The sequence below is a fragment of the Promicromonospora sp. NPDC050880 genome (assembly GCF_044456525.1).
Lineage (GTDB): Bacteria > Actinomycetota > Actinomycetes > Actinomycetales > Cellulomonadaceae > Promicromonospora.
This window is the reverse complement of sequence record NZ_JBITFV010000004.1, coordinates 285012-340737: the sequence shown is the minus strand read 5'-3', so window position 1 is coordinate 340737 and position 55726 is coordinate 285012. Positions and strand designations below refer to the sequence as shown.

Genomic DNA, 55726 nt, shown 5'->3' with positions numbered 1-55726 from the left:
CCAGGCCCGCCACGGCTGCCCCTCGACCGGGATGAACGCGGCCTCGATGATCCCGTCCTTGCTCCAGAAGCCGGAGAACGGCGGGATGCCGAGGATCGCGAGCCAGCCCAGGCCCATCGTGATCCACGTGATGGGCAGGAACCGCGAGAGCCCGCCGAACCGGCGCATGTCGGTCTGGTCGCCCATCGCGTGCATCACCGAGCCGGCGCCGAGGAACAGCCCCGCCTTGAAGAAGCCGTGCGTGAGCAGGTGGAAGATGGCGAACGCGTACCCGGCCGGGCCGAGGCCCGCGGCGAGCATCATGTAGCCGATCTGCGACATGGTGGAGGCGGCCAGCGCCTTCTTGATGTCGTCCTTCGCGGTACCGACCACGGCACCGAACAGCAGGGTCACCGCACCCACGATGACGACGACGAGCTGCGCCGTCGGGGCCGCCTCCAGGATGGGGCCGGAGCGCACCATGAGGTAGACGCCCGCGGTGACCATGGTGGCGGCGTGGATGAGCGCGGACACCGGCGTCGGGCCGGCCATCGCGTCGCCGAGCCAGGCCTGGAGGGGGAACTGCGCCGACTTGCCGCACGCGGCGAGCAGCAGGCACAGGCCGACGGCGGTCGCGGTGGCCTCGGAGAGCCCGCCCGCGGCCGGGAGCACGTCGGCGAAGCTCACGCTGCCCACTGTCGCGAACAGGATGGCCATCGCGGCGATGAGCCCCATGTCCCCGATGCGGTTCATGACGAACGCCTTCTTGGCCGCCACCGCGTTCTCTCGGGCCGAGGGTCGCCCCGTGTCCCAGAACCCGATGAGCAGGTAGGACGCGACGCCCACCCCCTCCCAGCCCACGAAGAGCAGCAGGTAGGAGTCGGCCAGGACCAGCGTCAGCATGGCCGCGACGAAGAGGTTCAGGTAGGCGAAGAACCGGCGCCGGTCGACGTCGTGGTCCATGTACGCCACGGAGTACACGTGGATGAGCGTGCCCACGAAGGTCACGAGCACCACGAACGTCATGGACAGGGGGTCCAGCCGGAGGCCGAGGTCCACGTCCAGCCCGCCCGCGGACAGCCACGTCCCCAGGCTGTGGTCGATCGCGCGCTCCTCGGGCGGCACGCCGATCATGCGGAACATCAGGACGAAGCAGACCACCGCGGAGGCGGCCGAGGCCAGCACGCCGAGCCAGTGGCCCCAGCGGTCGGTGGCCCTGCCGCCCAGCAGCAGCACTGCCGCACCGATCAGCGGGAAGCCGACCAGCCAGGGGGCGAGCCCGATCACGTCGTTCACGTCTCAGCCCTTCAGGAGGTTGACGTCGTCGACCGAGGCCGAACGGCGGGTACGGAAGATCGTCACGATGATGGCCAGGCCCACGACGACCTCGGCGGCGGCGACGACCATGACGAAGAACGCGAGCACCTGACCGGTCAGGTCGCCGTGCAGCCGGGCGAAGGTGACGAAGGCGAGGTTGGTGGCGTTGAGCATGAGCTCGACGCCCATGAACACCACGATCGCGTTGCGGCGCAGCAGCACCGTCGTCGCCCCGATGGCGAACAGCACGGCGGCCAGGACCACGTAGTTGGTGATGTCCATCAGGCCTCCTCCTCGGCGTCCGACGCGTCGCGAGCCCCGGCGGCCTGCGCCTCGACCAGCGCGACCGCGGTGTGCGGAGCGGGCCGCTCCTGGCCGCGGATCCGCAGCACGCGCGACACCGACTGCGGCACCTGCTCGCCGTCGGGGCCCAGCGCGGGCGTGTCCATCGCGTTCGACCGGGCGTACACGCCGGGCGACGGCAGCGGAGTGAGCGTGACGCCGTCGGGCAGCGCCTTGACGCGCGCCTCCGCGACCGTCCGCTGGTTCTGCTTGGGGGTGAGCCGGCGGCGGTGCGTGAGCACGAGCGCGCCGACGGCCGCCGTCACCAGCAGCACGCCCACGGCCTCCATGGCCAGCACGTAGTCGCCGAACAGCACGCGGGCCAGGGCCTGCGGGTTGGCGACGCCGCCCGGGTCGCCGCCGGCCAGGCCGACGGCGGGCGGGAACGCGGCCCGACCCACCACGCCGGCCAGCACCAGCGCCAGCCCGAGGCCGATGAGCAGGCCGATCCAGCGCTGCCCGCGGATGGTCTCGGTGAGCGAGTCCGACGCGTCGACGCCCACGAGCATCAGCACGAACAGGAACAGCATCATCACGGCGCCGGTGTACACGACCACCTGCACGACGCCGAGGAACGGCGCCTCCTGCGCGATGTACAGGATGGCCATGCTGACCATGACGAACACGAGGCACATCGCGGCGTGCACGGCACGCCGCACGAACAGCAGGCCGAGTGCGGCGAGCACCATGAGCGGGGCGATCACCCAGAACAGGACGGTCTCGCCGCCCGAGATCTCCAGGCCGGCGGGGGTCATGCCGTCACCTCCGTGCGGCCGTCCGGCCGGGCGTCGCTCGCCAGCACCCGCACCGAGCCGACGGCGGCGGCACCCGCGGACCGCTCGGCGGCACCCGGACCCTCGTCCGGACGCAGCTCGTGCTGGCGCGGCGTCGGCGCGGGAGCCGTGCCCGAGACCACGGCCTCGGCGGCGTCCAGCGTCTCGTCGTCCGGCCGCTGCTCGCGGACCCAGGCGACCTGCGCCGCCGTCGGACCGAGCACGTCACCGCTGTAGTAGTCGGTGTCCGTGGTGCCCTCGACCATGGGGTGCGGCGCCGCGAGCATGCCCTCGGACAGCGGGGCCAGCAGGTCCTGCTTCTCGTAGATCATGCCCGCGCGGGTCTTGCCGGCCAGCTCGAAGTCGTTCGTCATGGTGAGCGCCCGCGTGGGGCACGCCTCGATGCACAGCCCGCAGAAGATGCAGCGCAGGTAGTTGATCTGGTAGACGCGCCCGTACCGCTCGCCGGGGCTCATGTGGGCCCCGCCGGAGTCGTCGGCCTTGACCTGCCGGCCCTCGTTCTCGGGCAGGTCCGCGTTGGAGGCACCTTCCACGTAGATCGCGTCCGCCGGGCACGCCCACGCGCACAGCTCGCAGCCGATGCACTTCTCCAGCCCGTCGGCGTACCGGTTGAGCTGGTGACGGCCGTGGAACCGGCGCTGGGTCGGCTCCTTCTTGCGCGGGTACTGCTCCGTGACCGTGGGCCTGAACATCGACGACAGCGTCACGCCGAAGCCCGCGACGGGAGCGAAGATCTCCGCGATGGGCCCCGGCTGGGGCCGCAGGGGCTGGTAGTCACTCACCGTGGACCTCCTTTCCGAACCGCTTGGACGGGGGCAGCTTCTCGCCGGGCAGCGGGGGCACCGGGAAGCCGCCGGCGAACGCGTCGACGGTCTCCTTCTCGGCGTCGGCCGCGGGGGGCGCCTGCTTCTTCTCGGGCCAGAACCACATGACGGCGACGAAGACGACGGCGGCCCCGACGATCACCGGGATGAACTGCTGGTAGGTGACGCCCTGCACGCGCTGCAGCCACTGCACGACGGCGAGCACGACCACCCAGGCCAGCGCGACCGGGATGAGCACCTTCCAGCCGAACACCATGAACTGGTCGTAGCGCAGGCGCAGCAGCGTGCCGCGCACCCACACGAAGACGAACATGACGGCCCAGAGCTTCACGAGGAACCAGATGATCGGCAGCCAGCCCTCGTTGAGGGCGCCGCCCAGGAACCCGTCGGGCACCGGTGCCCGCCAGCCGCCCAGGAAGAGCGTCACGCAGACGGCCGAGACGTTGAGCATGTTGATGTACTCCGCCAGGAAGAACCAGGCGAACTTCATCGACGAGTACTCGGTCATGTAGCCGGAGACCAGCTCGCCCTCGGCCTCGGGGAGGTCGAACGGCAGGCGGTTGGTCTCGCCGATCATCGAGATCACGTAGATCACGAAGGCCGGCGCCAGCGGGATGAACCACCAGATCTGCGTCTGGCTGGACACGATCTGCGACGTCGACATCGACCCCGCCATGATGAACACGCTGACCAGCGACAGGCCCATGGCGAGCTCGTAGCTGATCACCTGCGCCGTCGAGCGGACCGAGCCGAGCAGCGGGTAGGTGGAGCCCGAGGCCCAGCCGCCCAGCACGATGCCGTACACGCCGAGCGACGCGGCGGCCAGGATGTACAGGACCGCCACCGGGAAGTCCGTGAGCTGGGCCGGGGTGGTCCAGTCCGTCCAGGGGAACGGCAGGCTGGGCCCGAACGGGATGACGGCGAAGACGAGCAGCGAGCAGAACACCGAGATCATCGGCGCCAGCAGGTACACGAACCGGTCGGCCCGCGTGACCGTCATGTCCTCCTTGAGCAGGAGCTTCATGGCGTCCGCGAGCGACTGGAGCAGGCCGAAGGGACCGTGCCAGTTGGGGCCCGGCCGCACCTGCATGCGGGCCACGACCTTGCGCTCGAACCAGATCGCGAAGAGCACGCTGGTCAGCAGGAAGACCACGATGAGCACGGCCTTCACGACCGAGGCCCAGATGGTCTCCTGCGAGAAGTCGGCGGCGACGCCGGGCGCCGCGGCGGCGACGACAAGGGGGCTCATCGCCCACCCCTTTCCGAGTTGTCCGAGGCGGCCGACACGGTGACCAGGTCGCCCGCGGCAGCGCCGAGCGTGGCGTGCACGCGGCTGCCCACGCTGTTCAGCGGCAGCCAGACGACGCCGTCCACCATCGGCTCGGTCACCACGACCGGCAGCTCGACGGTGCCGCGCGACGTGCCGACGGCGACGCGGCCGCCGTCAGCCACCCCGAGGCTCTCCGCCGTGGCGGCCGAGAGGCGGGCCACGGGCTGCTTGGCCGTGCCCGCGAGGAACTGCTCGCCGTCCTGGCCGCGGCCCGCGTCGAGCTGGAGCCGCCAGGTGGCGAGCACCGCCTGGCCCGGCCCCACCTCGGGGGCCGCCGCCTGCGCCTGCTGCGGTGCGGCGACGCGGTCGCCCGACCACGCCTCGCGCTGCGTCATCGCGATCGACAGGTGGGCCTCGGCCGGCGTCGCCGCCTGCAGGTCCACGCCGAGCTGCTGGGCCAGCACGTGCAGCACGCGGTGGTCCGGCAGCGCGTTCGACTCGAGCGCCGCGCCGAAGGACCGCACCCGGCCCTCCCAGTTCCAGTACGAACCTGCCCGCTCGACGGGCGGCGCGACCGGCAGCACCACGTCGGCCCGCTCGGTGACCTCGGAGGCGCGCACCTCCAGGCTGAGCACGAACCCGCCGCGCGCCGCGACGGCGTCCAGGGCCGCCCGGGCAGCCTCCGGGTCGGGCAGGTCGGCGAGCTCGACGCCGCCGACGACCGCCCCGCCCAGGGTGCCGTCCGTCAGGGCGGCGAGGATGCCCGAGGTGTCACGGCCCGGCTCCGCCGGGACCTGCGCGCCCCACGCCTGCGCCACCTGGGCGCGGGCCGCGGCGTCGGTGACCGGGCGGCCGCCCGGCAGCAGGCCGGGCAGCAGCCCCGCCTCGACGCCGCCGCGCTCGCCCGCGCGACGCGGGATCCACGCGAGCCGCGCGCCCGTCACCGCGGCGAGCCGGAGGGCCGCCGCGTACGCACCCGGCGAGCCCGCCAGGCGCTCGCCCACGAGGATCACGGCCCCCGGCTGGGCCAGGGCGGCGCTCGTGGTGGCCACGGTGTCCGACGCCGACGCGCCGTCAGCCAGCGCGGCCAGCCAGTCGGTCTCGGTGCCCGGCGCCGCCGGCAGCAGCGTGCCGTCGAGGCGTGTCAGGCCGCGGGTGGCGTACGGGGCCACGGAGAAGATCTTCGCGCCCGACCGGGCCGCCTTGCGCAGCCGCAGGTAGGTGACGCCCGCCTCCTCCTCGGCCTCCAGACCGGCCAGCAGCACCGCGGGCGCCTTCTCCAGGTCGGAGAACGTGACGCCGATACCGGTGCCGGCCACGGCGTGCGCCAGGAACGCGGCCTCCTCGGCGGAGTGCACGCGGACCCGCTGGTCCACGTCGTTGGTGCCGAGCGCCGTCCGCGCGAACCGCGACCACGCGAAGGCGTCCTCGACGGTGAGCCGACCGCCCGGCAGCACGCCGACCCCGCCGGCCTGCCGCGCCCGGGTCAGCCCGGCCGCGGCGACCTCCAGCGCCTCGACCCAGGAGGCCGGCCGCAGCTCGCCCCGGGTGCCGTCGGCCGCGCGGTCGCGGACCAGCGGCGTGGTGAGCCGGTCGGGCGCGCTCTGCCAGGTGAAGGCGAAGCGGTCCTTGTCGGTGATCCACTCCTCGTTGACCACCGGGTCCTCGCCCGACAGCCGGCGCAGCACCTGGCCGCGGCGGTGGTCGATGCGGATCGCCGAGCCGTTCGAGTCGTGCTCCGCGATGCTCTCGGTGCTGACGAGGTCGAACGGCCGTGAGCGGAACCGGTAGCCCGCACCGGTCAGCGCGCCGACCGGGCAGATCTGCACGGTGTTGCCCGAGTAGTACGACGAGAAGGGCCGCCCCGAGCTGTCCGTCGCGGCCTCGCCGACCGGGCGGTCCACGGGGCCGTTGCTCGACTCCGCGCCGGCGAACCCGAGCACGTCCTCGTCGAACCGGCCGATCTGCTGGTGCGCGCCACGGTCCTGCAGGGCGATGAACGCGTCGCCCGCGATCTCCTCGCTGAACCGCGTGCAGCGCTGGCACAGCACGCAGCGCTCGCGGTCGAGCAGGATCTGCGTGGACAGCGCGATCGGCTTGGGGAAGGTGCGCTTGACGTCGACGAACCGCGAGTCGGTGCGGCCGTTGGACATGGCCTGGTTCTGCAGGGGGCACTCGCCGCCCTTGTCGCACACCGGGCAGTCGAGCGGGTGGTTCATGAGCAGCAGCTCCATGACCCCCTGCTGCGCCTTGTCGGCCACGGCGGAGGTGTGCTGCGTCTTGACCACCATGCCCGGCGCCACGGTCATGGTGCACGAGGCCTGGGGCTTCGGCATGGGCCGCACGTTGCCCTCGCGGTCCGGCATGGCGACCTCGACGAGGCACTGCCGGCAGGCGCCCGCGGGCGCCAGGAGCGGGTGGTCGCAGAACCGCGGGATCTGGATGCCGGCCTGCTCGGCGGCGCGGATGATCAGCGTGCCCTTGGGCACGCTGACCTCGGTGCCGTCGATGGTGAAGGTGACCAGCTCGACCGGTGCCGCCTCGGTGCTGGTGTCGTTCGTGGTGACGGTCATCAGTGACCTCCCGCGCCGGCGCCCGCGAGGGCCCCGGGAGTCCGAGTCTTGGGGGTGTACGGGAACAGGGCCGACGCGCTCGGGTCGAACGGGCAGCCGTGCCCGTCGATGTGCGCCTGGTACTCGTCCCGGAAGTGCTGGATGCTCGACGTGATCGGCGACACCGCGCCGTCACCGAGGGCGCAGAACGCCTTGCCGAGGATGTTGTCGCACAGGTCGAGCAGCAGCTCGAGGTCGCCGTCCTGCCCCTCGCCGGCCTCGATGCGGTGCAGCACCTGCTTGAGCCAGTAGGTGCCCTCGCGGCACGGCGTGCACTTGCCGCACGACTCGTGCGCGTAGAAGTCGGTCCACCGGGACACCGCACGGACCACGCACACGGTCTCGTCGAAGATCTGCAGCGCGCGCGTACCGAGCATCGAGCCCGCCGCGCCCACCGACTCGTAGTCGAGCGGGGTGTCCAGGTGGTCGGCGGTGAAGATCGGCGTGGAGGAGCCGCCGGGGGTCCAGAACTTGAGCTCGTGCCCGGCCCGGACGCCGCCCGAGAGGTCCAGCAGCTCGCGCAGCGTGATGCCCAGCGGCGCCTCGTACTGGCCGGGCGTGGTGACGTGCCCGGACAGGGAGAACAGGCCGTGCCCCTGCGACTTCTCGGTGCCCATGGAGGAGAACCAGTCGGCTCCCTTCGCGATGATCGCGGGGACCGACGCGATGGACTCCACGTTGTTCACCACGGTGGGCCGCGCGTACAGGCCGGCCACGGCGGGGAACGGCGGCTTGAGCCGCGGCTGGCCGCGCAGGCCCTCCAGCGAGTCGAGCAGCGCCGTCTCCTCGCCGCAGATGTAGGCGCCGGCCCCGGCGTGCACCGTGACGTCCAGGTCGAAGCCCGAGCCCTGGATGTTCTTGCCCAGGTAGCCCGCCTTGTACGCCTCGTCGACGGCGTTCAGCAGCCGCCGGTAGACGTGCAGCACCTCGCCGCGCACGTAGATGAACGCGTGGTCGCAGCCGATCGCGAAGCTCGTGATCGCCACGCCCTCGATGAGGTGCTGCGGGCTGGCGAGCATGAGCGGGATGTCCTTGCAGGTGCCCGGCTCGGACTCGTCCGCGTTGACGACCAGGTACCGCGGGCCGCCGTCGGGCGGGGGCAGGAAGCCCCACTTCATGCCCGTGGGGAAGCCCGCGCCGCCACGGCCGCGCAGCCCGGAGTCCTTGACGGCCTGGACCAGGGCGCCGGGCTCCATCGTCAGGGCCTTCTTGAGGCCGGCGTAGCCGCCGTTGCTCTCGTACGTGGCCAGCCGCCAGGAGCGGTCCTTGTCCCAGGTGTCGGTCAGTACCGGTGTCAGGCTCACTTCGCGTCCTCCCCGGGCTTCTTGTCCTTGCCGACCTCGGTGTCGGACGGCGTGGCGGGCTTGCGCTCCGCGCTCGACCCCGGGGTGCCGACCGGCGGGCTGGTCTGCCCCGCCGGGACGTCCGCCGCGCCGTCGGCCGCCGGGGCGTCCGGCGCCGTCCAGCCGCGCTCGCGGGCGACCTTGAGCCCCGCGAGCGTCGGGGCGCCCGCGCCCACGCCCTCGTCGGCGCGGCCGTCGGGGAACCCGGCCAGGACCCGGCTCATCTGCTTGAACGAGCACACGGACGCGGCACCGCGGGTGGGCACCACGTCCTCGCCCAGGATCAGCTTGTCCGCGAGCGCCGTCGCCGTCTCGGGCGTCTGGTTGTCGAAGAACTCCCAGTTGACCATCACGACGGGCGCGTAGTCGCAGGCGGCGTTGCACTCGACGCGCTCCAGCGTGATCGCGCCGTCGGGCGTGGTCTCGTCGTGGCCCACGCCGAGGTGCTCGCTGAGCTCGTCGAAGATGGCGTCGCCGCCCATGACCGCGCACAGGGTGTTGGTGCACACGCCCACGGTGTAGGTGCCGTTGGGGTGGCGCTTGTACTGGGTGTAGAAGGTCGCGACGGCGGAGACCTCGGCGGCGGTGATGCCGAGCATCTCGGCGCAGAACAGGATGCCGTCGCGGCTCACGTACCCGTCGACGGACTGCACCAGGTGCAGCATCGGCAGCAGGCCGGACCGGGGGTCCGGGTAGCGGGCCATGATCTGCGTCGCGTCGGCGGTCAGGCCCGCCAGGGTGTCGGCGTCGTAGCGCGTCTTCGTCGTGGGCGTCTCCACGGGCTCGGCCGTCATCGGTCCACACCTCCCAGCACGGGGTCCAGGGACGCGACGGCGACGACGACGTCGGCCACCTGGCCGCCCTCGCACATCACCGACGTGGCCTGGAGGTTGTTGAACGAGGGGTCGCGGAAGTGCGCGCGGTAGGGCCGGGTGCCGCCGTCGGACACGACGTGCACGCCGAGCTCGCCGCGCGGGTGCTCCACGGTCTGCCAGGCCTGGCCGACGGGGACGCGGAAGCCCTCGGTGACCAGCTTGAAGTGGTGGATCAGGGCCTCCATGGAGGTGCCCATGATCTTCTTGATGTGCTCCAGCGAGTTGCCCTGGCCGTCGCCGCCGACGGCGAGCTGGGCGGGCCAGGCGATCTTCTTGTCGGCCACCATGACGGGCTCGCCCTCGGTACGGTCGAGCCGCTCCAGGGCCTGCTCGATGATCTTCAGCGACTGGTAGCACTCCTCGATGCGGAGCACCACGCGGTCGTAGCAGTCGGCGCCCTTCGAGGTGGGCACGTCGAAGTCGTAGGTCTCGTAGCCGCAGTACGGGTTGTCCTTGCGGACGTCGTACGGCAGGCCCGTGGACCGCAGCACCGGGCCGGTCACGGCGAGCGCCATGCACCCGGACAGGTTGAGCACGCCGACGTCGGTCAGGCGCGCCTTGAAGATGGGGTTGGCGAGCATGAGGTCGGTGAGCTGCTTGAGGTAGCCGCGCACCTTCTTGAGGGCCTCGCGCGCCTGGGTGGTGAAGCCCTCCGGGGTGTCCACGGCCACGCCGCCGGGGCGGATGTACGCGTGGTTCATGCGCAGGCCGGTGACGGCCTCGAACAGGCGCAGGATCTCCTCGCGGGCGGTGAAGCCGATGGTCATCACGGTGGTGGCGCCCATCTCGTTGCCGCCGGTGCCGACGCAGACCAGGTGGGAGGAGATGCGGTTCAGCTCCATCATGAGCACCCGGATCACCGACGCGCGCTCGGGCACGTCGTCGGTGATGCCCAGCAGCTTCTCCACGGCGAGGCAGTAGGCGGCCTCCTGGAACAGGGGTGCCACGTAGTCCATGCGGGTGCAGAACGTGGTGCCCTGCGTCCACGTCCGGAACTCCATGTTCTTCTCGATGCCCGTGTGCAGGTAGCCGATACCGGCCCGGGCCTCGGTGACGGTCTCGCCGTCGATCTCCAGCATCAGGCGCAGCACGCCGTGCGTGGACGGGTGCTGGGGACCCATGTTGACGACGATCCGCTCCTCGCCGATCGCCTCGCGCGCGATGTCGTCCCAGTCGCCGTCGCCGTAGGCCTCGAAGGCGCGCACGGTGGAGGACATGTCCTCGTTCCCGGCGGGCCGGGTGGCGTGGGGGGTCGCAGTGGGAGCGCTCATGAATAGCTCCTCCTCGTGTCCGGCGGGGGCACCGTGGCGCCCTTGTACTCGACGGGGATGCCGCCGAGCGGGTAGTCCTTGCGCTGCGGGTGGCCGTCCCAGTCGTCCGGCATCTCGATGCGGGTCAGGGCGGGGTGGCCGTCGAAGACGATCCCGAAGAAGTCGTACGTCTCGCGCTCGTGCCAGTCGTTGGCCGGGTACACCGACGTGGTCGACGGGATGTGCGGGTCCTCGTCCGGGGCCGCGACCTCCAGGCGGAGCCGGCGCGAGTGGGTGATCGAGGCGAGGTGGTACACGGCGTGCAGCTCACGGCCGGCGTCGTGCGGGTAGTGCACGCCGCTCACGCCGAGGGACAGCTCGAACCGCAGGTCCTGGTCGTCGCGCAGCGCCTGGCACACGGCCACGAGGTGCTCGCGGGCGACGTCGATGGTCAGCTCCGCCTGCGGTGCGTCGGCGCTCGCGGCGCCGTGCAGGTCGACGACCACCTTCTCGACCGCCTGGTCGAAGGTGGGCCCGCCGGTCCGCGCGGCGTCGTCCAGCACCTCGGCCAGGACGTCGACCACCTGGTCGAACCAGCTCCCGTACGGCCGGGGCGACGCGGCGGGCATCGCGACGGGGGTGACCAGGCCGCCGTAGCCCGACGTGTCGCCCGAGCCGTGGGCGCCGAACATGCCCTTCCTGACCTCGACCACCTCGAAGGTGGCCGCGCCCTCCGGGGGCGTCAGGGCCGAGCCCTGGTCGCCGCCCGGCGTGACGTCGCTCATCGCAGCAGGCCCTTCATCTCGAAGGTCGGCGTGGCCTCCATCGCGGCCGCCTCGGCGGCGCGTGCGGCCTCGACCCGGTTCACGCCCAGCGGCGCGTTCTGGATGTGGTCGTGCAGCCCGAGGATCGCGTTGATCAGCATCTCCGGGCGCGGCGGGCAGCCGGGCAGGTAGATGTCGACCGGGACCACGTGGTCCACGCCCTGCACGATCGCGTAGTTGTTGAACATCCCGCCCGACGACGCGCACACGCCCATGGAGAGCACCCACTTGGGCTCGCTCATCTGGTCGTACACCTGACGCACCACCGGGGCCATCTTCTGGCTCACGCGGCCCGCCACGATCATCAGGTCCGCCTGGCGCGGCGAGGCGCGGAACACCTCCATGCCGAACCGCGACAGGTCGAACCGCGACGCACCGGCGGCCATCATCTCGATGGCGCAGCAGGCCAGTCCGAACGTCACCGGCCACACCGAGGCCTTGCGCAGGTAGCCCGCGAGGTCCTCGATCGTCGTCAGCAGGAACCCTGACGGCGCTTCCTCGACACCCATGTCCCCTCCTTAGCTGCCGGGCCCCGCCCGGCGTCGCCGCGTGGCGCCCCGGGGCGCCACGCGTGAAGTCGCTGTCTCAGACCCAGTCGAAGCCGCCGCGGCGCCACTCGTAGACGAACGGCACGGTGATCAGCGCCAGGAACGCCAGCATCGCCACCAGCCCGAACGTCGCGAGCGTCGTGAAGTCCACGGCCCACGGGTAGAGGAAGACGACCTCGATGTCGAAGACGATGAATGTCATCGCCACCAGGTAGTACTTGATCGGCAGGCGCCCGCCGCCCACCGCGTGCGGCGTCGGCTCGATGCCGCACTCGTACGAGTCGAGCTTGGCGCGGTTGTACCGCTTGGGGCCGATGATCGCGCTCGCGGCCACGCCGCCGAGCGCCAGGACGGCCCCGATCGCCATGAGGATCAGGACGGGTACGTAGGGGTTCATGCTGTGCCCTTCATGAACGGCTTGCCCTTCGTGGACGTGATGCTCATGCGCTCGGGACCACCCTGGTCAGCCCCGCGATGACGCGGTCGACCCAGTCGCCGCCGTGCGGCTCGTAGCAGTCGGACAGGAGCTTGAGCGTGAACTGCATGACGACCTTGCGCGGCAGGCCGTACCGGACGCAGGTCCGCATGATCTCGGGGTGCTCGATGAGCCGCACGAACCAGCGGCCCAGCGTGTAGTACCCGCCGAGGTCGTCGCGCATGCGCTCGCCGTACGTGGCGAGCGTGGCCTCGCGGGCCGCGTCGGTGCTCTTGTGCCGGGCCTGGCTGATCGCCTCGGCCGCGACGCGTCCCGCCTGCAGCCCGTACGCGATGCCCTCGCCGTTGAACGGGCTGACCATGCCGGCGGAGTCGCCGGCCAGCAGCACGCCGTCGGCGTACAGGGGGCCACGGTTGAAGCCCATGGGCAGGGCCGCGCCGCGGATCGGGCCGCGCTCGGGCTCGTGCACCAGGTCCCAGTCCTCCGGCGCGCTCTTGGCGAGCCAGGTCTCCATGAGACGCCGGTAGTCGATCCCGGCCGCGGACTGTCGGGCGGGCGTGGACGCCACGCTGCCCAGGCCCACGTTCACCGTGCCGTCGCCGAGCGGGAAGATCCACCCGTAGCCGGGCAGCAGGTCGCTCTTGCCGGGCTCTCCGTCCCAGAGCTCCAGGTGCGACTCCATGAAGGGGTCGTCGTGGCGCGGTGTGCGGTAGTAGGCGCGGACGGCGGTGCCCATGGGGCGGTCGTCGCGACGCTCCCGGCCGATGCCGAGCGCGAAGCGGGAGCTCACGCCGTCGGCCGCCACCACGACCGGGGCGCGGAACTCCTTGACGGGGCCCTCGGCACGCCCGCGGGCGTCGAGCGGCTGCGCCGTGACACCGACCACGCGGCCTGCGTCGTCCCGCACCGGGCCGGTGACCTTGGTGCGCTCCAGCAGCTTGGCGCCGCTCGCCTGCGCGTGCTGCGCGAGGGTGTGGTCCAGCGTCATCCGGGCACGGGCCATGCCGTAGCCCGGGTAGGTCGTGAGGGCGGGCCAGTCCAGCTCGTAGGACCGGCCCCCGCCGTGGACGCGCAGGCCGCGGTTGCGGATCCAGCCGTCCTCCTCGCGGGTCGGCACGCCCATCCGGACCAGCTCCGCCACGGCGCGCGGCGTCAGGCCGTCGCCGCAGATCTTGTCGCGGGGAAACTCACCCTTTTCCAGCAGCAGCACGTCGAGACCCGCGGCCGCGCACCAGTGCGCGGTGGACGAGCCGGCCGGGCCGGCGCCCACCACGATGACGTCCGCGTCGTCGCGTCTCTCTCTTCGCACGTTCACCCCCGTTGGGAACCCGCTGCTGGCCGTTGCTGACCTCGCTGTGCGGGGCTCTTCCGGACTTGACGACAAGTCCTTGTGAACCCTGTCACAACACCGACACCCTAGCCACACTTAGGGGGGATTGTGTAGGAAGGTTCCCCTTACTTGAGGAGGCCCCCCAAGGCCCCTCCGCGGGCGCAGGCCCGGCACAGCACAGCGAGGTGGGGGGGGGGGGGGGGGGGGGGGGGGGCCGGGCGCCGCGCCCCCCCCCCCCCCCCCGGGGGCGGCGCGCCGCCGCCCCCCCCCCGGCCGCCGCCCCCCCCCCCCCCCCGCGGGCGCGCCCCCCCCCCCCCCCCCCCCGGGCGGCGGGGCGGGGGGGGGGGGCCCCCCGCCGGGGCCCCCCCCCCCCCCCCCCCCCCCCCCCCCCCTCGCCGAGCCGCGCTGCCGCGCCGTCAGGCCACGCGGACCGCCCGGTGGAGGGCCACGATGCCGCCCGAGACGTTGCGGTAGGCGGCGTGCTCCCACCCGGCCTCCAGCATGAGCTTCGCCAGGCCGACCTGGTCGTGCCAGCCCCGGATGGACTCCGCCAGGTAGTCGTAGGACCCCTTGTCCCGGGTCACGGCGTTCGCCACCAGCGGCAGCGCGCGCATCAGGTACTCCTGGTAGACCTTGCGGAACGGCGCCCAGGTGGGGGTGGAGAACTCGCAGATCACGATGCGGCCGCCCGGCCGCACCACGCGCCGCATCTCCGTCAGCGCGGCGCTCGTGTCCACGACGTTGCGCAGGCCGAAGCTGATCGTCACGGCGTCGAACGACTCGTCGGCGAAGGGCAGCCGGGTGGCGTCCCCCGCGACGAACGGCAGGTCGGGGCGGCGCCGCTTGCCCACCTGCAGCATGCCGATCGAGAAGTCGGACGGGACCACGAAGGCGCCGTCGGCCGCGAACGGCTCGCTGCTGGTGCCCGTACCGGCGGCGAGGTCGAGCACGCGCTCGCCCGGCATCGCGGCGACGGCCTCGACCGTGAGACGGCGCCAGCGCCGGTCCTGGCCCAGTGAGATCAGGTCGTTGGTCAGGTCGTAGCGGGCGGCGATCCCGTCGAACATCGACGCGACCTCGGCCGGCTTCTTCTCCAGGCTTGCGCGGGACATGCCGTCATCGTCCCACGCCCGAGGGCCGGGCCGGGGCCGGCGGGCGCTCCGGGGACGCGCCGGGTCCGGCGGCGAGCGACCCCGCTGTGACCTCGGCGACCAAGCACCCTGGCGCCTCCCGGCCGCGCTTATCCTGAGCCTGATGATCGCTTCACCTTCCGGCGGCGCGCCCGGCGCGTCCACCGCCCCGTACGACGTCTGGGTGACCGAGGCGCCGCTCCCGTCCGACGACGCGCCCCGGGGTGCGCCCGACGGACCGCAGCTCGTGGTCCGCACGGTCGCGATCGACGACCTCGCCGACGGCGCCACCGCGCTGATCGACCGGCTCCCGGACACCAACGCGCTGGCCTGGGTGCGGCACGGCGACGGCCTGGTGGGGTGGGGCGAGGCGCTGCGGTTCGAGACGTTCGGCCCGGGCCGGTTCGCCGACGCCGACGACAAGTGGCGCACGGTGCTCGACCGCGCCCTGGTGCACGACGACGTGGCCCTGCCCGGCAGCGGCCTGGTCGCGTTCGGTAGCTTCGCGTTCGACGACGTCTCGCCCGGTGACGAGGAGGACGCAGCGCGGGCGAGCGGGGTGCTGATCGTGCCGCGCGTCGTCGTCGGACGACGGGGCGAGCGGTCGTGGCTCACCACGATCTCGCTGGTGGGCGACCGGTCGGCCCCCGTGGGCGAGGACCTGCTGTCCGCCTATCCGCGGCAGCCCGTGACCGAGCCCGGACGGGTCGCCCTGGCCGACGGCGCGGTGGGTGCCGAGGACTGGCCGGCCGTGGTAGCCGAGGGCATCGCCCGGATCCAGGCGGGCGAGCTGGAGAAGGTGGTGCTCGCCCGCGACGTCGTCGCCACCGCCGAGCAGCCGATCGACACCCGGCACCTGCTGGGCCGTCTCGCGACGGCGTACGAGGCGTGCTGGACGTTCAGCGTGGACGGCATGGTGGGCGCGACGCCGGAGCTCCTGGTCCGCAGCGAGAAGGGCCTGGTCACCTCGCGCGTGCTGGCGGGCACCATCCGCCGCGAGCACGCCGAGGCGTCGTCGGCCGCGGACACCGGCGCCGACGACGGGACGGCGGACGACGCCGACCTGCTGCGCGCCGCCCAGCTCGCCCGGTCCTCGAAGGACCTGGAGGAGCACGAGTTCGCCGTCCGGTCGGTGGCGGCCGCCCTGGAGCCCTTCTGCTCGTCCATGAACGTGCCCGAGGCGCCGTTCGTGCTGCACCTGCCGAACGTGATGCACCTGGCGACCGATGTGACGGGCGTGCTCACCGACCAGGGGGCGACCTCGGCCCGGCGTCCGCCGTCGTCCCTGTCGCTCGCCGCGGCGCTGCACCCGAGCGCCGCCGTCTGCGGCACGCCGACCACGGCGGCGCGCGACCTGATCCGGGAGATCGAGGGCCTGGACCGCGCACGCTACGCCGGCCCGGTGGGCTGGGTGGGCGCCGACGGCGACGGCGAGTGGGGCATCGCCCTGCGCTCGGCCGAGATCTCGGCCAAGGACCGCCACCACATCCGCCTCTTCGCGGGCTGCGGCATCGTGGCGGCCTCGGACCCCGCCGCGGAGCTGGCGGAGTCGGAGGCCAAGCTGGACCCGATGCGCTACGCCCTCGGCACCCGTTGAGTGCGGGACATTCGCCCTTCTGGCACACGAGGAAGGGCGAATGTCCCGCACTCAACGGGTGATCAGGGGGTGCCGGCCGTGGGGCCCTTGCCGATCGGGTCCGTGGGGTCGCCCCAGACCTGCTCGCGGAAGTGGTCCCAGACCTGGATGTCGGAGGTGGCACCCAGGAAGCCCATGCGCGCGTCGGTGGCCGTGAGCAGCAGCTCGATGAGCGACGCGCCCTCCAGCACCTTGGTCGCGACCTCCAGGAGGTCCTGACCGTCGGGCAGGTTCGCGTGGATCGACGACACGTACATGTGGGCGTCGCCCTCCAGCGAGACGAAGTTCGCCCGGGTGTCCGTGCCCGCCACGGTGCCGTGGTCGTAGGCGTACGACTTGAGCCAGAACCCGTCGACGACCACCTTGTCCGCCGAGATCTTGATCGCGTCCCTGCGGCCGCCGCCGTCACCCTTGACCGGCACGTTCGCCAGGCCGATGCCGTTGATGCCCGTGAGCGGGATCGTCAGGTCCCGGCTCTCCAGGTCGGCGGGCAGCGAGAAGACGTTGCCGTCCTCGCGCGCCCCGCACTGCCCCGGCAGGGCCACGTTGAGGTCGTACTTTCCGCCGAAGCTGACCTTGACGCACGTGCCGAGCTCGGTCTGCAGCGCCTCCTCGATCGTCTCCTGCGGGTCGATCTCACCGCACGGGTCGGACGGTGCGACGTCCGCCTCCTCGGGCGGCACCTCACCGTCCTGCGTGGGTTCCTGGCACTCGGACGTGTCCTCGCCCGTGGCGGCGTCACCCCGGCCCGTGCCCGCGCCGGTCGTGTCCCCGGTGTCGCCGGCCGAGCCCGCGCCGGTGTCGCCGGTGTCGCCGGTGCTGCCAGTGTCGCCGGTCCCGTCCGGGTCTCCCGCCGAGCCCGGCTCCTCGGTCCCGCCGGTCTCCTCCCCCGGGTCGGCGGTCTCGCCCGTCCCCGGGTCGGTCGCGCCGGTCGACGGCGACGGCGAGGCCGACGGGTCCGCCGTCCCCTCGTCGTCACAGGCGCCGAAGACGACGCACCAGAACGAGTCGTCCGACCGGGTCGAGACGTCGGCGTCGGAGGCGGACGCGGGCACGCTCGTACCGGCGAGGGCCAGCGCTCCGGCCACCACGACCGCCGCCGACTTCTGGGACAGCGCCCGCAGGGCACCGCTCAGCGACTCCACCTTGGGGATCGCCTCGGTCTCGGCGGCCGCCGTGGTGTCGCGCGACGCGCCGTCCCGCGACCCGTCGGCCGCCGAGCCTCCGCCCGGCGGCGCCTCCTGCGGCGCCGGGTCGACGTCGCCGTCGGCGGCGCCGTCCGACGTCCCCGCTCCGGGCTCACCGGCGCTGCCGGGTCGCGGCTCGTCGGCGCTGCCGGGTCGCGGCTCGTCGGCGCTCCCGGACCGCGGCTCGTCAGCGGGCGTCGCGCCGCTCGCGTCCGCGCCGGGCGCCGGATCGTCGTCCCGCGCCGCGCCGCTCGCCGTCTCGTCGGCCTCCCGGTCACCCTCCGCCGTCTGCGGCGTCGGCGCCCACGAGACCACGATGACGCCGCCGACCACGCCGAGCAGGAACCCGACGACCCAGCCGCCGAGGTTCACGCCCGCGATCGAGTAGACGGAGATCGCGAGCGCGATCACGCCGTAGAAGATCCGGTGCACCGGCTGCGCGATCGAGAGGATCCCGAGCAGCGTCAGCGCCAGCGGCAGGATCGTCGCCTGCGCGCCCTCCACGCCGAACCTCAGCACGATGTTCATGCCGAACTGGTCCAGCTTGATCGGGCCGGACAGGAGCATCTCCAGGCCCGCGAGCGCTACCAGCACACCCCCGACGAACGGCCGCTGCCGGCGCCAGGGACGGAAGTCCCTGCGCCAGCCCGCGAGCCTCGCGCGAAGTCCGGGGCGGCCGGCGGGCGCCTGGCCGTCCGGACTCAGAAGCACTCGGTGCCGTCCGTGATCTTGAGGCTGAGGTCCGTGAGCTGGAAGACGGCGGCCTGCGTGCTCCAGGAGACCTGCTCCAGGTTGGAGATGTCGACCGAGTCGGAGTCCATGGCGAAGTCGCCGGCGTCGCCCTTCTTGGCCGTGTTCACGGTCGAGGCGTCCACGCCGATGCGGATGTTCTTGAAGATCGCGGTGCCCGACAGGTCGTTCATGCCGATCTGCAGGTCGGTGGCCTTCGCGGGCTCGTCACCGGTGCCGGCGGAGATCAGCAGGCCGACCTTGCCGAGCGGCGTGTCCTGCACGACGGACTGGCACAGGTTGTAGAGCTGTGCGTCCTTGATGTTGGCGATGGCGGCCGGGTGCTGGGTACCGTCCGACGCCGTGGCCACGCCCGCGTACTGCGAGAAGCCGGTGCCGGCGAGCTGGTCGGCGCCGATCTTGAACTGGCTGCCGGAGATGGCGAACGAGACGGGCACGGCGCCCTGGGCGACCCCGCCCAGCAGGACGCTGGCGGCGATGGTGACCGGAATGACTGCGAGAGCCACGCGACCCTTGCGCGACCCCGTGAGCTTGCTGAGCTTCATTGGTGTTCCCCTCGATCCCAATGTGAGCGACCGCATCGTCGCTCCGCGGCGACGTTAGCGCGATTACTGAGTCACCGTCAATTGACCCCCCGACGGCGGCGCAAAGCATGCCCGATATGCTCGACACATGGCAACAGCCCGACGCACGCGCCTGCGCCCGGAGGAACGTCGTAACCAGCTCGTGGCCCTCGGGGTCGCCACCCTCGCGGACCGCCCCCTGGCCGAGGTGACCGTCGAGGAGATCGCCGCCGAAGCCGGTGTCTCGACGGGTCTCGTCTACTACTACTTCGGATCCAAGAACGGCCTGCACCACGAGATCGTGCGCCGCGCCCGCGACTCGATGCTGCACGCGTCCGAGCCGCTGCCCGAGCTGCCGCCGTCCGAACGCCTGGCCAGCACGCTGACCAGGCTCGTCGCCTACGTGCGGGAGCACGGGCCCACGTTCTACTCGCTCGTGCGGGGCGCGGCCAGCGGTGACGAGGAGGTGCGCGCCGTCATCGAGGACGCGCGGCGCGAGCAGACCGAGCGCGCCCTCGCCGTGCTCCTGGAGCTGGGCGTGCCGGACACCGAGCTGCTGCGCATCGCCGTCCGCTCCTGGGTCGCACTGGCCGAGCAGGCGCTCGTCGACGGCGGCATCAACTCCGACCTCGCCGCCGAGGAGCTCGTCGGCTACCTGGAGCGCAGCCTGGGCGGCGTCGTCGCCGCCGTCGTGCCGGGGGCCGCGGAGGCCCTGTTCGGCTCGCCCGCCCTCCCCTGACACCCCGGCGTCAGAGCGCCTTGACCATCAGGAGGCAGGGGTCCCCGGCCCAGAGGTCGGGGAACTCCTCCACCGGGTGGAAGCCGCACGCGGCGTAGAAGGCGCGGGTCTGGTCGAAACCCGGGTCGGACGCCGACGGCCCGAGCGTCTTCACGCTCAGCAGCCGCACCCCCTGGGCGCGCAGGTCGTCCTCGACCCGTTCCAGCAGGGTGCGCCCGATGCCCGAGCGATGGTGCTTGCGCCGCACGGCGAGCAGGTGCACCTCGGCCGACGTGGGGTAGCGCTGGTCGAGCAGCAGCACCCCGAGCACGTCGGCCGTGGGGACGGCGCCGCCGTCGGCCCCGAGGTGCGCCGGACCTGGCCCGGCCTCTCGCGCCCGGGCAGGGTCCGGACCGCCGGACGCCGCCCACGCCGGCTCCGCCTCGGGCGCGGCGACCGCCACGTAGTTGGGGAAGCGGGCGGCCGCCTCGACGTACTCGTGCGTGAACCGGTCGATGCCGAACCACTCGGGCAGCTCTTCGAGGATGTCGTGTGCGGCATCCGCCCGTCCCAAGGTCCTGACCACGGTGTACGTCCCAGACACGCGGACCAACTTAGACCGGCCGGGCAAGGTTCACCCGCTGAACGCGAATACGCACCGAACCCCCAGGTCACACGGGGTGTCCTGGGGGTTCGGTACGGCCGGGCTCAGCCCTGGTTGTCGAAGAACTCCTGGAGCCAGTCGGGGATGTTGTTCGGGTTGCTCTGGTCCGATCCGGAGCCGCCCTGGCCCGGGACCTGACCCTGCGAACCCTGGTCCGGCGTGGCGGCGGACTCCTCCTTGACGGCGAGCGTCACGGTGACCTCCTCGGTGCTGCCGTCGCGCACGACCGTCAGGACCGCCTTGTCGCCGGCGTCCTTCTCCCGCACGAACGCCGTGAGCGACGCCGAACCGTTGACGGGGTCGCCGTCGATCGCGACGATCACGTCACCCTGCTGGATGCCCGCGTCGCCCGCCGGCGAGTCGGCGACGACGTCCTGGACACCCGCGCCACGGCGCGTGACGCCGTCGGCCGTGGCCTCCGCGTCGGAGAGGGTGACGCCGAGGAACGCGTGCTCCGCGGTGCCGTCCTCCTTGAGCTGGTCGCCGATCTGGGAGGCCAGGTTCGACGGGATGGCGAAGCCGAGGCCGATCGAGCCCGAGCTGTTCGAGGAGCCCGACAGGGTCGCGATCGACGACGTGATGCCGATGACCTCACCGGACGCGTTGAACAGCGGGCCACCGGAGTTGCCCGGGTTCACCGCGGCGTCGATCTGGATCGCGTTGGTCACGACCTGGTCGGACCCGTCCTCGGCACTGGCCGTGACCGGGCGGTCGAGGGCGGACACGATGCCGGTCGTGGCCGTGTTCGCCAGACCCAGCGGGTTGCCGAGCGCCATGACGGGCTCGCCCACGGCCACGTCGTCGGAGTCGGCGAAGGTGGCCGGCTCGAGGTCCGACGGCGGGTCGGAGAGCTGGACGACCGCGAGATCGGTCGTCGGGTCGGTGCCGACGATGTCGGCCTCGTACACGCGGCCGTCGCTGAGCGTCACCTGCACCGTCGTCGCGCCGGACACCACGTGGTTGTTGGTCAGCACGTGCCCCTCGGAGTCCAGCACGACGCCGGAGCCCTCGGCCCCGCCCGACTGGCTCTCCACCTGGATCGACACCACGGACTTCTGCACGGCCGAGGTGACCTCGGTCCAGTTCGGGTTCTGCACGGTCGAGCTCTTGACCGGCACGTTCTCGCTGCTCGACTGCCCGACGTCGGCCAGGGAGGCCGCGTCCGAGCCGTCGCCGGTGATGGCGATGGCACCCGCCGTGCCGAGGCTGGCCAGCAGCGCCGCGGCCGCCGCGGCGCTGACCACCGGAACCCAGGTGCGGTTGCGCGCGGTCGGCTTCGGCTCGTCCGACGCCGTGGCCGGCAGGGCGTAGGGGTTGGTGTAGCCGGAGCCCGAACCGCCGGCGGGGGCCGGGGCGGCGCCTACGGGGACCGAGGGCGGGGTGGTGGCCGGGGTGGTGGCCGGGGTGGTGGCCGGGGTGTGTGCGGCCGGTGCGTGCGACGGCGGGGTCTGGTGGGCGGGCTGTTCGTGACCCGAGTGCTGGTGGGCGGGCTGCTGGTGGGCGGGCTGCTGCGGGGCGGGTGCCTGGGCGGCGGTCGGCTGGTGGGTTGCCGTCTGGTGGGTTGCCGTCTGGTGGGTTGCCGTCTGGTGGGATGTCGGGTGCTGGGCCACCGGCTGCTGAGCCACCGGCTGCTGGGCCGCCGGCTGCTGGGCGGGGGCGCCGGTCACCGGAGCCGAGGCGGGCGCCGGAGCCGAGGGCTGCTGCGCGCCGACCGCGGGCTGCACCACAGTGACGGGCTGCGCCGGGGCCGCGGGCTGTACGGGGGCCGACGGCTGCGCGGGCGCGCGCCCGGCGTTCGAGGACTGCTCAGGTGCCACGTCCGACGCGGGGCCCTGGGCCGGCGCCGGGTTCTGGACCGGGAGCTGCTGCGTGTGCTGGGCCGCGGGCAGCTGCTCGGTGGGCTGCGCCCCGGCCGCCTGCTGGTCCGGCCGCGGAGTGGTGCTGTTCTCGTCGTTCATCGGTGACCCTCCTTGAAGTCACCACTAGTTGACACCTCGATCCTTGTCCCACCCTTACGTGTACCTGTGAGTTCCCTGCACGCCCTCGACGCCGGCTGGAAGGACCGCCTGCCTCGGCACCTGAACATCCAGATCGGTCCCTTGCCCCCGCCGCCGAAGCCACTTCGGTCAGTTGCCGCGAGATCGGTCAATCGGGCGACCGATCCCGCGGCAACTGACCGAAGCAGCCAGGAAGAACACAGCAAGGGACCGAACCGCCGGGGCTGAGCCTCACCCCCGGGGCCTGAGCCACAGACGCGATCAAGCCGGTCGCACCGATCATGCCCGTCAGGCCCGGTCAGCCGGTCAGCCCAGTCAGCCCAGTCAGCCGGTCAGGCCGGTCAGGCCGGTCAGGCCCGAACGGCCCGGTCAGCCCGATCAGCTCGATCAGCTCGATCGGCCCGGTCAGCTCGATCGGCCCGGCCAACCCAGCAAGCCCCCGGCCAACCCAGCCACGCCCAGCCTCCAACCAGCCCAACCCAACCCAGTCAGCCCTGGCCGCCGCTCCCCGCCGCCTCCGTGATGCGCCGCACCAGGTCCCGGGTCTCCGCCAGCCGGTCCGCGCGAGGCACCCGGACCTCGATCACCTGGACGCCGTGGCTCGGCGCCTGGAGCGCGTGCCGCAGGGTCGGCACGTCCTTGACGAGCTGGTGGTCCACCCCGTAGCCCGCGCAGAGCTGCGCCAGGTTCGCCCCGTGCGGCGTGCCGAACACGCGCTCGAAGGTGGCGCTCGCGGCGCTGCCGGTCGCGGCGAGCGCCCCGTGCTCGAGGGTCGCGAAGATCGACCCGCCGTCGTCGTTGACCACGACGAGCTCCAGGTCCACGGGCGGTTCGTCGGGTCCGCGGAGCAGGCCGCCGACGTCGTGCAGGAACGTGAGGTCGCCCAGCAGCGCCCGCGTGCGCAGGCCTCGCCGTGCGGCGGCGAGGGCCACGCCCAGCGCCGTCGACACGGTGCCGTCGATGCCGGCGAGCCCCCGGTTGGCCAGCACGGCCGGGCCGGGACCGTCGAGGCCGAGCACGAGCTCCAGGTCGCGCACCGGGTTGGACGAGCCGACCACGAGCAGGTCGTCCGGGCCGAGCACCGCCGCGACGGCCCGGGCCACGGACAGCGCCGTCGGACCGCCGAGCACCGCGTCGTCGCAGGTCACCTCGTCCAGGACTCGAGCGGCACGAGCGCCGGCGTCGCGCCAGCGCTCCAGGAAGTCGCTCGGCGGCCCACCCGTCTCCTCGAACCAGGGCGCGGCCAGGCCGGGCAGCACGACGGTGGCGTTGCGGGCGGCGTCGGGCCACGGGCCGGCACCCGGCGCGACCACCGTGACCGTCACGCCCGCACGGCCGAGGAGCCGCTGCACGGGCCGGGACAGCGTGGGCCGGCCGAGGACGACCACCTGCTCGATCTCCCCCGCCAGGGCGTCGGACGTGAGCAGCGCGCGGTACCCCGCCACCGCGTTGGGGCCGCCCACCGCACCGGACGACGGCTCCGCGAACAGCGGCCAGCCCTGCGCCTCGGCGAGCCGGCGCGCCTGGGACCCCGCGCCGTCCCCGGCCACGACCACGGTGTGTGCCGGGTCGCCCAGCAGCGCGGGTGACCCGGCGTCCTGGAGCGCCGCGGGGATCACGAGCGGCGGGTCGGGCTTCGGGTAGCCCTCCTGAGCCGCGTCCCCGGGCAGTCCCGGCAGGGGTTCCGAGGGCGCCAGCGGGTCCCGGAACGCCAGGTTCAGGTGCACCGGCCCGGGATGCCCCGACCGGAAGCCCAGGGCCGCGCTGACAGCGCGCGCCGTGACGTGCCGCAGGTCGCGGAGCTCCGGTTCGCCCGCGGCCGACGGCGCCGGCACGTCCACCGCGAACCGCACCGCCGAGCCGAAGATGCCCACCTGGTCGGTCGTCTGCGACGCCCCCGTGCCGCGCAGCTCGTGCGGCCGGTCGGCGGTCAGGAGGATCAGGGGCAGACCTGTGTGGCTCGCCTCCAGCACGGCGGGGTGCAGGTTGGCCACGGCCGTGCCCGACGTCGTCACGACGGCGACCGGTGCACCCTCCGCACCCTTGGACAGGCCCAGCGCAAGGAACGCGGCGTCCCGCTCGTCGACCCGCACGTGCAGCGTGACGCGGCCGGCGTCGGCTGCCTCAGCGACCGCGTAGGCCAGGGGGGCGCTGCGGGAGCCGGGGGCGAGCACGACGTCCTGCACACCCTGGCGGACCAGGGCGGCGACCAGTGCGCGGGCGGAGGCCACGGCGGGCGGGATGGTCATGCGTCCTCCAGGATGCGGGTCAGGCGGCGGTAGCGGGCGAGCCAGCGTTCCGTCGTCGGGCCGTCGGTGGGCGCGGCTGCGAGCGCCGCCGGCGACGGCTCGGGACGCCGGACAGGCAGCGCGCCGTCGACGGGGAGCAGCGGGTGGTCGACGACGTCGTGCACCAGGAGCTGCGACGTCGCGAGCCCGCAGGCGTAGGGCAGCTCGGGGAGGGCGGCGGCGAGCGCGACGCCGGCGGCGAGGCCCACCGAGCTCTCCAGGGCGGACGAGACGACGACGGGCAGCCCGACCTGTTCGGCGAGGTCGAGGCAGGCGCGGACACCGCCGAGGGGCTGGACCTTGAGGACCACGATGTCGGCGGCCTCCTGGCGCACGACCCGCAGGGGGTCGGAGGCACGGCGGATCGACTCGTCGGCGGCGACGGGCACGTCCTGCTTGCGGCGCACCAAGGCCAGCTCGTCGACGTCGGCGCAGGGTTGCTCGACGTACTCCAGACCGCCGGCCGCACGGTCGATCTCGGCGAGGTGGGCGAGGGCCTCGTCGGGGGTCCAGGCGGCGTTGGCGTCGACGCGGATCGCGCCGCCGGGCCCGAGGGCCTCGCGGACCGCGGCGACCCGCTCCGCCTCGGCGCTCACCGGTTCGAGGGTGCCGTCCGGGCCGCGCTGGGCGACCTTGACCTTGGCGGTGCGGCAGCCGCCGGACGCGAGCACGATCTCGCGCGCCCGCTCGGGGCCGACGGCGGGGACGGTCACGTTCACCGGGACGCTGTCGCGGACGGGCGCGGGCCAGCCGGTGAGGGCTGCCTCGTGCGCGGCACGCAGCCAGGTGGCGGACTCCTCGTCGGCGTAGTCCCAGAACGGGGACAGCTCGCCCCAGCCGGCGTCACCGCGCAGGAGCACGCCGTCGCGCACGTCGATCCCGCGGAACCGGGTGCGCAGGGGCGTGGACCAGACGAGGGGTTCACCGATCAGTGGCACGCCCCCAGGCTAACGACCTGGGCGGCTACATCGCCTCGGGCAGCACCTCGTCGTCACGGTGCGCGCCGTAGAACTCCGACTGGCGCCGCATCAGCTCGCGCATCGACACGTCCCGGCCCACCCCGTAGACGGTGCCGGGGAAGTCGAGCTCGCGCTGGATCGCCCAGATCTCCTCGTGCCTGTCCGGCGGCAGGATCTGTGCCGGGTCGCCCACGGCGACCCATCCGATCGGCACGGTCGCGCCGGGGGCCAGGACGGTGTTGACCTGCACCACGCCGTTGATCCGGACCTCCGCGCCCCTGCCGACGACGCTCCCGGGGAACAGCGAGGTACCGGTCGCGACGAACGCCTCGTCCTCGACGGTGCTGCCGTTGACGTGGGCCTGCGGGCCGACCATCACGGCGGACCCGATCCGGGCGGGATGCCCGAGCCGGCCCCGGACGAGCGCGTTCTCCATCACGACGGTGTCCGCGCCGATGACGACGACGCCGTCCTCGGCGGTCAGGACGGCACCGTGCAGGATTCGCGCGCCGGCGGCGACACGGACGTCACCGACGACGGTCGCCGACGGGGCGACGTAGGCGGACGGGTCGATCGACGGTTCGAGACCGCGGTGGCGGATCAGCATGGGTTCCTCTCGTCGTGCGGGTGTGGAAGATTGTACGTCCGTAAACCGAACGATAGAGTGCGTTTTATGAAACAAGGATCACCGCTGCTCCTGCCCTTGCTGCGCACCCGTATCCAAGGAGACATTCTTGCTACCGTCCTTCTGGATCCGGAGCACGAGCAGAGCCTCACCGACATCGCACGCCTCGTGGGCACCTCACGGGTCACGGTCCTGCGTGAGGTCGACCGTCTCGAGGCCGCAGGCCTCGCCTCCACCCGTCGCCTCGGCAACACCCGGCTTGCTCGCGCCCGGACGGACAACCTGGTCTACGCCCCTCTAGCAGAGCTTCTCGCTGTGACCTTCGGGCCGCTGGCGGTGCTCCGCGGCCTCCTCGCCGAGATCGACGGCATCGAGCACGCCTTCATCTACGGATCATGGGCAGCGAGGTACAACGAGCGCCCCGGGTCGGTCCCGGGAGACATCGACGTGCTGGTGATCGGCGAGCCCGATAGAGATCAGCTCGCCGACGTCGTGGACGAGGCCGAGAAGACACTCCGCCGGGAGGTCAACGTACGTCGTGTTTCCACCACTGCGTGGGCTGACGACGACGGCCCGTTCAAGCGGACGATCATGAGTTCGCCGACCGTCGAGCTCGTCGAGAACGAAGGAGTATCACGTGGCAGGAACCACGACGGGGAGCCGCTGGCCGATCGGGGAGCCTGAGATCCAGAACCTCCTCGACGAGGGCGAGCTACAACTGGTCGCGCCGTCCGAGGAACACTCGGGGTTCCTGCTCGACCAGGCGGACGTCCACCTTGCCTCGGCCGCCAAGCTGGTGGACGACGATCCGTCGCGTGCTCTGGCCATGCTGTACGACGCCGCACGGAAAGCCATGACGGCGCCCCTGGCACGACAAGGGCTGCGCCTCCGCCGCCACGACTCCGAGTACCCAGGTGTCGAGACACCGACCATCACATCCGAAGAGGTGACTCTGGCCCTGGCCGACGCACGCGAGATCGTCGACGCGATGAAGGTGTTCGTCCCCAACGTCGGCCCCTGGCGCTGAAACCTGCCCGGCACCAGGCCGAACTAGGCTTGCCCACGTGAGCACCAGCACCGATCTCCCCCGTCAGGTCTCCGAGACGTTCGACCCGCAGCGCTGGCGCACGGTCGCCGGGTTCGAGGACCTGACCGACCTCACCTACCACCGGGGTGTGGACCGCAGCGGCCCCGAGCCGCGTGACCTGCCCGTGGTGCGGATCGCGTTCGACCGGCCGGAGGTGCGCAACGCGTTCCGTCCGCACACGGTGGACGAGCTGTACCGGGTCATGGACCACGCCCGCATGACGTCCGACGTCGGCACCGTGCTGCTCACCGGCAACGGCCCCTCCCCCAAGGACGGCGGCTGGGCGTTCTGCAGCGGCGGCGACCAGCGCATCCGCGGGCGCGACGGCTACCGCTACGCCGACGGCGAGAACGCCGACTCGATCGACCCCGCCAAGGCCGGGCGCCTGCACATCCTGGAGGTGCAGCGCCTCATGCGGACCATGCCCAAGGTGGTCGTCGCGGTGGTGGACGGCTGGGCCGCCGGCGGCGGGCACTCCCTGCACGTGGTCGCCGACCTGACGGTCGCCTGCCGCCAGCACGGGAAGTTCAAGCAGACCGACGCCGACGTCGGCTCCTTCGACGCCGGCTACGGCTCTGCCTACTTCGCCCGCCAGCTCGGGCAGAAGCGGGCCCGGGAGGTCTTCTTCCTGGCCCGCGAGTACTCGGCCGACGACGCCGAGCGCTGGGGTTCCGTCAACGAGGTCGCGGAGCACGACGACCTGGAGGGCCTGGCCCTGGAGTACGCGCGGATCATCGCCGGCAAGTCGCCGCAGGCCATCCGCATGCTCAAGTTCGCCTTCAACGCAGCCGACGACGGGATCGCCGGCCAGCAGGTGTTCGCCGGCGAGGCCACGCGGCTGGCGTACATGACGGACGAGGCCGTCGAGGGCAAGGAGGCGTTCCTGGAGCGGCGGGAGCCGGACTGGTCGGGGTTCCCGTACTACTACTGACGGCGGGGCCGCCGGCCCGGCAACCCCGGCTGCGACCGCCGCCTCACCCGTCGTCGTCCGCCACGCCTCCGTCCGGCCCCACAGGGACCGGCTCCGCGGCGAGCCGCACGTCCCGCGCACCGAGCGCCCGCGCCAGCTCGTCCGGTCCGGCGAACAGCACCACCCCCGGGTACGCCGCCAGCACGCGGGCGAGCCGCTCCCGCCCCTCGGCGTCCAGGTCGCGATCGAGGTCGGCGACCAGGAGCAGCGGCGGCTCGCCGTAGATCGCGCGAGCCAGCGCGAGCCGGGCCCGCTCGTCGACCGTCAGCGGCTCCCCGCCGGCGCGCAGCACGGTGCGGGCACCCTCCGGGAACCGGCCGACGTCGAGACCGACCGTGGCGAAGACCGTGTCGGCCGTGGCGTCGTCCAGGTCGGGGCGGCGGTAGCGCAGCGCGCGCCGCAGGGTCCCCCGCTCGAACACGGCACCCCGGGCCGCGAGCCCCACGAGGGCACGGCCGTCCGACGGCGCGACGGCTCGGACGTTCCGTCCGTCCACCCAGAGCTCGTCGACGGCGCCGGCCGGCGGGAGGTCGAGGCCCGTCACGCGCCGCATCAGCCGCAACGGCGCCTCCGGGTCGGCGCCGGTCAGCCGGATCCGATCCCCGGGGCCCGCCTGCAGCGGAGCGGAGTCCGGCACGAGTCCCGGCACCACGAGGTGCACCCGGCCGGGCACGTCCGCGCCGTCGGGCAGGTCGGCCGAGGCCGCCACCGTACCGGCGCGCTCGTGCTCGGCCCGCCGGCGGGCGGCGTCCGCCAGGGCTGGGACAAGGACAGCGCGGGCGGCCAGGTAGGTCTGCCGGTACTCGACGATGCGGCCGAGGTCGACGATCGGCGTCGACGCGAGCCCGGCCATGGCCATCGCGGCCACCGTGACGGCCGGGTCCAGGCCGCGCACCACGCCGACGGCGGCGACGGCGAGCGTCGCCAGCAGCGCCGCGACGGTTCCCCCGGCCCGGAGCGCCCCGACGGTCACCGAACGGTCCACGGCGCGGTCGACGACGTCGGCGGACGCGGAGTCGATGTGTCCCAGCTCCCGGCCGGCGCCGTGCGCGGCGATGATGCCCTGCGAGGCGCCGACGGTGTCCGCGATGCGGGTGGCCATGCGCCCGCGGGCCTGGCGCAGCCGCCGTGACTTCAGGTACGCCGTGCGCGCCCACGGCACCATGGCGGCGGCCAGGACACCCAGCGGGAGCAGGAAGCCGAGGCCGAGGAACGGGTCGAGCACCGTGAGCCCGATCGCGGACCCGGCGATCAGCGGGATGCCGGACATCAGCGGCGCCACCCCCTGCGACACCCAGTTGCGCACGCTCGCGAGGTCGTTGGTCGTGCGAGCCACCGTGATGCCGAGGTGGGTCCGGCCGCCCGGCGTCAGCTCGGACTCGACCAGCTCGCGGCGCAGCTCGCGCACGTAGTCCTGACCGAGGCGTTCCGCGGCGATCCGCTCCTCGACGCGCAGCCCGCCGACGGCGACGGCGGTCGCCACGATGCTGACGACCGCCACGACGATCGGCCACGCGCTGCCCGGGCGGAGCTGCGTCAGCGCCCACGCCCCGACCGCGCCGAGGGCACCCTGCCCGAGCCCGAGGGCCACGAGCCCGGCCACCCAGGACCGCCGTGCACCGACGAAGACCCGCGGCAGGGCACCGGGCTCAGGCGACCGCATGACCGTCCTCGACCGGCCCGAGGCCGACCTCGCCGACCGCACCCAGCGGGCCGGCAGCCGGCCGGCCCGGGCCCGGGAGCGCCATGCCCTCCGGAGCAAGCCCCGCCGCGGCCAGCGCCACGTCGGGCAGGCGCAGGTCATAGGTGGGCACCACGTCCACGTCGAGCGCCGCCCGGGCCTCCGCCACCGCGAGCGGGGAGGCCGTGAGCACGCCCGACACCACGGACGGCGCGCAGCCGAGCGTGCGCAGCGCCGCGACGCCGCCGCTCGCCCCGAGCGCGTCCCCCGCGGCGAAGACGACCCGGTCGACCACCGTGCGGAACGCGTCGTCGGTGAGCAGGCGGCGCGTGTCGCCCTGGTACACGCCGTCGGCGACCTCGACGAGCACGACGTCGGGCGCACCGTGCGCCGCGGGCTCGGCCAGCAGGCCGACCATGGTCGCGAAGACGTCGCGGACCTCCTCGAACGGCAGGCCGAACGTGCTGGGCCGGCCGAGGTCGGTGAAGTCGACCACCCGGTGGGCGCCCGCGTCGACGAAGTGGTTCGCGTCGTTGCCCGCGCCGGTGCCCGTGGCCTTGCCCGCGTGGACGGTGAGCCCTGCCGCGGCGAGCCCGTGGGCCAGGCAGGCCAGGGTGGTCGACTTGCCGGAGTTCATCGACGTGCCGACGACGGCGACCACCGGCACCCGGGTCGCAGCGCCCCGCACGGCCGGGGCGGGGCGCACGGTGTGCGGGGCGAGGTCCGTGAGGTTGACCACCCCGTCCACCGTGGACAGCAGCCCGACCGGCTCGATCACGGTGGCGTCCTTGACGTCGGCGTGCTGGTCGATCACGCGCGAGGCGAGCCCCCCGGCCGCGGCGAGGTGGCACGGCCCCAGGTCCTCGGGCAGGAGTGCCAGGAACTGGTCGGCGGCGTAGCGCGAGCCGTAGGCCACCACGATCTCGTCGCCCTCGAACAGGATCTGGCGGCGGGAGACCGGGGACTCCAGGCGCCGGTGCTGGCCGATCGTCACGACCCGGGCCAGGACGACGTCGCCCGGCCGCGGCGCCCGCGCCGGGTCACGGACCAGTCCGAAGGCCGCCGGGTCCCGCTCGATCGCCGCCGCCACGAACCGCGTGGAGTACGCCTTCTTCGCCCGCAGCAGCCGGGACGCGAGCGGCTCGGGGGCACGAGCCGGCACGTCGGCGGCATCCACCCGGAGCGGTACGGCGACGATGCGCGGCGCGTCGTCGCGCAGGGCCGGGGACGTGTCGAGAATGCTCATGGCAGCCACGCTTTCTGGTCGAGGACGGGTGGTGCGATGTCGTCACTCAACTGGACCGCCGTGAACAGGCGATGAGACCGGGATGAAAGGTCTCTCATGTGGCCCGGATCAGCGCGGTGACCAGGTCCCCGAGCCCGCCGGGACCAGCTCGATCCAGGTGTTTCCCGGGTCGAGCTCCGCCTCCTTGCCGTTCCGGGTCCGCAGCACGATCGGGGAGCCGTGGTCCTTCTTGGACCAGCGGACCGTGATGCTGTGGCCCATCGAGACCAGCGTGCCGAGGCCCCCGCTGGCGGCCAGCCGGTGCTCGGGCACGGGGGCGCCGGTGGGGTCCACGAAGTTCGTGTTGAACACCTCGGTGGACAGCACCAGGACGTTCCGCGCGGTGTGCCGCCTGCCGTCGGCGGCCACCGACGGCACCGAGCCCTCGCTGCGCAGGTAGCGCTCCCGCTCCGCGTCCCACGTCCAGACCGTGCGCTGAGCCGGGGACAGTCGCACGTCCACCGTGGGCGCCGGCTTCCCGGCCCGTGGGGCGGTGCCCTGGCCCAGCTTGCGCGCGTACCGGAACTGCGGGGGCGGCGGACTGGTCCGGCGGTCGTCCGCCTGCGCCGCGAACGTCGCCACGTTCCCGATCACGTTGTGCGGCGCGACCCGCGCGGGATCCCGGACGAAGCCCGGGTCGCCGTCGTCGTTGATCAGGGTCTGCGTGCCGTACCGCTGCACCGCCGCGATGAACGGGCCCTGGCCGCCGGAGAACGCCAGGATGCCGTCCAGCGGCGCCACGATCGCCGGGTCCATGGGACGCACCGAGCGCACCGGCTCCACGACGGCGGGAAGCTTCGAGTGGTAGGTCGCCACGAACCGGGTGATGCCGCCCTCCACGACCTCCTCCCAGACGATGTCGGCCTCCGTGAGCCCGCGCTGCGGCCGGGCCTGCACCGAGTTCTCGACCTTCACCGACACCGCCGGGCGGTCCGCCACCTTCTCGGTGGGCGCCCCGGTGAGCGGCCACACGATCGGCACGTCCGGCTCCGGCGGCCGGTCGCGGTCGCCGCGTACCGGGGCGTCGACCGTCGCGGTGGGCGTGGGCAGGGGTTCCTCGGGGGCACCGAGGCCGCATCCCGCCAGCACCAGCCCGACCGCCAGCGCCGCGCCCGTGGCCTGCGCGGCCGTCGTCCAGCGGGTCGTCATCGGCACTCCTTAGCGACCGTCCGCACCCGGGCCCGCCCCAGGTGTGGCGCACACCTTACAGATCCGGCGGCCGCCGCCCCGAGGCGGCGCGCTTACCCTCGTGAGGTGCCCTCGAACGACCCTCTGCCCGCTGCCTCGACCACTGTCCCACCAGTGTCCGCCGCCCCGCCGGCCGACGCAGGCGGGGCGACGTCGCCGGCCGCCGTCGTGGACGCCGTCCGGACCGCCCTCGACGGCGGTCCGGCGTACGCGCCGCAACCCCGGGCCTCCGCCGCCGCGCCGCCGCCCGGCACCGCCCTGGTGCTGCGGACCTCGGGTTCCACGGGCGAGCCCCGCGAGGTCGCACTGAGCGCGGTGGCGATGCGCGCCTCGGCGGAGGCGACCCACGAGCGGCTCGGCGGCCCCGGGCGGTGGCTGCTGGTGCTCCCGCCCACGCACGTGGCCGGGGTCCAGGTGGTCACGCGCTCCGTCGTGGCGGGCACCGAGGTCCGCGCCGACACGTCCGACCACTTCACGCCGGCGGCCTTCGCGTCCCTGGCCCAGGAGTTCCTGGACACAGCGGATGCGGCGGCCGGCGCCCGGGCCTACGTCTCGGTCGTGCCCACCCAGCTGCACCGGCTCGTGGCCGCGGCCGACGCCGGCGACGCGGCCGGCCTGCGGGCCCTCGCCCGGTTCGACGCCGTCCTCGTGGGCGGCGCCGCGACACCCGCACCGCTCCTGGAGCGGGCCCGTGCCGCCGGCGTCCGCGTGGTCACCACCTACGGCATGTCCGAGACCAGCGGTGGCTGCGTCTACGACGGCGTCCCGCTCCCCGGCGTGCGCGTCCGCCTGTCCGGCACGACCACCGGCACGACACCGACCACCCCCGGCGCGGGCCCGGAGGAGCACACCGCGACGGGCGTGATCGAGCTGTCCGGCCCGGTGCTCGCCGAGGGCTACGTAGGCGACCCCGCCGCTACGGCCGCCACCTTCCGCGCCGACCCCGACGGCACCCGCTGGTTCCGCACCTCCGACCTCGGCCGCCTCGACGACGGCCGGCTCACGGTCCTGGGTCGGGCCGACGACGTCGTGGTCACCGGCGGCGTCAACGTCGCCCCGGCGGCCGTCGAGGAGGCGATCGCGGAGCACCTGGCCGCCCAGGGCACACCGGGCGAGGTCTGCGTCGTCGGGGTGCCCGACGCCGAGTGGGGCCAGGCGGTGGTCGCCGTCATCGCCCGTACCGGACCGCCGGCACGCCCCGGCGGCCTCGAGCTGGTCCCGTTCGGCGCGCCGCCGTCCGGCGCGGCTGCCCAGGGGTCCCGTACCGGCCCGGACGGCGCCCCGCCCGCGGCGGGCGAGGTGACCGACGGCGGCGGGCCGCTCGCCGGGCTGCGCGCCGCCGTCGGGCAGCGGCTCGGGGCGGCCGCCGCGCCGCGCCGGGCATACGTCACCGCGACCCTGCCCACGCGCGGGCCCGGCAAGATCGACCGGCGGGCCGTGCGCGACGCCGTCGTGCGGGCCGAGCGGGAACCCGTGCGACCATGACTTCGTTCCCCCGCCAGGACCGCGCACGCACCCGGTCCCGGTGCCACGGACCAGACATCCCCCACGAACGAAGGACACGCTGATGGCGACAGCCGCCGAGTGGATCTCCGGGGCGCGGCCCCGCACGCTGCCCGCGGCGGCGGCGCCCGTCATGGTGGGTACCGGCGCGGCGGCCCAGGTGGACGCCTCGGCATGGCTGCCCGCACTGCTCGCGCTCGGTGTGGCCCTCGCGCTGCAGGTCGGCGTCAACTACGCCAACGACTACTCCGACGGTGTGCGCGGCACCGACCTGGACCGCGTGGGCCCGATGCGGCTCACGGCCTCGGGCGCGGCGGCACCCGGCGCCGTGAAGCGGGCCGCGTTCGCCGCGTTCGGCGTGGCCGGTGTGCTCGGGCTGGCGCTCTGCGCGGTGTCCGGGCAGTGGTGGCTGCTCGCCGTGGGCGCGGTGTCCGTCGTCGCCGCCTGGTACTACACCGGCGGCAAGCAGCCGTACGGGTACCGGGGGCTGGGCGAGGTCGCGGTGTTCGTGTTCTTCGGGCTGGTGGCGGTGCTCGGCACCACCTACACGCAGGCGGGGATCATCACGTGGCCCGCGGTGCTCGGCGCCGTCGGGGTGGGCCTGATCGCCTGCGCGCTGCTCATGGTGAACAACCTGCGGGACATCCCCACCGACGTCCTGTCCGGCAAGCGCACCCTGGCGGTGCGCCTCGGCGACCACCGGGCCCGGCGCGCCTACGTCACGATGATCTGGGTCCCGGTGCTGCTCGGCGTGGTGTGCGCCTTCTGGGCGCCGTGGTCGCTCGTGGTGGTGCTGCTGCTCGGCCCGGCGGCGCTGCTGTCGGTCCCGGTGCTCGCCGGCGCCCGCGGCAAGCTGCTCGTGCCGGTGCTGGCCGGCACGGGCCTGTACGAACTGGGCTACGGGCTGCTGCTCTGGTTCGGCCTGTCGGTCTGACCGGCCCCGGTCTCCCGCGGGCCTGACCGGCCCCGGCGGGCCTGACCGGCCTCAGCGGTCGGTGCGGAGCTCCTCGTCGAGGCGCGCGTCCTCGTGGGCCGCGTCGACGTCGACCTTCGGTGCCGCGGCACGCTCGGCGGCGCGGCGCTCGGCACGGGCGGCGATCCAGCGGGTCGCGGCGTCCCGCGGCCCGGTGAGCGTCAGGTACGACACGGTCAGGGCGACCACCACGGCGACGATCGGGAGCAGCCAGCCCCGCAGCCCGGCCAGGTAGAGCCCGCCGAAGGCGACGCCGAACAGCGCGAGGCGGAGCAGGGTGTAGATCACGAGGGGCACTCACCCATGGTAGGCCGGGCGCGGGTCACACCTCGACGACGGCGGACCTCCGGGCCCGGAACAGGGCGAACGTCACGCCGCGGGCTCACCTGTCGCCGCAGGGCGGCCGTAGGCTGGGGGTATGGGACGCGTACTTCTGATCCTGGCCGTCGTCGGACTCGCGGTCTACGCCCTGGTCGATGTCTGGGGCTCCGAGGAGGACGAGCGCGGCGGCCTGCCCCGCTGGCTCTGGGTGCTGCTCATCGTGCTCCTGCCCCTGCTGGGGCCCATCTCGTGGATCGTGGTGCGGGTCTCTGCGCGCCGGTCGGGCGCGGGCCCGGCCTCGGGCCCCGGCGGCAGCCGCCCGACCCCGCCCCGCCCCGGGCCGCGCCGCCCGTCCGGCCCGGTGGCCCCGGACGACGACCCCGAGTTCCTCTGGCGCCTGGAGCAGGAGAAGCGCCGGCAGGAACGCGAGGCGCGGGGTCGCCAGGAGGCCAAGGACGACGACACCGAGAGCAGCTGACGCGCCGCAGGGCGCCCGGCACGGGAACGACAGACAGAGGGCGCCGATCCGGACCGGATCGGCGCCCTCTGTCGTCGGGCCCTCAGGACGCCGGGCTCACAGGCCCGAGTACGAGTGCTTGCCGTTGAAGATCAGGTTCACGCCCGTGAAGTTGAACAGCACGCACGCGTAGCCCGCCACGACGAACCAGGCCGCCCGGGTGCCGGACCAGCCGCGCGTCGTGCGCGCGTGCAGGTAGGCCGCGTAGACCACCCAGACGATGAAGCTCCAGACCTCCTTGGGGTCCCAGCCCCAGTAGCGGCCCCACGCGTCCTCGGCCCAGATGGCGCCGCCGATGAGCGTGAAGGTCCACAGCACGAAGGCCACCGAGTTCAGCCGGAACGAGAGCGACTCCAGCGCCACCGGCGTCGCGGTGTGGTCCAGCCAGCCCCAGCGGCGGCTGCCCAGCACGGGCGAGCCGTTGTCCCGGGCGTCGCGCAGGAGCTGGAGCACCGACGTCACGAACGCCACGGTGAAGATACCGGTCGCGACGATGGCGACACCCACGTGGATGACGAGCCAGTACTTCTGCAGCGCGGGCTGCACGCCCATGGCCTCGACGAAGAACTTCTCCTGCGCCAGCACGAGGAACAGCACGCTCAGGCCGGCCACGAACGCGCCGAGGTAGCGCACGTCGCGCCGGGTGTTGACGCCCGCGAAGACCGCGACCGCCACGAAGGTGCCGACCAGCGCGAACTCGTACATGTTGGCCCACGGCGTCCGGCCGGCCGCGATGCCGCGCAGCACGATCGCGACGAGCAGCAGGGCGGCGGCCAGCCAGGTCACGGACATCCCGACCCCGGCCAGCTTCCGGTTGGCCGGGACGGGGGCGGCCGGCTCGTCCGCCGGGACGGCGTCGGCGTCCGCCTCGTAGGGCGAGACGTCGCCGCCGGCCGCGACCGCCACGCGCTCCCGGGTCCTGGCCGCGTCCCGCGCGTCGACCCGCGCGCCCGACAGGCGCGACAGGTCCACGGAGAACGCGATCAGCGCGACCGCGAGCGCGGTCGCCGCGCCCCAGACGAGCAGCACGCTCAGGTTTGCCAGCTCCATGTTCAGTCCTTCTCCGATCCGGTCCGGTCGGGCGCGGCCGGCGTGACCGGCTCGTCCCCCGTCTCTGGCTGCTGCACGTTCCCGGGCACCGCCGCCAGCGCGCGGTCGACCTCGGCCTGCAGACCTGCGTCGTCGCCGCGGGCCAGGCCCGCCACCTCGACCACGGTAGCCCCGTCCGGCCCGGCGTACGCGCGCGCCCAGACCCGTCGCCGCGGCGTGAACAGCGAGACGGTCAGGCCCGCCAGCGCCAGCAGCGCGAAGACGAGCACGAACGTGAGCGACGGGTCGTGCCGCAGGTCCAGGGCCACGTAGCGCGGCAGGTCCTCGCCGAGGGTCAGCGTGCCGAGCCCGTCAGGGAGCTCGACGGTCTCGCCGGGGCGGGCCAGCACCTTGATGCGCTCGCCCTGCTCGTCGACGGCCGGGGTGAGCGAGGCGGTGTCGAGCTCGTACACGTTCTGCGGGGAGCCGTCGTCCAGGCCCAGGTCGCCCGTGTACACCTCGAGCACGAGCAGCGGGTCCACAGGCTGCGGGAACGCGGAGCGCGCCGACCCGTCCTCGTTGACCTCCGCGGTCGGCAGGAAGTACCCGACCAGCCCGATCTGGTCGAGCCCCGGCGACACGTCGGGCACCTTCACCACCCCGCGGGAGGTGTACATCGTGTCCTCGGGGATGAAGGTGACGCGTCCGGCGAAGGCGACCTCGCCCTCGGCGTCGTGCACGGTGATCTCCGGGGCGAAGCCGTTGCCCTGCAGGTAGATCTTGGCGCCGTCGACGACGATCGGGTGGTTCACCTTGATCTGCTCGCCGCGCTGCTCGCCCGACGGCTCGGTCACGGTGACGTGCGCCGTGAAGTCGCGGGCCTGGGCGAAGGCGACCGTGTCGCTCGCGAACTCCGACTCGAACTCGTCGAGCGTCATCGCGAAGGGGACGAGCGACTCCGGCCGGAACCAGGAGCCCTTCTCGAACGTGTCGTAGTCGACCACGGCGTTGGCGAACCCACGCCCCTCGGTGACGATGGCCTGGCCGCGGTAGTGCAGCATCTGGCCCGTCGCGACGGACACCAGCAGGCCCACGAGGGCCAGGTGGAACACGAGGTTCCCGGTCTCGCGCAGGTAGCCGCGCTCGGCGCTCACGGTCTGCGCCGCGGGAGGTGCCTTCGGTCGCTCTCGCCCTGCGCTCGCAAGCTCGCTCCGGCCGGACGCTCCGCGCCCCCGCGCCGTCTCCTCGGCCCGGTCCACCCGGAAGGTGGGCAGCCAGGAGATCGTGCCGCGCAGGCGGGCGGCGACGGCGTCGGCCACCTCCTGGGGCGTGGCGTCGGTGGTCGCGGTGGCCTGGGCCGGGAACCGGGCGAACCGGGACGGCACGCGCGGCGGTCGCCCGCGCAGGGCGCGCCAGTGCGTCGCGGAGCGCGGCAGGATGCAGCCCACGAGGGACACGAACAGCAGGATGTAGATCGCGGAGAACCAGACCGACGAGTAGACGTCGAAGAACCCGGCCCGGTCGAGCCACTCCCCCGCGGTCGGGTGGTCGGCGAGGTACTCGATGACGCCGGCCGCGTCCTGGTTGCGCTGCGGCAGCACGGACCCGGGCACGGCGGCCACCGCGAGCAGCATGAGCAGCATGAGCGCCACCCGCATGGAGGTGAGCTGCCGCCACATCCAGCGCAGCGTGCCCACGAGGCCCAGCGTGGGCGCGGTGGGCCGGCCGGGCTTCTGCGGCTTCTCGTCGGACGCCGGCGCGCCCTGCGTGAACTCGTCCGCGATGCCCTCGGGGACGTAGGACTCCTGCCTGGTGCGGTCGGCCATCAGAGCACCGTCTCGAATCCGCCGATCCAGAGCTGCATGGCCCCGGTGATCCGCGTCCACAGCCCCGTGACCAGCAGCAGCCCCACCAGGACGAGCAGCCCGCCGCCGATCCGCAGCGCCGCGAGGCGGTGCCGGCGCAGGAAGTCGAGCATGCGCTCCGAGCTCTGCAGGCCCAGCGCGACGAGCAGGAAGGGGACCCCGAGGCCGAGGCAGTAGGCCACGCCGAGCAGGGCCCCGCGGCCGGCGGACGCCTCGTCGATCGCGAGCACCTGGATGGCGCCGAGCGTCGGGCCGATGCAGGGCGTCCAGCCCAGGCCGAACACGATGCCGAGCAGGGGCGCACCCCACAGGCCGGTGCGCGGCGTCACGTGGAACCGCGCCTCGCGCTGGAGGAAGGGCACGGCGCCGAGGAAGCCGAGGCCGAGCAGGATCACGACGGCCCCGAGCACGCGCATGATCACGTCCTCCCAGCGCACCAGGAACACGCCCAGACCGCCGAACGCCGCCCCGAACGAGACGAACACGGCGGTGAAGCCGAGCACGAACAGCGCCACGCCGCCGACGACCCGGCCGCGCGCCGGCTTGGTCCGCGTGGTCACGAGCCCGGGGGTGGTCCCGGCCGACGCCGCGGCCATGCTGCTCACGTACCCGACGTAGCCCGGCACGAGGGGCAGCACGCACGGCGAGGCGAACGACACGAGACCCGCCAGGATCGCCACGGGCACCGCCAGCAGCAGGGACCCGCTGAACGCGGTGCTGGCGAGTCCGTCGCCGACGGCGGTCGCGATCGAGCCGGGCAGCATCAGGCGGCCTCCGCCAGGACCTCGTCGATGAGCGCCTCCAGGGTGGACCCCTCGGCCAGGCCGATGACGCGGGCGGCCACCTTGCCGTCCTGGTCCAGCACCACGGTGGTCGGCACGGCCTGCAGGGGCACGACGCCGGTCAGCCCGGCGATCACCGTGCCGGAGCGGTCCTCGATGCTCGGGTAGGGCACCTCGAACGTGCGCTGGAACGCCTGGGCGGCGCCGGCGTCGTCCTCCGTGTTGATGCCGACGAACTGCACGCCGTCCTTGGAGGTGGCGAGGTCCACCAGGTCGGGCGCCTCGGCGCGGCACGGCGCGCAGGAGGCGTACCAGGTGTTCACGACGACGACGTCGCCTGCCCAGTCGGACGTGTCCACCTCGTTGCCCTCGAAGTCCGTGCCCACGACGGCGACGGGCCCCTTGCGCTCCCCGGCGTCGTACGTCTGCACGGACCCGTCGCCGGAGACGTAGCCCTGCCCGACGACGTCGCCCGCGCCGGAGTCCTCGGGCGCGCACGCCGTGAGGGCCGCCACCAGGCCGACGACGATGCCGACGGCCACCACCCACTGCACGACCTTGAAGGTCTTCCCTCGCATCACGCGCCGGCGACCTTGCTCGCGCCGTCGTAGAGCTCCGCGGCGGGTTCCGTGTAGTGCAGGCCCACGAACCGGTCGTCCTCGAAGTGCAGGGACGTCAGGGAGGCGAGGTTGCACTGCCGGTTGCGCGGGTCGTGCCAGAGGGTGCCGCCCTCGAACGAGCGGCGCGTGAGCCAGACGGGGAGCTGGTGGCTGACCAGCACGATCTCGTGGCCCTCGGCCACGCGGCGGGCGTCCTCGACGGCGGCGCGCATGCGCTGGACCTGCTCCGTGTACGGCTCGCCCCACGACGGGCGGAACGGGTTCCACATGTGCGGCCAGTTGCGCGGGTCCTTGAGCGCCCCGCCGCCCCCGCCGACGCGGAGGCCCTCGAAGCGGTTGCCGGCCTCGATGATGCGGTCGTCCGTGGCGAGCTCCAGGCCGAAGCCCTGGGCCACCGGTGTGGCGGTCTCCTGCGCGCGCTGCAGTGGCGACGCGACCACCCGGACCACGTCGTGGCCACCGCTGGTGAGGTGGTCGGCGACGATCTTGGCCATCGCCTGGCCGCGGTCGGAGAGGCGGTAGCCAGGCAGACGCCCGTACAGGATGCCGTCGGGGTTGTGCACCTCGCCGTGGCGCAGCAGGTGGACCGTCGTGGAGACCATGGCGCCCAGTCTCGCACCCGAGCCTGGGTGCCCGTGACCTCCAGCGGGTGTGGATTACGTCATCTCGCGCCGATCCAGGGATGCCGACCTACTGTCAGCAACAAGTTTCACGGTGGTCTTCACCATGAAACCGCCCGACATGAGCAAGGGGGTCTCACCATGACGGAGACAGCATCACCCGCGATGTACGCACGGCTCCTCGCCGAGGCGCTGGGTACCTTCGTCCTCGTCCTCGGCGGCTGCGGTACCGCCGTCTTCGCCGCCAACTTCCCGGACGCCGAGACGAACACCGTGGGGGTCGGCTTCCTGGGCGTCGCCCTGGCCTTCGGCCTCACCGTCGTCGTCGGTGCGTTCGCCCTGGGGCCGATCTCGGGCGGGCACTTCAACCCGGCCGTCACCCTGGGCCTGGCGGCCGCCGGACGGTTCTCCTGGAGCGACGTCGGCGGGTACGTCGTGGCGCAGCTCGTGGGCGGTGCGCTCGGGTCGAGCGTGCTGGCGCTGATCGCGGCCGGCGGGCCCGACGGGTACTTCGAGGCCGCCCGGGAGTCCGGGTTCGCGGCGAACGGGTTCGGCGAGCACTCGCCGGACGGGTTCGGCCTGGGCTCGGCGGCCCTGACCGAGACGGTCCTCACCGCGGTCTTCCTCTTCGTCATCCTCGGCACCACGGCCCGGGTGGCCGCCCCCGGGTTCGCGCCGCTGGCGATCGGCCTCACGCTGACCCTGATCCACCTGGTCTCGATCCCGGTCACCAACACCTCGGTGAACCCGGCCCGCTCGGTGGCGACCGCCATCTACGCCGGGGGCTGGGCGTGGGGCCAGCTCTGGGTGTTCCTCGTGTTCCCGATCCTCGGCGGCCTGATCGCGGGCTTCGCCTACCGCCCGATGTTCGGCCGCGCGATCACAGCCTGACGTCGCACCACGTCACCGGCCCGGCGTCCTCGGCGTGCCGAGCCGGTCAGGTGGTCGCACCACCGGCCGGCTCGGCGCGCTCGGTGCGCCGGGCCGGCCCGCCCGTCAGTCGCAGTGGGCCGCCAGGCCCTCCTCCGTACCGCCTGCGTCCTTCGACGACGCCGCGACCTTGGCCATGATCCGCCCCAGCATCGCGAACTCCTCCGGCTCCAGCGCCTCGACCATGATCCGGCGCACCGCGGCCACGTGGCCGGGGGCGGCGACCACCAGGGCCGCGTAGCCGTTGTCGGTCATGGTGCAGTTCACGCCGCGTCGGTCGCCCTCCGCAGCCCGCCGCTCCACCAGGCCCCGGGCCTCCATCCGGGCCACGGTGTGCGTGAGCCGGCTGCGCGACAGCACGAGCCCGTCCGCGAGCGTCGACATCCGCATGGTGCGGTCCGGTGCCTCCGAGAGCTGGACCAGCAGGCTGTACTCCCCGAGCGAGAGGGTGAGGGTCCGGTCGTGGACCGAGCTCAGGGCCTCCACGAAGCGCGCGGTGCCCTCCAGGTAGTGCCGCCAGGATCCCTGCTGTTCCTCGGACAACCAGATGTCGCGCCCCTCGACGGTCTGCGCCGCCATGTCACCACCGCCTTCGTGCGAACCGAGCCCCTCTGGGAATACGTTACGGGAACCGCTATGTTGGACGGGATCGTGAGTAGTTGATCCCTCAACTATCCACCCAAACCGCCACATCACCAAGGAGTTCCCCCTCATGGCCACCCCGCTCCCCGCTGGTCTCACCGCCGGCACGTACGAGATCGACCCCTCCCACACCGCTGCTTCCTTCTCCGTCCGTCACGCCGGGATCGCGAAGGTGCGCGGCAGCATCGCGGTCACCTCGGGCACCATCACGGTGGGCGAGGACCTGGAGTCGTCGAGCGTCACCGCCGAGCTGGACGCGGCCTCCGTGAGCACCGGCGACGCCGGTCGCGACGGCCACCTGAAGAGCGCGGACTTCTGGCACGCCGACGAGAAGCCGACCTGGACCTTCACCTCCACGGGCATCCGTGCCGACGGCGACGACTACGTCATCTCCGGTGACCTCACCATCAACGGGATCACCAAGGGCGTCGAGCTGGAGACCGAGTTCACCGGCACCGCCAAGGACCCGTTCGGCAACGTGCGCGCCGGCTTCGAGGCCAACCTCGAGGTCAACCGCAAGGACTTCGGCCTCACGTGGAACGCCACGCTGGAGACCGGCGGCTTCCTGGTGGGCGACAAGGTCAAGATCACGCTGGACGTCAGCGCCATCGCCAAGGGCTGACCCCTCCCCGCAGCACGGCGCGTGTCCCGGACGCCCGCCCCGCCTCGGCACCCCCCCGGTGCCCGGCAGGGCGGGCGTCCGTGCGTCGCGAGCCGGGCATCCCAGCCCAGTGCGCTTCTACCCAGCGATTGCGCCCGGAATCGCTGCTCTGGTGGGCGCAATCGCTGGGTAGAGGCGCACTTCACGCCGGCACGCCGGCGCCGGTCACAGCGCGGCTGCGCGCGCCGCCGCGTGGAAGGCCAGGATCTGCAGCTCGCCGCCGACGTCGACCGAGCGCACCACGACGTCGTCCGGCACCTGGAGCGCGACGGGCGCGAAGCTCAGGATCTCGCGCACACCCGCGCCGACGACGGCGTCGGCCACGTCCTGCGCCACGTGGCCTGGCAGGGCGAGGACCACCATCGACACCCGCTCCCGCTCGATGACGCCGGCCACGTCCCGGACGTGCTCGACCGTGACGCCGGCCACGTCGGTGCCCACGACGTCGGGCGACGCGTCGAGCAGGGCCACCACCTGGAAGCCGCGCGTCGCGTACCCGGAGTAGTTCGCCAGGGCGTGCCCCAGGTTGCCGATGCCGACGATCGCGAGCCGGTGCTCCGTCTCGAGCCCGAGGGCGACGGTGATGTACGAGGCGAGCGACTCGACGTCGTACCCGACGCCGCGCGTGCCGAACGAACCCAGGTACGACAGGTCCTTGCGCAGCTGCGCGGAGCTCACGCCCGACCGCTCCGCGAGCTCCGTCGAGGACGTGAGATCCACCCCCTCGGCCGCGAGGTCGCGCAGGGCGCGCAGGTAGTAGGGCAGGCGCCCCACGGTCGCCGCCGGAACTGTGCCGTCACTGAGCTCGACCACGTGCTGCTCCCCTCCCCGCAACCACTGTGTCGCGGGCGTACGCACACACTGCCGGGACGATCATGCCAGGAGGCGGGCCAGGCGCGCACCGTCCACGCGCCAGAATCCTTGCTGGACCCCGTCCACCTCGACCACGGGGACGTACTCCCCGTACTTGTCCCGCAGTGCGGGCGCGCTGTCGATGTCGACCTCGCGCCACTGGACCCCCGCACCCTCGCACACCTGGACGACGACGGCACGCGCGTCCTCGCACAGATGGCACGCGTCGCGGGTGTAGAGGACGACCCGGGGTTCGGCAGGAGCTGTCACGCCCCGAGGTTACGTCACGCGGGGACCCGCGAGCGGTCGGTGTCCGGGAGCCGTCCGTCCGCCCAGCGCACCCCCCAGGCGAGCGCGAGGAAGACGACGGCCACGCCCGCGGAGTTGATCAGCGCCCCGGCGTAGCCCAGCTCGGTCACGTCCAGGAAGGGATACGGGTACCAGCCCGTCGCCGCACCCCGGACGAACGTGTAGACCAGCCACGCGATCGGGTAGACCACCGACCACCACACGGTCCGCGCGGTCACGCGCGGGCGCGGCCCCACCAGCACCCAGGCGACGACCGCAAGCACCGGCGACAGGACGTGCAGCATCATGTTCGACACCATGCCGGCCGCCGTCAGGTCCACGAGGCCGCGCAGCACCGTGTTGTAGACGATGCCGGTGACCGCGATGCACAGCAGCGCGTCCAGCCGGAGCACCCGGAACACCGGCCCGTCCCGGCGCGGGTCGAGCGCGAGGGCCAGCGACACACCGCCGATCAGCAGGTTGGACTGGATCGTGAAGTAGCTGAACAGCCGCACGATGCGCTCGGCGTGGGTCGGCGCGGTACCGGGGCCGCCGGTGAGCGCCACGACGAGCTCGATGACGAAGCCGCCGAGCGCGAGCAGGGCCACCAGCAGGTGGAGGACCCGGGCGAAGGGGGCCTGCTCGGACAGGGCGTTCCGGTAGGTCACCCCCTGGTTCTACCAGTGCTCCGGGGCGGGCGCCCGGCGAGGACTTGCGGCACGTGTCACGCGGATAGAGTGACCTCCATGCCGTCGACGCACCCCTCGTCCGCCACCGCGGCGTTCTTCGACGTCGACAACACGATCATCCGCGGAGCGAGCGCCTTCCACATCGCCAAGTCCGCGTACCAGCGCAAGTTCTTCGGCACCCGCGACATCCTCAAGTTCGCCCTGGTCCAGGCCCGCTACCTGCTCTGGGGCGAGAACAAGGAGGAGATCGACCAGGTGCGCGACCGCGCCCTCTCGCTCATCGCGGGGCGCAGCGTCGCGGAGATCGCCACCCTGGGCGAGGAGGTGTGGGACGCCGTCCTGTCGCTGCGGATCTACCCCGGCACGCGCCGGCTGCTCGACGAGCACATCGCGGCCGGCCACCAGGTGTGGCTCATCACCGCCACGCCCGTGGAGATCGCGCAGCTCATCGCCCGCCGGCTCGGTGCGACCGGGGCCCTGGGCACGGTCGCCGAGCACAAGGACGGCTTCTACACGGGCCGGCTCAAGGGCGACCTCATGCACGGGCAGGCCAAGGCCGACGCCATCGTCGAGCTCGCCGAGGTGAACGACATCGACCTCGACGAGAGCTACGCCTACGGCGACTCGCTGAACGACCTGCCGATGATGCGCGTCGTGGGACACCCGTGCCCCATCAACCCGGACCTCCGGCTGCGCCGGCACGCGCAGGAGGTGGGCTGGCCCATCCGGGAGTTCCGCGGCCGCTCCCAGCGCGCGGCGGGCCGCGGCGTGCGGACGGCCTCCTGGGCGGGTGCCGCGTGGGTGCTCGGCCTGGTGCTCCGCGCGGCCCGGCGCCGGCTGCGCGGTCACTGACGACCGGCGCCGGGCGCAGGGGTAGTTGCGGTATCCGGCCGCTTTCCGCCACCAGGTCCGCGTTCACCGTCCCGGCGCCTCAGGCACGACGAAGGCCCGGCCCCAAGGGGCCGGGCCTGGTCTTCACGCGCCCGGGGGCGCGTGGGTCACTTCTTGTTGCGGCGCTGGTGGCGCGTCTTGCGAAGCAGCTTGCGGTGCTTCTTCTTGGCCATACGCTTGCGGCGCTTCTTGATGACGGAGCCCATAGGTCCTCGCAATGTTCGATCGGTCGGCGGCGGCCCGACGACGGGCCGCTCGGCGAAATGGTCCACGGTTGGTCCGGGACAGTGACGCCAGAGTGACGATGGCCGACCAACACGAAAAGTAGTCCGTGCCTAGGTTACCCGCTCTGCCGCGCGGCCCGTAATCGAGCCTGTGTGAGATGCCACGCGCGGTGGTCAGGGCCGCGCCGCGAACCGCTCCAGCAGATCGGCGTGCCCCGAGCAGACCAGCAGGTCGTTGGCGGAGATCCGCGTCTCCGGCGTCGCGTAGACGAACTCCGCGCCCGGCGACTTCACGCCGATCACCGTGATGCCGTAGCGCTTGCGGATGTTCGACTGCGCGAGCGTGAAGCCCTGCGCCTCCTTCGGCGGGCGCATCTTCACGATGGTGAACCCGTCCTCGACCTCGATGTAGTCGAGCAGCTTGCCGCTGACCAGGTGGGCGACGCGCTTGCCGGCGTCGGCCTCCGGGTAGACCACGTGGTGGGCGCCGATGCGGGTCAGGATGCGGCCGTGCTCCGCGGAGATCGCCTTGGCCCAGATCTGGGGTGTGCCCAGGTCGACGAGGTTGCCCGTGATCAGCACGGACGCCTCCAGCGACGAGCCCACGCCGACCACCGCGACGCCGAAGTCCCGCGCGCCGAGCTGCTCCAGGGCCTCCGGGTTGGACGCGTCGGCCTCCACGAGCGGCAGCCGGCCGGACCATTGGGCCACCAGCACCGGGTCCTGCTCCACGGCGAGCACGTCCTGCCCCAGGCGGTCCAGGGTGGCACCGATCGCCGACCCGAACCGGCCCAGGCCGATCACCAGCACACCCGCATCCCGATCGGGCTTCTTCTCCGGCACGGTCTTCCTCTCTGGCCACTTGTCAGACGTCCAGGCCACCCTAGTGACCGGTACCGCGCCCCGAGGCCTCAGCCGATGATCGGGCGCTCCTCGGGGAAGCGTACGATGCGCCGCCGGTCGCGGAGCGCCAGCACGGCCACGACGGTCACGGCGCCGGTCCGCCCCACGAACATGAGCAGCGCCAGGACGTACTTGCCGGCGTCGGGCAGGTCGTGCGTGATGCCCGTGCTCAGCCCGACGGTCGCGAACGCGGAGAGCACCTCGAACAGGACCCGGGACAGCGGCAGGTCGGTGACCTGGAGCAGCGCGACGCACGAGACCAGCACGATGCTGGCGCCGGTGAACACGACGGCGATCGACAGGCGCAGCACGTCGCGCGGGATGCGGCGGCCGAACGCCTCGATGTCCCGGTCGCCGCGCGCCTCCGCGACGATCGCGAGCAGCATGACGGCGAGCGTGGTCACCTTGATGCCCCCCGCGGTCGACGCCGACCCGCCGCCCACGAACATCAGCGCGTCCTGGATGAGCCAGCTCGACTCGTGCATCGCGCCGACGTCGACCGTGCTGAAGCCGCCCGACCGCGGCATGATCCCCGCGAAGACCGCTGCCAGCAGCTTGTCCCCGAGGCTCAGCGGCCCGAACGTCTCGTCGTTGGACCACTCCAGGACCAGCAGCAGCAGCGCGCCGACCACGAACAGCACGCCGCTGGTGACGATGGTCAGCTTGCTGTGCAGCGAGAGCCGCTTGGTCCAGCCGTGCCAGCGCTGGCCGGGCCGCGGCAGCGACCGCTGGATGTTCAGGATCACCGGGAAGCCGAGCGCGCCGATGAACACGCCGAGGGCGATCGGCAGCACCAGCGTCCAGTCGCCGACGTGCGGCATCAGGCCCTCGGTGGTGGGCACGAAGCCCGCGTTGTTGAACGACGAGACGCCGTAGAACAGCGCGTGCCAGGCCGCGGTGCCCACGTTGTCCTCGATGACCACCAGCCGAGGGAACAGGAGTACCGCGATCGACAGCTCGAGCGTGGTCGCCGTGATGATGATGACCCGGACCAGCGAACCGACGTCCCCCAGGCGGCTCGTCTTGGTCTCGGACGCCGTGAGCAGCTTCTGCGTCAGCCCGATCTTGCGCGACACGATCATGCCGAGCAGAGAGGCGACGGTCATGATGCCGAACCCGCCGATCTTGATGCCGGCGAGGATCACGATCTGCCCGTACAGGGACCAGTAGGTCGCGGTGTCCTGCACCACGAGCCCCGTGACGCACACGGCCGAGACGGCCGTGAACAGCGCGTCGACCAGCCGCGCCCCCTCGCCGTCGGCGGTCGCGAAGGGCACCATCAGGAGCGCCACGAACAGGGCGATCACGCAGGCGAAGACGGTGACGGCCAGCCGGGCCGGGGCCCGGAACGCGAGCTCGTCGACCAGCTCCCGGAGGCCGAACAGCCTGTGCCGCAAGCTCGGCATCCGCCCCTGCTCCCCTCCGTGCACACATCCTGGCGATCGACGCCCTACTCTGCCACGACACGGGTTCGCTGGCCGCTTTCCAGGGCTCGTGGTGCCCGGGCGGCGCCTCACAGCCAGATGCCGGGCCGCGCAGCTGCCCGCCGCCCCGGTCCGTTACCGTGGGCGGGTGCACCTCGCCCGGCTGGTCTGGAGTCCGCGACTCCTCGAGTACGACTTCGGCCCCGGGCACCCCATGTCTCCTGCCCGGCTCGACCTGACGATGCGGCTGATCGAGGCGCTCGGTCTGCTGGAGGAGCCCGCACTGGAGGTGGCGGACGCCGAGCCCGCGAGCGACGCCCTCATCGAGACGGTGCACGACGCCGACTACGTGGCCGCCGTCCGGCGCGCGGGAACCACGCTGGAGCCCGACCTCGCACGCGGCCTGGGCACCGACGACGACCCGCTGTTCCTCGGGATGCACGAGGCCGCGGCGCGTCAGCTCGGCGGGTCCGTCGCCCTCGCGGACGCCGTCTGGTCCGGCGAGATCTCGCACGGTGTGAACGTCGCGGGTGGCATGCACCATGCGATGCCGGGCGCGGCGTCGGGCTTCTGCGTCTACAACGACGCCGCCGCGGCGATCCGGCGACTGCTGGACCGCGGTGCGGAGCGGGTCGCCTACCTGGACTTCGACGCGCACCACGGCGACGGCGTCGAGGCGATCTTCTGGGACGACCCGCGCGTGCTGACCGTCTCGATCCACGAGGACGGCCGCACCCTGTTCCCCGGCACGGGGGCGTCGGCCGACGTGGGCCCGCCCGGGCCCGCCGAGGGGACGGCCGTCAACCTGCCGGTCCCGGCGCGCACCTCGGGCGCCGCCTGGCTCCGGGCCGTCGACGCCGTGGTACCCGCCCTGGTCCGTGAGCACCGCCCACAGGCGATCGTCTCCCAGCACGGCTGCGACGCCCACGGTCGCGACCCGCTCTCGAACCTCGACGTCTCGGTGGATGCGCAGACCACCGCACAGCAGTGGGCGCACGCGCTCGCGCACGAGCACGCCGACGGCCGCTGGCTCGCCCTCGGCGGTGGCGGGTACGCGGTGTCCGACGTCGTCCCGCTCGCCTGGGCGGCGCTCGTCGCCGAGGCAGCCCACGCGCCCCTGGTGCGCGGGTCGGAGCTGCCCGCCACGTGGCGCGCGGTCGTCGAGTCCCTGGACCTGGAGGCGGCACGCACGCTCGGCAGGGGCGAGGTCGCGTTCCGGAGGTGGCGCGACGGCTACGACCCCGCCGACCCGGTGGACCGCGCCGTCCAGGCCACCCGGCGCGCGGTGTTCCCGCTGTGGGGCCTGGACCCGCTGCTGGACTGACGCCGCACGCCGGTCGGCAGCACGTCAGGTGATCGGTACCCCGGGGTGCCGATCACCTGACGTACTGCCGATCACAGGCCGCCGTACACGCTCCGTTCACCGCCGTTCGGGACGCTTCGGTCCATGCGACGTCGCCTCGCCGCCCTGCCGGCCGCCCTGCTGCTCCTGTCCCTGCTCACGCCGGCTGCGGCGCCGGCGTCGGCCACGGGCGACCGCGGGACGCACGGGACCGCCGTCGTCACCACGTCCGTGGAGACGCCCCCGCTGTACGACGACGAGGCCGGCGGCAACGCCTCCGGCGACGACCCCGCGATCTGGGTGCACCCCGAGGACTCGGCGCGCTCGCTCGTCGTGGCCACGGCCAAGGAGGGCGGGCTGCGCGTCTACGACGTGGCCGCGACCGAGCTGCAGTCGGTCGCGGCCACGCCGGCGCCCCGCGCGGACGGTGTGCCGGGCCGGTACAACAACGTGGACATCGCCTACGGGCTGGACGTGGACGGCGAGCCGACCGACGTCGCCGTCGTCTCGGACCGGTACAACGACCAGATCCGGTTCTTCGCGATCGACCCGGCCGGTGCCGCCGCCGCGACACCGCTCACCGAGGTGACCGCCCCCGGGCTGGACTTCCTGTTCAGCCCGGACCGGGAGACCGTCGACGAGGAGCACACCGCCTACGGCCTGGCCGTCTACCAGCGCCGGGGCGCGACCTACGCGGTGGTGACGCAGGAGGGCACCACCACCATCGCGACGGCCCGCCTCACCACCGGGGCCGACGGCGTGGGCTACACCGACGTCGAGCACCTGGCGATGCCGGGCGAGTTCCGGCTGCCTGACGGAACCACCTGGGTGCCCTGCGAGGAGCCGGGTACCGGGCCGCAGCTCGAGGGCGTCGCCGTCGACCGCCGTACCGGCACGCTCTACGCCGCGCAGGAGGACGTGGGCCTGTGGCGCGTGCCGCTCCCCCTGGGCTCCGGCGAGCCGCGCCTGGTCGACAGGGTCCGGGACTTCGGCGTGCACGACGTCTACGACCCCGCGACCGAGGAGTGCGCTCCCCTGGACCCGGCCGCGCCGTCGTACGGCGGGAAGCACCTGACCGCCGACGCCGAGGGCGTCGACATCTGGTACGGCCCCGGCCGCACGGGCTACGTGATCGTGTCCAGCCAGGGTGACGACACGTACCCCGTCTACGCCCTGACCGGCCGCAACCGCCCGCTCGGCGCCTTCCGCGTGGCAGGCGACGGCGTGGACGACGTCAACGGCTCGGACGGGCTGGCCGTGTCCAACGCCCCGGTCGGCGGGTACCGGTCGGGCCTGCTGGTCACGCACGACGAGCCCGAGACGGGCCCCGACACGGACCCGGACCGTGACGCGACGGGCTTCTCGTACGTCCACTGGGGCGACGTCGCCGACGCCCTCCGCCTGCCCTGACCCGGGTCAGGCCGTGCGGCGGCGGAGGGTGAGGATGCCCAGGATGACCGCGCCCACGATGAACAGGGCGATCACGCCGACGGCGCCCCGCACGCCCGACCACTCCTCGCCGGCCGCGAGCGACGTCATCGCCTCGATGGCGTAGGTGAGCGGGAAGACGCGGGACAGCCACTCCAGCACCTCGGGCATCTGGTCCCGCGGCATGAGCAGCCCGCAGGTGATGAGCTGCGGGAACAGGATGGCGGGCATCATCTGGACCGCCTGGAACTCGCTCCGGGCGAGCGCGGAGGCGGCCAGGCCCAACGTGCAGCCGAGGATCGCGTCGAGCAGGGCGACCACCACGACGAGCCAGAGCGGCCCGGCGACGTCCATCCCCACGAGCAGCGCGAAGCCGACCACCACGAAGGCCTGGACGAGCGCGAGCGTCGCGAACGCGAGACCGTAGCCGGCCACGAAGTCGCCCCGGCGGATCGGCGTGGTCATGAGCCGCTCCAGCGTGCCGGACTGCCGTTCGCGCAGCGTGGCGACGCTGGTGACCAGGAACATCACGATGAGCGGGAACAGGCCCACGAGCATGGGGCCGAACCGGTCCAGCACCTGCGGCTGATCGTGGAACATCCACGCGATGAGGCCGATGAGCAGGCACGGCAGCAGCATGATGAGGGCCACGGTGCGGTGGTCGCCGCGGAGCTGCGCGAGCACGCGGCCGGCGGTGGCGAGGGTCAGGCTCATCGGACGTCCTCCTCGGGGGTGGCGGCGGCCGCCCGGTCGATCAGGGTGAGGAAGGCGCGTTCGGCGTCGGGTGCCCCGGTGCTGGTCAGCAGCTCGTCCGGCGTGGTGTCCGCGACGAGTGCGCCCGACCGCATGAGGAGCAGGCGGTCGCACTGGGTGGCCTCGTCCATGACGTGGCTGGAGACCAGGAGCGTGCGCCCCTCGGCGGCGAGCCGCCGGAAGACCGTCCACAGGTCCCGCCGCAGCACGGGGTCCAGGCCCACGGTCGGCTCGTCCAGGACGAGCAGCTCGGGGTCGCCGACCAGCGCCGCCGCCAGCGACACGCGGGAGCGCTCGCCACCGGAGAGGGTGCCGACGCGCTGTTTCTCGTGCCCGCCCAGGTCGACGGTGGCCACGGCCGCCGCCACCGCCCTCGCGGACGACGGCACGCCGGCCAGTGCCGCGAAGTACCTGAGGTTCTGGACCACCGTCAGGTCGGTGTAGACGCTGGCGTCCTGCGTCATGTACCCGACCCGGCGGCGCAGTGCCGGGGTGCCGGCCGCGGCGCCGAGCACCTCCACGGACCCGGTCACCTTGTCCTGCACACCGACGACGGTGCGCATGAGCGTCGTCTTGCCCGAACCGGACGGCCCGAGCAGCCCGACGACGGAGCCGGCGGGCACGGCCAGGTCGAGCCCGTCGATGATCGGCCTGCCGCCGCGCACCACCCGGAGGTCCCGGATGACGACCGCACTTTTCCTCATGTGAGGAATTATGCGCCCGCCTCGTCGCGCGGCGCAAGAGGCCCGGCGTCCGGGACCTCGACGACCGGGAGCGGGCCGGTGAGGTAGCGCTGAAGGGTGGGGCCGACGAGACGCGCCACCTCGGCGGGCCGCAGCGAGGCCAGGGGTTCCAGCCGGATGAGGTACCGGGTCAGGAGCACCCCCGCCATCTGGGAGGCGACCAGCGCCGTACGCAGCGGGGCGTCGGGCGTACCGAGGGCCTGCATCACCGGCCGCAGGATCGCGGCGCCGATGAACTGGGGCAGCAGGCCGCGCAGCTCGGCGTCCGAGATGACCGCCGGGAGCACCACGCGCACGGTGTCGCCGTCGTCGAAGTCCCACAGCCCGACGACCGCCTCCATGAGGCGCTCCCCCAGGGTCTCGACGGGACCGTCCGAGACGCGCTCGACCACGGTCGCGGGCTCGATGCCCGTCACGCCGAGCGTCGCGGTCAGCAGGCGGGCCTTGTCCGGGAACCAGTGCCGCACCGTGCCCGGGTCGACGCCGGCCCGCCGGGCCACCGAGCGCAGGGACGAGGCCTCGTAGCCACGCTCGACGAACTCGTCGCGGGCGGCGGCCAGGATGTCGGACCGGGCGTCCTGACCGGCGGGACGGCGGCCGCGCCGGGGCCCGGGAGCGGAGGGGACCATCTGCCCATTCTCACCCGGCGCCACGTCACGCGGTCCGCCCGGCCGGCCGGTCACCCCCGGAACGAGTCCGGCCGGCCACCCGGGGACCGGTCCGCGAGGGACCGGGCCTCAGGGTGGCCGGCCGAGTCTGCGGGACGCCGTCCCGCGACCGAGGGGTCAGCGGGTCGCTGCCGCCCGCTTCTTGTTCCAGACGTCGAAGGCGACGGCCAGGAGGAGCACGATGCCCTTGACGATCTGCTGCGTGGACTGGTCGACGCCCATGAGCGACATGCCGTTGGACATGACGGCCATGATCAGACCACCGACCATGGCGCCCGTCACGGTGCCGATACCGCCGGTCACCGCGGCGCCGCCGATGAAGCACGCGGCGATCGCGTCGAGCTCGAACATGTTGCCCGCCGCCGGCTGGGCGGCGCTCGACCGCGCGGAGTACACCACGCCCGCGATCGCGGCGAGGAAGCCCATGTTCACGAACATCCAGAAGTTCACGCGCTTGACCCGCACGCCCGAGAGCTGGGCCGCGGCCAGGTTGCCGCCGATGGCGTAGACGTGCCGGCCGAACACGCTGTGCTTGGTCACCAGGGTGTAGACCATGACCAGCACGGCCAGGATGATCAGCACGGTCGGCAGACCACGGTAGGTGGCGAGGTTCCAGGCGAACCACATGACCACGGCGGCGACCACCACGATCTTCAGCACGAACAGCACCGGCGCCTCGACCGTCTGGTTGTAGGCGATCCGGGCGCGGCGGTTGCGCCACGAGTTGTACGCGAAGCCCAGCACGCCGATCGCGAAGATGACGAGCGTGAACGTGTCGTACCCGTAGCCGCCGAGCAGGCCGTTGAGGAAGCCCGTGGCGATGCCCGTGTACTCCGCCGGGAACGGCGAGAGCGAGACGTTGTTGAGCACCTCGAGGGTCAGGCCGCGGAACAGGAGCATGCCCGCCAACGTCACGATGAACGCCGGAATGCCCACGTACGCCACCCAGAAGCCTTGCCAGGCCCCGACCAGCAGGCCTGTACCGAGCGCGGCGAGCACGCCGACCCACCAGGGCATGCCCTGACGGATGACGAGCACGGCCGCGACGGCGCCCGTGAGCGCGACCACCGAACCCACCGACAGGTCGATGTGCCCGCCGATGATGATGATGACCATGCCGATGGCGAGGATCAGGATGTACGAGAACTGCAGCACGAGGCTGGTCAGGTTCCGCGAGCTGAGCAGCAGCCCGTCGGTGAGCACCGAGAACAGCACGATGATCGCCACGAAGGCGATGTAGATGCCGCTGGTGCGGATGTTCCGGGTGAGCAGCTCCCGGATGTTGGCGATGCCGGTCATGCCGTCGCCTCCTGCGTGGTCTCCTGCGTCATGAGGGCCATGAGTCCTTCCTGGGTGGCGGAGGGCACGTCGACCTCGCCAGTGATGCGGCCGAAGGCCAGGGTGTAGATGCGGTCGCAGATCCCGAGGAGCTCGGGGAGCTCCGACGAGATGACGAGCACGGCCTTACCCGCCGCGACCAGCTCGTTGATGATGGTGTAGATCTCGTACTTGGCGCCGACGTCGATGCCGCGGGTGGGCTCGTCGAGGATCAGCACCTCGGGCGCGGTGTACAGCCACTTGGACAGCACGACCTTCTGCTGGTTGCCGCCCGAGAGCTTGCCCACCTCCGTCAGCACGTTGGGGGTGCGGATGTTCATGGACGCGCGGTACTCCTCCGCGACCTTGAGCTCCTCGTTCTCGTCCACGAAGCCGTTCTTGGCCAGCTTGCCGAGGCCCGCCGCCGAGATGTTCCGGCGGATGTCCTCGATGAGGTTGAGCCCGTACTGCTTGCGGTCCTCCGACACGTACGCGATGCCCGCCTTGATGGCGTCCGGCACGTTGTGCACGTCGACCGGCCGGCCGTGGATGTACGCCGTGCCGCTGATGTCACGGCCGTAGGAACGGCCGAACAGCGACATCGCGAGCTCGGTCCGTCCGGCGCCCATGAGGCCGGCGATGCCGACCACCTCGCCGGCGCGGACGTTCAGGTTCGCCTTCTCGACGATGACGCGGCCGGGCTGGGTCGGGTGGTAGACCGTCCAGTCCTCGACGCGCAGCACCTCCTCGCCGGGGTGCGACTCGCGGTCGGGGTACCGGTTGTCGAGGTCGCGACCCACCATGCCGCGGATGATGCGGTCCTGGATCGCCTCGGACGAGTCGCCCGCGGTGGCCATGTCGAAGGTCTCGATCGACCGGCCGTCACGGATGATCGTGGTGGTGTCCGCGATCTCGGCGATCTCGGCGAGCTTGTGGGAGATCATGATCGACGTGATGCCCTGCTCCTTGAACTGCCGGAGCAGACCGAGCAGGTGCTCGGAGTCGTTGTCGTTCAGCGCCGCCGTCGGCTCGTCCAGGATGAGCAGGCGCACGTCCTTGGAGATCGCCTTGGCGATCTCCACGAGCTGCTGCTTGCCCACGCCCAGCGCGGAGATCGGCGTGGTGGGCGACTCGCTCAGGCCCACCCGCGCGAGCAGCTCGGCGGCCTCCGAGTTGGTCTTGTTCCAGTCGATGGCGCCGCCGGCGCGGCGACGCTCGTTCCCGAGAAAGATGTTCTCGGCGATCGACAGGTACGGGACGAGGGCGAGC

General features: G+C 73.0%; 55 protein-coding genes (2 of these 55 only partly in view). 13 read left to right on the top strand and 42 right to left on the bottom strand.

Annotated features, from left to right (window positions below):
- From nuoL to ACIBBF_RS10545, 14 genes are all read right to left on the bottom strand, one after another.
- Positions 1–1266: the 5' portion of an NADH-quinone oxidoreductase subunit L gene (nuoL, locus tag ACIBBF_RS10610; protein WP_397413060.1), read on the bottom strand. 654 nt of this gene lie to the left of the window's left edge; 1266 of the gene's 1920 nt are visible here — the first part of the coding sequence; its start codon is at positions 1264–1266; its stop codon lies off the left edge, out of view.
- Between the two features lie 12 nt (positions 1267–1278).
- Complete coding sequence (gene nuoK / locus ACIBBF_RS10605) at positions 1279–1578, bottom strand: NADH-quinone oxidoreductase subunit NuoK (RefSeq protein ID WP_116673522.1); 300 nt, start codon at positions 1576–1578, stop codon at positions 1279–1281.
- Positions 1578–2393, bottom strand: a complete 816-nt coding sequence (locus tag ACIBBF_RS10600; protein WP_397413041.1) for an NADH-quinone oxidoreductase subunit J — start codon at positions 2391–2393, stop codon at positions 1578–1580. The genes nuoK and ACIBBF_RS10600 overlap by 1 nt, the downstream gene beginning before the upstream one ends.
- Complete coding sequence (nuoI, locus tag ACIBBF_RS10595) at positions 2390–3214, bottom strand: NADH-quinone oxidoreductase subunit NuoI (protein ID WP_397413040.1); 825 nt, start codon at positions 3212–3214, stop codon at positions 2390–2392. The genes ACIBBF_RS10600 and nuoI overlap by 4 nt, the downstream gene beginning before the upstream one ends.
- The gene (nuoH, locus tag ACIBBF_RS10590; RefSeq protein ID WP_397413039.1) at positions 3207–4505 is read right to left on the bottom strand and encodes an NADH-quinone oxidoreductase subunit NuoH; all 1299 of its coding nucleotides are present in this window, start codon (positions 4503–4505) and stop codon (positions 3207–3209) included. Before nuoH ends, nuoI begins: the two co-directional genes overlap by 8 nt.
- Entirely contained in the window at positions 4502–7099 is a 2598-nt protein-coding gene (locus ACIBBF_RS10585) for an NADH-quinone oxidoreductase subunit G (protein ID WP_397413038.1), read from the bottom strand. Before ACIBBF_RS10585 ends, nuoH begins: the two co-directional genes overlap by 4 nt.
- Positions 7099–8442, bottom strand: a complete 1344-nt coding sequence (gene nuoF, locus ACIBBF_RS10580) for an NADH-quinone oxidoreductase subunit NuoF (protein WP_397413037.1) — start codon at positions 8440–8442, stop codon at positions 7099–7101. The genes ACIBBF_RS10585 and nuoF overlap by 1 nt, the downstream gene beginning before the upstream one ends.
- Entirely contained in the window at positions 8439–9275 is an 837-nt protein-coding gene (gene nuoE, locus ACIBBF_RS10575) for an NADH-quinone oxidoreductase subunit NuoE (RefSeq protein ID WP_397413036.1), read from the bottom strand. The genes nuoF and nuoE overlap by 4 nt, the downstream gene beginning before the upstream one ends.
- Positions 9272–10627, bottom strand: coding sequence for an NADH-quinone oxidoreductase subunit D (locus ACIBBF_RS10570; protein WP_397413035.1), 1356 nt, complete (start codon positions 10625–10627; stop codon positions 9272–9274). The genes nuoE and ACIBBF_RS10570 overlap by 4 nt, the downstream gene beginning before the upstream one ends.
- The gene (locus ACIBBF_RS10565; protein WP_397413034.1) at positions 10624–11391 is read right to left on the bottom strand and encodes an NADH-quinone oxidoreductase subunit C; all 768 of its coding nucleotides are present in this window, start codon (positions 11389–11391) and stop codon (positions 10624–10626) included. Before ACIBBF_RS10565 ends, ACIBBF_RS10570 begins: the two co-directional genes overlap by 4 nt.
- On the bottom strand, positions 11388–11939 hold the full coding sequence (locus ACIBBF_RS10560) for an NADH-quinone oxidoreductase subunit B family protein (RefSeq protein ID WP_020016037.1): 552 nt from the start codon (positions 11937–11939) through the stop codon (positions 11388–11390). Before ACIBBF_RS10560 ends, ACIBBF_RS10565 begins: the two co-directional genes overlap by 4 nt.
- 76 nt (positions 11940–12015) lie before the next feature.
- Entirely contained in the window at positions 12016–12375 is a 360-nt protein-coding gene (locus tag ACIBBF_RS10555) for an NADH-quinone oxidoreductase subunit A (RefSeq protein WP_397413033.1), read from the bottom strand.
- A 43-nt stretch (positions 12376–12418) separates the two neighbouring features.
- A complete protein-coding gene (locus ACIBBF_RS10550) occupies positions 12419–13723 on the bottom strand; it encodes a geranylgeranyl reductase family protein (protein WP_397413032.1) in 1305 nt (434 codons plus the stop codon).
- A gap of 437 nt (positions 13724–14160) precedes the next feature.
- Positions 14161–14856 (bottom strand): demethylmenaquinone methyltransferase, encoded by a 696-nt coding sequence (locus ACIBBF_RS10545; RefSeq protein WP_397413031.1) that lies wholly within the window; start codon positions 14854–14856, stop codon positions 14161–14163.
- Between the two features lie 142 nt (positions 14857–14998).
- Here ACIBBF_RS10545 and ACIBBF_RS10540 point away from each other — a divergent pair, with 142 nt between their 5' ends.
- Positions 14999–16471 carry an isochorismate synthase MenF gene (locus ACIBBF_RS10540; protein ID WP_397413030.1) on the top strand — a complete coding sequence of 491 codons (1473 nt, stop codon included), beginning with the start codon at positions 14999–15001 and terminating at the stop codon, positions 16469–16471.
- Positions 16472–16533: 62 nt separating this feature from the next.
- Here the strand turns inward: ACIBBF_RS10540 and ACIBBF_RS10535 are convergent, their stop codons facing one another.
- Positions 16534–18408, bottom strand: a complete 1875-nt coding sequence (locus ACIBBF_RS10535; protein ID WP_397413029.1) for a DUF6114 domain-containing protein — start codon at positions 18406–18408, stop codon at positions 16534–16536.
- Positions 18399–18992, bottom strand: a complete 594-nt coding sequence (locus ACIBBF_RS10530; protein ID WP_119140063.1) for a DUF6230 family protein — start codon at positions 18990–18992, stop codon at positions 18399–18401. Before ACIBBF_RS10530 ends, ACIBBF_RS10535 begins: the two co-directional genes overlap by 10 nt.
- Positions 18993–19119: 127 nt before the next feature.
- Between ACIBBF_RS10530 and ACIBBF_RS10525 the strand changes: the two genes are divergently transcribed.
- Positions 19120–19749 carry a TetR/AcrR family transcriptional regulator gene (locus ACIBBF_RS10525; RefSeq protein WP_397413028.1) on the top strand — a complete coding sequence of 210 codons (630 nt, stop codon included), beginning with the start codon at positions 19120–19122 and terminating at the stop codon, positions 19747–19749.
- A 10-nt stretch (positions 19750–19759) separates the two neighbouring features.
- Here the strand turns inward: ACIBBF_RS10525 and ACIBBF_RS10520 are convergent, their stop codons facing one another.
- From ACIBBF_RS10520 to ACIBBF_RS10500, 5 genes are all read right to left on the bottom strand, one after another.
- Positions 19760–20332 (bottom strand): GNAT family N-acetyltransferase, encoded by a 573-nt coding sequence (locus ACIBBF_RS10520; protein WP_397413027.1) that lies wholly within the window; start codon positions 20330–20332, stop codon positions 19760–19762.
- A 104-nt stretch (positions 20333–20436) separates the two neighbouring features.
- Positions 20437–22350 carry a trypsin-like peptidase domain-containing protein gene (locus tag ACIBBF_RS10515; protein WP_397413026.1) on the bottom strand — a complete coding sequence of 638 codons (1914 nt, stop codon included), beginning with the start codon at positions 22348–22350 and terminating at the stop codon, positions 20437–20439.
- Positions 22351–22877: 527 nt separating this feature from the next.
- Positions 22878–24638 (bottom strand): 2-succinyl-5-enolpyruvyl-6-hydroxy-3-cyclohexene-1-carboxylic-acid synthase, encoded by a 1761-nt coding sequence (menD, locus tag ACIBBF_RS10510; RefSeq protein WP_397413025.1) that lies wholly within the window; start codon positions 24636–24638, stop codon positions 22878–22880.
- The gene (locus ACIBBF_RS10505; protein ID WP_397413024.1) at positions 24635–25615 is read right to left on the bottom strand and encodes an o-succinylbenzoate synthase; all 981 of its coding nucleotides are present in this window, start codon (positions 25613–25615) and stop codon (positions 24635–24637) included. Before ACIBBF_RS10505 ends, menD begins: the two co-directional genes overlap by 4 nt.
- 25 nt (positions 25616–25640) lie before the next feature.
- Positions 25641–26243 carry a gamma carbonic anhydrase family protein gene (locus ACIBBF_RS10500; RefSeq protein WP_397413023.1) on the bottom strand — a complete coding sequence of 201 codons (603 nt, stop codon included), beginning with the start codon at positions 26241–26243 and terminating at the stop codon, positions 25641–25643.
- A gap of 96 nt (positions 26244–26339) precedes the next feature.
- Between ACIBBF_RS10500 and ACIBBF_RS10495 the strand changes: the two genes are divergently transcribed.
- From ACIBBF_RS10495 to ACIBBF_RS10485, 3 genes are read left to right on the top strand one after another with little or no spacing between them, the layout of a single operon-like run.
- Positions 26340–26945, top strand: coding sequence for a hypothetical protein (locus ACIBBF_RS10495; RefSeq protein ID WP_397413022.1), 606 nt, complete (start codon positions 26340–26342; stop codon positions 26943–26945).
- Positions 26899–27288 (top strand): hypothetical protein, encoded by a 390-nt coding sequence (locus ACIBBF_RS10490; protein WP_397413021.1) that lies wholly within the window; start codon positions 26899–26901, stop codon positions 27286–27288. Before ACIBBF_RS10495 ends, ACIBBF_RS10490 begins: the two co-directional genes overlap by 47 nt.
- A 37-nt stretch (positions 27289–27325) precedes the next feature.
- Entirely contained in the window at positions 27326–28279 is a 954-nt protein-coding gene (locus ACIBBF_RS10485; protein WP_397413020.1) for a 1,4-dihydroxy-2-naphthoyl-CoA synthase, read from the top strand.
- A 43-nt stretch (positions 28280–28322) separates the two neighbouring features.
- Here the strand turns inward: ACIBBF_RS10485 and ACIBBF_RS10480 are convergent, their stop codons facing one another.
- The 3 genes from ACIBBF_RS10480 to ACIBBF_RS10470 form a co-directional block, all read right to left on the bottom strand.
- The gene (locus tag ACIBBF_RS10480) at positions 28323–29981 is read right to left on the bottom strand and encodes an ABC transporter ATP-binding protein (protein ID WP_397413019.1); all 1659 of its coding nucleotides are present in this window, start codon (positions 29979–29981) and stop codon (positions 28323–28325) included.
- The gene (locus ACIBBF_RS10475; RefSeq protein WP_397413018.1) at positions 29968–31245 is read right to left on the bottom strand and encodes a DUF1611 domain-containing protein; all 1278 of its coding nucleotides are present in this window, start codon (positions 31243–31245) and stop codon (positions 29968–29970) included. The genes ACIBBF_RS10480 and ACIBBF_RS10475 overlap by 14 nt, the downstream gene beginning before the upstream one ends.
- Positions 31246–31353: 108 nt before the next feature.
- Complete coding sequence (locus tag ACIBBF_RS10470) at positions 31354–32433, bottom strand: DUF3048 domain-containing protein (protein ID WP_397413017.1); 1080 nt, start codon at positions 32431–32433, stop codon at positions 31354–31356.
- Positions 32434–32586: 153 nt separating this feature from the next.
- On the opposite strand from ACIBBF_RS10470, the gene ACIBBF_RS10465 reads away from it, so the two are divergent.
- Entirely contained in the window at positions 32587–33957 is a 1371-nt protein-coding gene (locus ACIBBF_RS10465; RefSeq protein WP_397413016.1) for an AMP-binding protein, read from the top strand.
- 82 nt (positions 33958–34039) lie between these two features.
- Positions 34040–34909, top strand: coding sequence for a 1,4-dihydroxy-2-naphthoate polyprenyltransferase (locus tag ACIBBF_RS10460; RefSeq protein ID WP_397413015.1), 870 nt, complete (start codon positions 34040–34042; stop codon positions 34907–34909).
- Positions 34910–34960: 51 nt separating this feature from the next.
- Here ACIBBF_RS10460 and ACIBBF_RS10455 read toward each other — a convergent pair whose 3' ends face one another.
- A complete protein-coding gene (locus tag ACIBBF_RS10455) occupies positions 34961–35245 on the bottom strand; it encodes a DUF4229 domain-containing protein (protein ID WP_397413014.1) in 285 nt (94 codons plus the stop codon).
- Between the two features lie 121 nt (positions 35246–35366).
- On the opposite strand from ACIBBF_RS10455, the gene ACIBBF_RS10450 reads away from it, so the two are divergent.
- The gene (locus ACIBBF_RS10450) at positions 35367–35747 is read left to right on the top strand and encodes a PLDc N-terminal domain-containing protein (RefSeq protein ID WP_397413013.1); all 381 of its coding nucleotides are present in this window, start codon (positions 35367–35369) and stop codon (positions 35745–35747) included.
- Between the two features lie 96 nt (positions 35748–35843).
- Here the strand turns inward: ACIBBF_RS10450 and ccsB are convergent, their stop codons facing one another.
- The 5 genes from ccsB to ACIBBF_RS10425 are packed head-to-tail and all read right to left on the bottom strand — an operon-like array spanning position 35844 to position 40684.
- Positions 35844–36836 carry a c-type cytochrome biogenesis protein CcsB gene (gene ccsB / locus ACIBBF_RS10445; protein WP_397413012.1) on the bottom strand — a complete coding sequence of 331 codons (993 nt, stop codon included), beginning with the start codon at positions 36834–36836 and terminating at the stop codon, positions 35844–35846.
- 2 nt (positions 36837–36838) lie between these two features.
- Positions 36839–38641, bottom strand: a complete 1803-nt coding sequence (locus tag ACIBBF_RS10440; protein WP_397413011.1) for a cytochrome c biogenesis protein ResB — start codon at positions 38639–38641, stop codon at positions 36839–36841.
- Complete coding sequence (locus ACIBBF_RS10435) at positions 38641–39444, bottom strand: cytochrome c biogenesis CcdA family protein (protein WP_397413010.1); 804 nt, start codon at positions 39442–39444, stop codon at positions 38641–38643. The genes ACIBBF_RS10440 and ACIBBF_RS10435 overlap by 1 nt, the downstream gene beginning before the upstream one ends.
- A complete protein-coding gene (locus ACIBBF_RS10430; RefSeq protein ID WP_397413009.1) occupies positions 39444–40040 on the bottom strand; it encodes a TlpA family protein disulfide reductase in 597 nt (198 codons plus the stop codon). The genes ACIBBF_RS10435 and ACIBBF_RS10430 overlap by 1 nt, the downstream gene beginning before the upstream one ends.
- Positions 40040–40684, bottom strand: a complete 645-nt coding sequence (locus ACIBBF_RS10425) for a histidine phosphatase family protein (RefSeq protein WP_397413008.1) — start codon at positions 40682–40684, stop codon at positions 40040–40042. The genes ACIBBF_RS10430 and ACIBBF_RS10425 overlap by 1 nt, the downstream gene beginning before the upstream one ends.
- Before the next feature lie 159 nt (positions 40685–40843).
- Between ACIBBF_RS10425 and aqpZ the strand changes: the two genes are divergently transcribed.
- Positions 40844–41593, top strand: a complete 750-nt coding sequence (gene aqpZ / locus ACIBBF_RS10420; protein ID WP_397413007.1) for an aquaporin Z — start codon at positions 40844–40846, stop codon at positions 41591–41593.
- Between the two features lie 105 nt (positions 41594–41698).
- Here aqpZ and ACIBBF_RS10415 read toward each other — a convergent pair whose 3' ends face one another.
- On the bottom strand, positions 41699–42211 hold the full coding sequence (locus ACIBBF_RS10415) for a MarR family winged helix-turn-helix transcriptional regulator (RefSeq protein ID WP_397413006.1): 513 nt from the start codon (positions 42209–42211) through the stop codon (positions 41699–41701).
- 133 nt (positions 42212–42344) lie between these two features.
- Here ACIBBF_RS10415 and ACIBBF_RS10410 point away from each other — a divergent pair, with 133 nt between their 5' ends.
- A complete protein-coding gene (locus ACIBBF_RS10410; RefSeq protein WP_397413005.1) occupies positions 42345–42896 on the top strand; it encodes a YceI family protein in 552 nt (183 codons plus the stop codon).
- A gap of 204 nt (positions 42897–43100) precedes the next feature.
- On the opposite strand, the gene ACIBBF_RS10405 is transcribed toward ACIBBF_RS10410, so the two are convergent.
- Genes ACIBBF_RS10405 through ACIBBF_RS10395 form a run of 3 tightly spaced genes read right to left on the bottom strand, consistent with a single transcriptional unit; the run spans position 43101 to position 44743 of the window.
- Positions 43101–43748 carry a redox-sensing transcriptional repressor Rex gene (locus ACIBBF_RS10405; RefSeq protein WP_397413004.1) on the bottom strand — a complete coding sequence of 216 codons (648 nt, stop codon included), beginning with the start codon at positions 43746–43748 and terminating at the stop codon, positions 43101–43103.
- A gap of 60 nt (positions 43749–43808) precedes the next feature.
- Complete coding sequence (locus ACIBBF_RS10400) at positions 43809–44057, bottom strand: glutaredoxin family protein (RefSeq protein ID WP_397413003.1); 249 nt, start codon at positions 44055–44057, stop codon at positions 43809–43811.
- A 14-nt stretch (positions 44058–44071) separates the two neighbouring features.
- A complete protein-coding gene (locus tag ACIBBF_RS10395) occupies positions 44072–44743 on the bottom strand; it encodes a Pr6Pr family membrane protein (protein WP_397413002.1) in 672 nt (223 codons plus the stop codon).
- A 78-nt stretch (positions 44744–44821) separates the two neighbouring features.
- Between ACIBBF_RS10395 and ACIBBF_RS10390 the strand changes: the two genes are divergently transcribed.
- Positions 44822–45616 (top strand): HAD family hydrolase, encoded by a 795-nt coding sequence (locus tag ACIBBF_RS10390; RefSeq protein WP_397413001.1) that lies wholly within the window; start codon positions 44822–44824, stop codon positions 45614–45616.
- A gap of 146 nt (positions 45617–45762) precedes the next feature.
- Here the strand turns inward: ACIBBF_RS10390 and ACIBBF_RS10385 are convergent, their stop codons facing one another.
- The 3 genes from ACIBBF_RS10385 to ACIBBF_RS10375 all read right to left on the bottom strand — a co-directional run bounded on the left by ACIBBF_RS10385 (position 45763) and on the right by ACIBBF_RS10375 (position 48188).
- The gene (locus ACIBBF_RS10385; RefSeq protein ID WP_003792170.1) at positions 45763–45861 is read right to left on the bottom strand and encodes a 30S ribosomal protein bS22; all 99 of its coding nucleotides are present in this window, start codon (positions 45859–45861) and stop codon (positions 45763–45765) included.
- Between the two features lie 192 nt (positions 45862–46053).
- Positions 46054–46722 (bottom strand): potassium channel family protein, encoded by a 669-nt coding sequence (locus ACIBBF_RS10380; protein ID WP_397413000.1) that lies wholly within the window; start codon positions 46720–46722, stop codon positions 46054–46056.
- Positions 46723–46790: 68 nt separating this feature from the next.
- Positions 46791–48188, bottom strand: coding sequence for a TrkH family potassium uptake protein (locus tag ACIBBF_RS10375; RefSeq protein ID WP_397412999.1), 1398 nt, complete (start codon positions 48186–48188; stop codon positions 46791–46793).
- A 166-nt stretch (positions 48189–48354) separates the two neighbouring features.
- Here ACIBBF_RS10375 and ACIBBF_RS10370 point away from each other — a divergent pair, with 166 nt between their 5' ends.
- Both ACIBBF_RS10370 and ACIBBF_RS10365 read left to right on the top strand, forming a co-directional pair.
- A complete protein-coding gene (locus tag ACIBBF_RS10370) occupies positions 48355–49530 on the top strand; it encodes an acetoin utilization protein AcuC (RefSeq protein WP_397412998.1) in 1176 nt (391 codons plus the stop codon).
- 123 nt (positions 49531–49653) lie between these two features.
- On the top strand, positions 49654–50958 hold the full coding sequence (locus tag ACIBBF_RS10365) for a phytase (RefSeq protein ID WP_397412997.1): 1305 nt from the start codon (positions 49654–49656) through the stop codon (positions 50956–50958).
- Between the two features lie 6 nt (positions 50959–50964).
- Here the strand turns inward: ACIBBF_RS10365 and ACIBBF_RS10360 are convergent, their stop codons facing one another.
- The 5 genes from ACIBBF_RS10360 to mmsA all read right to left on the bottom strand — a co-directional run.
- Positions 50965–51690: an ABC transporter permease gene (locus tag ACIBBF_RS10360; protein ID WP_397412996.1), complete on the bottom strand. Its 726-nt coding sequence runs from the start codon at positions 51688–51690 to the stop codon at positions 50965–50967.
- A complete protein-coding gene (locus ACIBBF_RS10355; RefSeq protein WP_397412995.1) occupies positions 51687–52433 on the bottom strand; it encodes an ABC transporter ATP-binding protein in 747 nt (248 codons plus the stop codon). Before ACIBBF_RS10355 ends, ACIBBF_RS10360 begins: the two co-directional genes overlap by 4 nt.
- Before the next feature lie 8 nt (positions 52434–52441).
- The gene (locus ACIBBF_RS10350; RefSeq protein ID WP_397412994.1) at positions 52442–53101 is read right to left on the bottom strand and encodes a TetR family transcriptional regulator; all 660 of its coding nucleotides are present in this window, start codon (positions 53099–53101) and stop codon (positions 52442–52444) included.
- A 156-nt stretch (positions 53102–53257) separates the two neighbouring features.
- On the bottom strand, positions 53258–54439 hold the full coding sequence (gene mmsB, locus ACIBBF_RS10345; protein ID WP_397412993.1) for a multiple monosaccharide ABC transporter permease: 1182 nt from the start codon (positions 54437–54439) through the stop codon (positions 53258–53260).
- Positions 54436–55726 carry the 3' portion of a multiple monosaccharide ABC transporter ATP-binding protein gene (mmsA, locus tag ACIBBF_RS10340; RefSeq protein WP_397412992.1) on the bottom strand. Its footprint extends 281 nt past the window's final position, so the window shows 1291 of its 1572 coding nt (coding positions 282–1572); the start codon falls outside the window, past its right edge — the gene reads right to left on this strand; the stop codon is at positions 54436–54438. Before mmsA ends, mmsB begins: the two co-directional genes overlap by 4 nt.

Coding starts and splice junctions, on each gene's coding strand:
- aqpZ (WP_397413007.1), top strand. CDS start 40,844: ATGACGGAGACAGCATCACCCGCGATGTACGCACGGCTCCTCGCCGAG.
- ACIBBF_RS10555 (WP_397413033.1), bottom strand. CDS start 12,375: ATGAACCCCTACGTACCCGTCCTGATCCTCATGGCGATCGGGGCCGTC.
- ACIBBF_RS10545 (WP_397413031.1), bottom strand. CDS start 14,856: ATGTCCCGCGCAAGCCTGGAGAAGAAGCCGGCCGAGGTCGCGTCGATG.
- ACIBBF_RS10565 (WP_397413034.1), bottom strand. CDS start 11,391: ATGAGCGACGTCACGCCGGGCGGCGACCAGGGCTCGGCCCTGACGCCC.
- ccsB (WP_397413012.1), bottom strand. CDS start 36,836: ATGGAGCTGGCAAACCTGAGCGTGCTGCTCGTCTGGGGCGCGGCGACC.
- ACIBBF_RS10440 (WP_397413011.1), bottom strand. CDS start 38,641: ATGGCCGACCGCACCAGGCAGGAGTCCTACGTCCCCGAGGGCATCGCG.
- ACIBBF_RS10475 (WP_397413018.1), bottom strand. CDS start 31,245: ATGAGCATTCTCGACACGTCCCCGGCCCTGCGCGACGACGCGCCGCGC.
- ACIBBF_RS10570 (WP_397413035.1), bottom strand. CDS start 10,627: ATGAGCGCTCCCACTGCGACCCCCCACGCCACCCGGCCCGCCGGGAAC.
- menD (WP_397413025.1), bottom strand. CDS start 24,638: ATGACCATCCCGCCCGCCGTGGCCTCCGCCCGCGCACTGGTCGCCGCC.
- ACIBBF_RS10390 (WP_397413001.1), top strand. CDS start 44,822: ATGCCGTCGACGCACCCCTCGTCCGCCACCGCGGCGTTCTTCGACGTC.
- nuoH (WP_397413039.1), bottom strand. CDS start 4,505: ATGAGCCCCCTTGTCGTCGCCGCCGCGGCGCCCGGCGTCGCCGCCGAC.
- nuoE (WP_397413036.1), bottom strand. CDS start 9,275: ATGACGGCCGAGCCCGTGGAGACGCCCACGACGAAGACGCGCTACGAC.
- ACIBBF_RS10500 (WP_397413023.1), bottom strand. CDS start 26,243: ATGCTGATCCGCCACCGCGGTCTCGAACCGTCGATCGACCCGTCCGCC.
- ACIBBF_RS10480 (WP_397413019.1), bottom strand. CDS start 29,981: ATGCGGTCGCCTGAGCCCGGTGCCCTGCCGCGGGTCTTCGTCGGTGCA.
- ACIBBF_RS10375 (WP_397412999.1), bottom strand. CDS start 48,188: ATGCCGAGCTTGCGGCACAGGCTGTTCGGCCTCCGGGAGCTGGTCGAC.
- ACIBBF_RS10435 (WP_397413010.1), bottom strand. CDS start 39,444: ATGCTGCCCGGCTCGATCGCGACCGCCGTCGGCGACGGACTCGCCAGC.
- ACIBBF_RS10560 (WP_020016037.1), bottom strand. CDS start 11,939: ATGGGTGTCGAGGAAGCGCCGTCAGGGTTCCTGCTGACGACGATCGAG.
- ACIBBF_RS10430 (WP_397413009.1), bottom strand. CDS start 40,040: ATGCGAGGGAAGACCTTCAAGGTCGTGCAGTGGGTGGTGGCCGTCGGC.
- ACIBBF_RS10600 (WP_397413041.1), bottom strand. CDS start 2,393: ATGACCCCCGCCGGCCTGGAGATCTCGGGCGGCGAGACCGTCCTGTTC.
- ACIBBF_RS10530 (WP_119140063.1), bottom strand. CDS start 18,992: ATGAAGCTCAGCAAGCTCACGGGGTCGCGCAAGGGTCGCGTGGCTCTC.
- ACIBBF_RS10410 (WP_397413005.1), top strand. CDS start 42,345: ATGGCCACCCCGCTCCCCGCTGGTCTCACCGCCGGCACGTACGAGATC.
- ACIBBF_RS10460 (WP_397413015.1), top strand. CDS start 34,040: ATGGCGACAGCCGCCGAGTGGATCTCCGGGGCGCGGCCCCGCACGCTG.
- ACIBBF_RS10415 (WP_397413006.1), bottom strand. CDS start 42,211: ATGGCGGCGCAGACCGTCGAGGGGCGCGACATCTGGTTGTCCGAGGAA.
- ACIBBF_RS10365 (WP_397412997.1), top strand. CDS start 49,654: ATGCGACGTCGCCTCGCCGCCCTGCCGGCCGCCCTGCTGCTCCTGTCC.
- nuoK (WP_116673522.1), bottom strand. CDS start 1,578: ATGGACATCACCAACTACGTGGTCCTGGCCGCCGTGCTGTTCGCCATC.
- ACIBBF_RS10470 (WP_397413017.1), bottom strand. CDS start 32,433: ATGACGACCCGCTGGACGACGGCCGCGCAGGCCACGGGCGCGGCGCTG.
- ACIBBF_RS10360 (WP_397412996.1), bottom strand. CDS start 51,690: ATGAGCCTGACCCTCGCCACCGCCGGCCGCGTGCTCGCGCAGCTCCGC.
- ACIBBF_RS10350 (WP_397412994.1), bottom strand. CDS start 53,101: ATGGTCCCCTCCGCTCCCGGGCCCCGGCGCGGCCGCCGTCCCGCCGGT.
- ACIBBF_RS10425 (WP_397413008.1), bottom strand. CDS start 40,684: ATGGTCTCCACGACGGTCCACCTGCTGCGCCACGGCGAGGTGCACAAC.
- ACIBBF_RS10585 (WP_397413038.1), bottom strand. CDS start 7,099: ATGACCGTCACCACGAACGACACCAGCACCGAGGCGGCACCGGTCGAG.
- ACIBBF_RS10355 (WP_397412995.1), bottom strand. CDS start 52,433: ATGAGGAAAAGTGCGGTCGTCATCCGGGACCTCCGGGTGGTGCGCGGC.
- ACIBBF_RS10515 (WP_397413026.1), bottom strand. CDS start 22,350: ATGAACGACGAGAACAGCACCACTCCGCGGCCGGACCAGCAGGCGGCC.
- mmsB (WP_397412993.1), bottom strand. CDS start 54,439: ATGACCGGCATCGCCAACATCCGGGAGCTGCTCACCCGGAACATCCGC.
- ACIBBF_RS10540 (WP_397413030.1), top strand. CDS start 14,999: ATGATCGCTTCACCTTCCGGCGGCGCGCCCGGCGCGTCCACCGCCCCG.
- ACIBBF_RS10450 (WP_397413013.1), top strand. CDS start 35,367: ATGGGACGCGTACTTCTGATCCTGGCCGTCGTCGGACTCGCGGTCTAC.
- ACIBBF_RS10525 (WP_397413028.1), top strand. CDS start 19,120: ATGGCAACAGCCCGACGCACGCGCCTGCGCCCGGAGGAACGTCGTAAC.
- ACIBBF_RS10385 (WP_003792170.1), bottom strand. CDS start 45,861: ATGGGCTCCGTCATCAAGAAGCGCCGCAAGCGTATGGCCAAGAAGAAG.